General features: G+C 38.8%; 42 protein-coding genes and 1 pseudogene (2 of these 43 cut by a window edge). 8 read left to right on the top strand and 35 right to left on the bottom strand.

The window, feature by feature from the left end; all coding sequences use genetic code 11:
* The 5 genes and pseudogenes from ACZZZC_RS15050 to ACZZZC_RS15070 form a co-directional block, all read right to left on the bottom strand.
* Positions 1-865, bottom strand: partial view of a RagB/SusD family nutrient uptake outer membrane protein gene (locus ACZZZC_RS15050; RefSeq protein WP_463487521.1) — the 5' portion only. 542 nt of this gene lie to the left of the window's left edge; the window shows 865 of its 1,407 coding nt (coding positions 1-865); the start codon lies at positions 863-865; its stop codon lies off the left edge, out of view.
* An 11-nt stretch (positions 866-876) separates the two neighbouring features.
* A complete protein-coding gene (locus ACZZZC_RS15055; protein WP_463487522.1) occupies positions 877-4,227 on the bottom strand; it encodes a SusC/RagA family TonB-linked outer membrane protein in 3,351 nt (1,116 codons plus the stop codon).
* 219 nt (positions 4,228-4,446) lie between these two features.
* Positions 4,447-5,448 carry a FecR family protein gene (locus ACZZZC_RS15060; protein WP_463487523.1) on the bottom strand — a complete coding sequence of 334 codons (1,002 nt, stop codon included), beginning with the start codon at positions 5,446-5,448 and terminating at the stop codon, positions 4,447-4,449.
* A gap of 50 nt (positions 5,449-5,498) precedes the next feature.
* The gene (locus ACZZZC_RS15065; protein ID WP_463487524.1) at positions 5,499-6,065 is read right to left on the bottom strand and encodes a sigma-70 family RNA polymerase sigma factor; all 567 of its coding nucleotides are present in this window, start codon (positions 6,063-6,065) and stop codon (positions 5,499-5,501) included.
* 504 nt (positions 6,066-6,569) lie between these two features.
* A pseudogene (locus ACZZZC_RS15070) lies at positions 6,570-6,704 on the bottom strand (hypothetical protein); the annotation flags it as partial.
* 334 nt (positions 6,705-7,038) lie between these two features.
* Between ACZZZC_RS15070 and ACZZZC_RS15075 the strand changes: the two are divergent.
* The 3 genes from ACZZZC_RS15075 (at position 7,039) to ACZZZC_RS15085 (ending at position 8,654) form a co-directional block, all read left to right on the top strand.
* Entirely contained in the window at positions 7,039-7,227 is a 189-nt protein-coding gene (locus ACZZZC_RS15075) for a hypothetical protein (RefSeq protein WP_463482790.1), read from the top strand.
* 155 nt (positions 7,228-7,382) lie between these two features.
* Complete coding sequence (locus ACZZZC_RS15080; protein WP_463482791.1) at positions 7,383-8,066, top strand: Crp/Fnr family transcriptional regulator; 684 nt, start codon at positions 7,383-7,385, stop codon at positions 8,064-8,066.
* A 3-nt stretch (positions 8,067-8,069) separates the two neighbouring features.
* Positions 8,070-8,654 carry a molybdenum cofactor guanylyltransferase gene (locus ACZZZC_RS15085; protein WP_463487525.1) on the top strand — a complete coding sequence of 195 codons (585 nt, stop codon included), beginning with the start codon at positions 8,070-8,072 and terminating at the stop codon, positions 8,652-8,654.
* On the opposite strand, the gene ACZZZC_RS15090 is transcribed toward ACZZZC_RS15085, so the two are convergent.
* Genes ACZZZC_RS15090 through nirB form a run of 7 tightly spaced genes read right to left on the bottom strand, consistent with a single transcriptional unit; the run spans position 8,649 to position 18,947 of the window.
* The gene (locus ACZZZC_RS15090; protein WP_463487526.1) at positions 8,649-10,130 is read right to left on the bottom strand and encodes a rubredoxin; all 1,482 of its coding nucleotides are present in this window, start codon (positions 10,128-10,130) and stop codon (positions 8,649-8,651) included. The genes ACZZZC_RS15085 and ACZZZC_RS15090 overlap by 6 nt on opposite strands.
* 2 nt (positions 10,131-10,132) lie before the next feature.
* Complete coding sequence (locus ACZZZC_RS15095) at positions 10,133-10,639, bottom strand: nitrate reductase associated protein (RefSeq protein ID WP_463487527.1); 507 nt, start codon at positions 10,637-10,639, stop codon at positions 10,133-10,135.
* A gap of 11 nt (positions 10,640-10,650) precedes the next feature.
* Positions 10,651-14,199 carry a molybdopterin-dependent oxidoreductase gene (locus tag ACZZZC_RS15100; protein ID WP_463487528.1) on the bottom strand — a complete coding sequence of 1,183 codons (3,549 nt, stop codon included), beginning with the start codon at positions 14,197-14,199 and terminating at the stop codon, positions 10,651-10,653.
* A gap of 27 nt (positions 14,200-14,226) precedes the next feature.
* A complete protein-coding gene (locus ACZZZC_RS15105) occupies positions 14,227-15,594 on the bottom strand; it encodes an MFS transporter (protein WP_463487529.1) in 1,368 nt (455 codons plus the stop codon).
* A gap of 33 nt (positions 15,595-15,627) precedes the next feature.
* Positions 15,628-16,023: a hypothetical protein gene (locus ACZZZC_RS15110; protein WP_463487530.1), complete on the bottom strand. Its 396-nt coding sequence runs from the start codon at positions 16,021-16,023 to the stop codon at positions 15,628-15,630.
* Between the two features lie 24 nt (positions 16,024-16,047).
* Positions 16,048-16,455 carry a nitrite reductase small subunit NirD gene (gene nirD / locus ACZZZC_RS15115; RefSeq protein ID WP_463487531.1) on the bottom strand — a complete coding sequence of 136 codons (408 nt, stop codon included), beginning with the start codon at positions 16,453-16,455 and terminating at the stop codon, positions 16,048-16,050.
* A complete protein-coding gene (nirB, locus tag ACZZZC_RS15120) occupies positions 16,440-18,947 on the bottom strand; it encodes a nitrite reductase large subunit NirB (RefSeq protein WP_463487532.1) in 2,508 nt (835 codons plus the stop codon). Before nirB ends, nirD begins: the two co-directional genes overlap by 16 nt.
* A 274-nt stretch (positions 18,948-19,221) precedes the next feature.
* On the opposite strand from nirB, the gene cobA reads away from it, so the two are divergent.
* On the top strand, positions 19,222-19,992 hold the full coding sequence (cobA, locus tag ACZZZC_RS15125; RefSeq protein WP_463487533.1) for a uroporphyrinogen-III C-methyltransferase: 771 nt from the start codon (positions 19,222-19,224) through the stop codon (positions 19,990-19,992).
* Between the two features lie 918 nt (positions 19,993-20,910).
* Here the strand turns inward: cobA and ACZZZC_RS15130 are convergent.
* From ACZZZC_RS15130 to ACZZZC_RS15210, 17 genes are all read right to left on the bottom strand, one after another.
* Positions 20,911-21,360 carry a VOC family protein gene (locus tag ACZZZC_RS15130; RefSeq protein ID WP_255562588.1) on the bottom strand — a complete coding sequence of 150 codons (450 nt, stop codon included), beginning with the start codon at positions 21,358-21,360 and terminating at the stop codon, positions 20,911-20,913.
* A gap of 434 nt (positions 21,361-21,794) precedes the next feature.
* On the bottom strand, positions 21,795-22,667 hold the full coding sequence (locus tag ACZZZC_RS15135; protein WP_463487534.1) for an alpha/beta fold hydrolase: 873 nt from the start codon (positions 22,665-22,667) through the stop codon (positions 21,795-21,797).
* Positions 22,668-22,774: 107 nt separating this feature from the next.
* Positions 22,775-23,185 (bottom strand): DUF1348 family protein, encoded by a 411-nt coding sequence (locus tag ACZZZC_RS15140; protein WP_463487535.1) that lies wholly within the window; start codon positions 23,183-23,185, stop codon positions 22,775-22,777.
* A 40-nt stretch (positions 23,186-23,225) separates the two neighbouring features.
* Entirely contained in the window at positions 23,226-23,789 is a 564-nt protein-coding gene (locus ACZZZC_RS15145) for a TetR/AcrR family transcriptional regulator (RefSeq protein ID WP_463487536.1), read from the bottom strand.
* 658 nt (positions 23,790-24,447) lie between these two features.
* Positions 24,448-26,814, bottom strand: coding sequence for an ABC transporter permease (locus ACZZZC_RS15150; RefSeq protein ID WP_463487537.1), 2,367 nt, complete (start codon positions 26,812-26,814; stop codon positions 24,448-24,450).
* A gap of 791 nt (positions 26,815-27,605) precedes the next feature.
* Positions 27,606-28,331: an IS21-like element helper ATPase IstB gene (istB, locus tag ACZZZC_RS15155; protein ID WP_463487538.1), complete on the bottom strand. Its 726-nt coding sequence runs from the start codon at positions 28,329-28,331 to the stop codon at positions 27,606-27,608.
* An 18-nt stretch (positions 28,332-28,349) separates the two neighbouring features.
* Positions 28,350-29,924 carry an IS21 family transposase gene (gene istA, locus ACZZZC_RS15160; protein WP_463487539.1) on the bottom strand — a complete coding sequence of 525 codons (1,575 nt, stop codon included), beginning with the start codon at positions 29,922-29,924 and terminating at the stop codon, positions 28,350-28,352.
* A 637-nt stretch (positions 29,925-30,561) separates the two neighbouring features.
* Positions 30,562-32,580 carry a glycoside hydrolase family 97 protein gene (locus tag ACZZZC_RS15165; RefSeq protein ID WP_463487540.1) on the bottom strand — a complete coding sequence of 673 codons (2,019 nt, stop codon included), beginning with the start codon at positions 32,578-32,580 and terminating at the stop codon, positions 30,562-30,564.
* 204 nt (positions 32,581-32,784) lie between these two features.
* A complete protein-coding gene (locus ACZZZC_RS15170) occupies positions 32,785-33,642 on the bottom strand; it encodes an ROK family protein (RefSeq protein ID WP_463487541.1) in 858 nt (285 codons plus the stop codon).
* Between the two features lie 6 nt (positions 33,643-33,648).
* On the bottom strand, positions 33,649-34,821 hold the full coding sequence (locus ACZZZC_RS15175; protein WP_463487542.1) for a glycoside hydrolase family 76 protein: 1,173 nt from the start codon (positions 34,819-34,821) through the stop codon (positions 33,649-33,651).
* A gap of 39 nt (positions 34,822-34,860) precedes the next feature.
* Positions 34,861-37,215 (bottom strand): GH92 family glycosyl hydrolase, encoded by a 2,355-nt coding sequence (locus tag ACZZZC_RS15180; RefSeq protein ID WP_463487543.1) that lies wholly within the window; start codon positions 37,213-37,215, stop codon positions 34,861-34,863.
* Between the two features lie 16 nt (positions 37,216-37,231).
* Positions 37,232-38,440 (bottom strand): glycoside hydrolase family 76 protein, encoded by a 1,209-nt coding sequence (locus ACZZZC_RS15185; RefSeq protein WP_463487544.1) that lies wholly within the window; start codon positions 38,438-38,440, stop codon positions 37,232-37,234.
* A 50-nt stretch (positions 38,441-38,490) separates the two neighbouring features.
* On the bottom strand, positions 38,491-39,618 hold the full coding sequence (locus ACZZZC_RS15190; protein ID WP_463487545.1) for a SusE domain-containing protein: 1,128 nt from the start codon (positions 39,616-39,618) through the stop codon (positions 38,491-38,493).
* 10 nt (positions 39,619-39,628) lie between these two features.
* Entirely contained in the window at positions 39,629-41,251 is a 1,623-nt protein-coding gene (locus ACZZZC_RS15195) for a RagB/SusD family nutrient uptake outer membrane protein (RefSeq protein ID WP_463487546.1), read from the bottom strand.
* Positions 41,252-41,273: 22 nt separating this feature from the next.
* Positions 41,274-44,426, bottom strand: coding sequence for a SusC/RagA family TonB-linked outer membrane protein (locus ACZZZC_RS15200; RefSeq protein WP_463487547.1), 3,153 nt, complete (start codon positions 44,424-44,426; stop codon positions 41,274-41,276).
* A 62-nt stretch (positions 44,427-44,488) separates the two neighbouring features.
* Positions 44,489-45,901 carry a sugar porter family MFS transporter gene (locus ACZZZC_RS15205; RefSeq protein ID WP_463487548.1) on the bottom strand — a complete coding sequence of 471 codons (1,413 nt, stop codon included), beginning with the start codon at positions 45,899-45,901 and terminating at the stop codon, positions 44,489-44,491.
* A gap of 5 nt (positions 45,902-45,906) precedes the next feature.
* A complete protein-coding gene (locus tag ACZZZC_RS15210; protein WP_463487549.1) occupies positions 45,907-47,682 on the bottom strand; it encodes a class I mannose-6-phosphate isomerase in 1,776 nt (591 codons plus the stop codon).
* Between the two features lie 424 nt (positions 47,683-48,106).
* Between ACZZZC_RS15210 and ACZZZC_RS15215 the strand changes: the two genes are divergently transcribed.
* The gene (locus ACZZZC_RS15215; protein WP_463487550.1) at positions 48,107-48,841 is read left to right on the top strand and encodes a GntR family transcriptional regulator; all 735 of its coding nucleotides are present in this window, start codon (positions 48,107-48,109) and stop codon (positions 48,839-48,841) included.
* Positions 48,842-48,911: 70 nt separating this feature from the next.
* Here the strand turns inward: ACZZZC_RS15215 and ACZZZC_RS15220 are convergent, their stop codons facing one another.
* Positions 48,912-49,373 carry a peptidoglycan recognition protein family protein gene (locus ACZZZC_RS15220; RefSeq protein ID WP_463488240.1) on the bottom strand — a complete coding sequence of 154 codons (462 nt, stop codon included), beginning with the start codon at positions 49,371-49,373 and terminating at the stop codon, positions 48,912-48,914.
* A gap of 765 nt (positions 49,374-50,138) precedes the next feature.
* On the opposite strand from ACZZZC_RS15220, the gene ACZZZC_RS15225 reads away from it, so the two are divergent.
* A complete protein-coding gene (locus ACZZZC_RS15225) occupies positions 50,139-50,324 on the top strand; it encodes a hypothetical protein (RefSeq protein ID WP_463487551.1) in 186 nt (61 codons plus the stop codon).
* Positions 50,325-50,680: 356 nt separating this feature from the next.
* Here the strand turns inward: ACZZZC_RS15225 and ACZZZC_RS15230 are convergent, their stop codons facing one another.
* The 4 genes from ACZZZC_RS15230 to ACZZZC_RS15245 are packed head-to-tail and all read right to left on the bottom strand — an operon-like array spanning position 50,681 to position 53,648.
* Entirely contained in the window at positions 50,681-51,166 is a 486-nt protein-coding gene (locus ACZZZC_RS15230) for a DMT family transporter (RefSeq protein WP_463488241.1), read from the bottom strand.
* A 6-nt stretch (positions 51,167-51,172) separates the two neighbouring features.
* On the bottom strand, positions 51,173-51,583 hold the full coding sequence (locus ACZZZC_RS15235) for a DMT family transporter (protein WP_463487552.1): 411 nt from the start codon (positions 51,581-51,583) through the stop codon (positions 51,173-51,175).
* 5 nt (positions 51,584-51,588) lie between these two features.
* Positions 51,589-52,716, bottom strand: coding sequence for a mandelate racemase/muconate lactonizing enzyme family protein (locus tag ACZZZC_RS15240; protein WP_463487553.1), 1,128 nt, complete (start codon positions 52,714-52,716; stop codon positions 51,589-51,591).
* A 17-nt stretch (positions 52,717-52,733) separates the two neighbouring features.
* Positions 52,734-53,648, bottom strand: a complete 915-nt coding sequence (locus ACZZZC_RS15245) for a 3-hydroxyacyl-CoA dehydrogenase family protein (protein WP_463487554.1) — start codon at positions 53,646-53,648, stop codon at positions 52,734-52,736.
* Positions 53,649-53,899: 251 nt separating this feature from the next.
* Here ACZZZC_RS15245 and ACZZZC_RS15250 point away from each other — a divergent pair, with 251 nt between their 5' ends.
* Together ACZZZC_RS15250 and ACZZZC_RS15255 are read left to right on the top strand one after the other, a co-directional pair.
* Positions 53,900-54,793, top strand: a complete 894-nt coding sequence (locus ACZZZC_RS15250) for an AraC family transcriptional regulator (protein ID WP_463487555.1) — start codon at positions 53,900-53,902, stop codon at positions 54,791-54,793.
* Positions 54,794-54,905: 112 nt separating this feature from the next.
* The gene (locus ACZZZC_RS15255) at positions 54,906-56,654 is read left to right on the top strand and encodes a hypothetical protein (protein WP_463487556.1); all 1,749 of its coding nucleotides are present in this window, start codon (positions 54,906-54,908) and stop codon (positions 56,652-56,654) included.
* A gap of 5 nt (positions 56,655-56,659) precedes the next feature.
* On the opposite strand, the gene ACZZZC_RS15260 is transcribed toward ACZZZC_RS15255, so the two are convergent.
* A protein-coding gene (locus tag ACZZZC_RS15260) for a DUF4091 domain-containing protein (RefSeq protein WP_463487557.1) crosses the window boundary here: on the bottom strand, positions 56,660-57,671 show its 3' portion. 677 nt of this gene lie beyond the right edge of the window; only the last 1,012 of its 1,689 coding nucleotides appear in the window; its start codon lies off the right edge, out of view — the gene reads right to left on this strand; the stop codon is at positions 56,660-56,662.

Here is a 57,671-nt window from a genome sequence, read left to right on the forward strand (position 1 = left end):
AAAATGTACCGGCTTCAACCGTGTATTGGTTAGTTACCGCCAATGGTGATGACATTTGCCAGATGCTTTCGGTGTTATTTTTCGTCCATACTCCGGTAGCGATATTTGCAGATGGAATCATGGCATATAAACTGGAAGCAATTACCTCTGAAGCGTTACTTTCCGCAGCCGCATAGTTCTCAGTAAATAAATTCACTCTGGCCAGTAAAGAAGCCGCAACAAATTTGTTTACCCCCAATCTGGTATTCGATGAAGCAGAATAATCAGCCAAAAGATTGGCTTTAGCTTCGGTTAAATCAGCAGTGATTTGGGCATAAACATTTGCCACTGTTTCCTTAGGCAACATGGCACTCACACCTACATCAGTAGTTAAAACCAACGGAATGCCCCCAAATGTATTAACCAAATTGAAATAACAATAAGCCCTGATTACTTTCGCCTCGGCAGTGAATTGTTTTTTTACAGGATCTGTTGTTCCAGGATACTTTTGCAATCCTTCAATAATTGCGTTTGCTCTATATATAATGGCATACCAATCTGAAAAAATAGATCCCTGAGCCGAGCTTACTGTAGTATATGAATTATCAAAAAGTTCACGATATGTTGGGTTTACGCCTATATATAGCAAGTCATCAGCTTGAATCGAACTGTACACAGGTAAAAATGTAGTTTGTGTGGATGTTGATGCCAGGCCAGTGTAAAGGCCAGCCAAAGCATTCGCAGCCATTTTATCAGAAGAAAAGACAACAGAGGTTGTAATCTCATTCAAAGGTGGATCAATCTCCACTGTTTTTTCACATGCAGAAAAAACCAATGTGGCTAAAGCCATGCTACAAAGCAATATTTTTTGATATGATTTTGTCATGATTGAAATGTTTAAAAAGTGAATTGTAAACCTGCAACAATTGTACGCAGTGGCGGAGTAGCTACCCCTTGTGATTCTGGATCGAAACCTTTATAGCCAGTTATGGTCCATAAATTCTGCGCATGTGTAAATACCCTTATATTTTCTGCATGCAATTTCGATAACCATTTTGCAGGCAAGTTATAAGATAGGCTTACGTTTTTAAGTCTGATGAAAGAAGCATCAACTACGTTAGCATCAGATCCTGTCCAGTTGCTATAACCAAAATAGGCAGCTCTACCATTCAAACCGCCAGTTCCGGCAGTTACCAAATAATCCTGAGATCCTAAGGCCAGATAATCATTAACTACACTAGCTGCCGCATTATACATATATCCAGGAGGATAGAAAGATGCATTAGCCAAACTTCTACCCTGCTGTTTCACAAATTGAAAGGTAAAATCAAAATTGAAGTTTTTATAAGTAATTGAGTTGGTTAATCCCCCAAAGAATTTTGGATAAGTCGTTCCGATATAATATCGATCTCCCCTTCCAATTTCTGATAATCCTGTAGTAGGAGAAGCGGTTCCACCCGTTCCGTTTAGATCTGCAAATGCTGGTAAATTAGTAGCCGGATCAATACCTAAAAACTGGTAACCAGCAATAAAACTGATCGGTTTACCAACTAAATAGCTGGTATAATATGATGTTTTTTCAATACCCGGAAATGATAATAACTTGTTCTCATTCTTACTGATGTTGAACGACGATGTCCAGGTAAAATCCTTGCTCTTAATATTTGTACTGATTAAACTTACTTCTAAACCCGAATTTTGCACATTTGCAGCAAGGTTACTTTGATAACCTGTAAAACCCGCTTGAGGACTTAGTGGATAGGTGATCAATTGATTTCCACTTCTGTTTCTATAATAAGAAGCAACCAATGATAATCTATCTTTAAAGAAACCCAATTCTAAGGCAACTTCCAGTTTTTTGGTAGTTTCCCACTGATAATCATCATTGGCAATACGAGAAGGGTTTAGGCTTGAATTTCCATTATAAACTGCGGTAGAGGTAGAATATGTAGCCAGATAAGCATAGTCGCCAATATCATCGCTACCAACAGTTCCGTAACTTCCACGAAGTTTACCAAAGCTAAACCAGTTTGTTTTTTCTTTTAGGAAAGCTTCTTCGGTGAAAATCCAGGCGGCGCCTATTGAACCGAAATTGCCGAACTTTTTATTTGGGCCAAATCGTGATGAACCATCTCTTCTGAAATTCGCATTCACAATGTACTTATTTTCAATATTGTAATTCACACGTCCAAAAAGTGAAGCATACTTGAATTCTTTCGATGAAGCAGCTGTTGAAATAGTAGTTGCCGAAGATATGTTCCTTAAAAAATCATCTGATGGAAATCCTGTTGCGCTTGAATAATAAGGCTGTTCTGATTGCCTATATTGATATGTTCCACCTGCCAAAACGTTTAGCGAGCCTTTCCAAACCTTATGATTGTAGGTAATTTGAGGCTCAACAATATAAGTATTGGTGTAAGTATAAGCATAAGATGCTGAACCAGAAGTAGGAACTGAGAACGCAGTATTTAAAGAACTTAACGGCCTGATGGTCGTTTGTTTCATATCAGTTTTACTATAACCAAATGATGATTTGATATCCAAGCCATCTAAAATGTTGTATTTTAGGCTTAAGTTTGATGATAAATTACTGCTTCTGTTATCATTGGTTTGGTATAAAAAACCAAGTGGATTATTTAAACCTGATACCCAATATAAACTTCCGTCTGCTTTGTAAAGCGGATAATTTGGTGGCAAATTATACGCAAATGTTGCCAAATCTGTTGTCGATATATCATTCTTATCGGTAGAGTAAATAGCAGAAAAACCCAAATTGAACTTTTGATCGAGTGAGCTATGATTGAGATTTACATTAAAACCACCACGCTGATAGGATTGATCACCGGGAAACACATTTCCTTCTTTATGATAAGTTCCGCTGATGTAAAAATTGGTTCGATTATCTCCACCCGAAACATTAGCGCTAATGTCATTTGTTCTGGCAGTTCCGCCCAAAATTTCTCTCAACCAATCCGTATTTGCGGTTTGATCCCATACCAATAAATCAGGAGCAGTAGTTGTTGATGGTGCAGCGGGATTTGTGGTTACATTAGCAAAACCTTTTCTGCGTAATGCAAGATATTGATCTACGCCTAACATTTCTAAAAAACGAGGAACTACAGAAGCGCCAGATGACGCATTTACACCAAATTTGGTTTTACCCGATTTACCTCTTTTTGTAGTGATTAAAACAACACCATTAGCAGCCCTTGAGCCATAAATCGCAGTTGCATCTGCATCTTTTAGTACTTCAATACTCTCAATATCAGCTGGATTAATGATATTTAACGGACTGGTCTGGCCTTCTGCTGATGGCAATCCTGTGTTTCCTGATGACGATGCAGCCAGGTTAATCTGTTCTGACAAAAATGGTACCCCATCCACAATATAAAGTGGTCTGTTGGCTTTACCAATTGAATTTGCTCCACGAATCTGAACATTCATGCCCGCTCCTGGTAAACCGTTGGTTTGCACAACAGATACACCTGGCATTCTGGCCTGAAGTGTTTGCAGAAGATTGGTTACGGGCTGCTTTTCTATTTCTTTGGCAGTAATTCCAGATTGAGATCCTGTGGTGGTTCTACGGGTTGTTGTACCATAACCGATAATTACCACCTCGTCTAATCTAGCGGGATCAAGCTTCATTTTCACCGTTAGGTTTGCCGCAGAGTTTACCGTAATATTCTGTGTGCTGTAACCAATATAACTAAATTCAATAACCGTGTTTGGGCCTGCTACGCCAATAGCAAAGTTACCTTTAGCATTAGTTGAAACAGCCTGACTACCGTTTTTTACACGGATAGATACGCCGACCAATGGTTCATCTTTTTCATCAACCACCTTACCATTTACCACGAAGCCATCGCGTTTGCCAGCGAAGTCTTCTGCTAAAATTTGAGGTTGTTTAACGGATTCAACTTCTTTCTCTGTTTGGGTTTTAACAACTATAAATTGATCATTAATCACTTCATAGGTAAGATTGTTCACATTCAAAATCTGATCTAAAAGATCTTTCAGTTTGATATTATTATAGCTACCGCTGATAGCGCCAACATTTTTTTTGATCTGATTATTATAAACCAATCTGAATTTGGCTCTTTGCGCAATAGTTTTTAATACGTTTTCAAGTTTTTGGTCAGAAAACTCAATGGATAATCTTTTTTCAGTTAGCTGTGCATTAACTGATGATGACCAGCTAAACTGAACAGCAATGGCTATACCCAAAATTTGTAGTAGAGAAAATTTCATAATCCTAGTTAAAATGGGGAGTGCAGCAGCTTCAAAGAGACGCTTACTTGTCTCTTGTTTAACCAGCCCAAAGTTTAGGGCACAGGCTGGCCTTTTGAACAATTTTTTGTACATTTGTTTGGTTTTAGTAGTAAAGTATTAGGCTTCTAAATCTTCACAGCAGGGTGTTGCAGCACGCCTGCTGTTGTTTTTTCACATAGTTTGTAGATATTTATTTCATTAGTTACATCCTCCTCCAGTTAAGTCAATTTGGTTTTTGTTGATTGTGTATTGGGAATTAATAACAGCCGAAATTACTTTCAAGGTATTTTCCAATGACTGATCAGTTACATCAGCAGATAAAAAGCAATTCGAATAATTATTTTTTCCCGTATTAATTTTTACATTAAATTTTTTCTCTACCCGCTCTTTAACATCGTTAAAAGCTATATTTTCGAAATTCATATCGTATTCAGTGCCATTTAAAATTAGTACTTTCTCGGCAACTGGCGCAGGGATCAAATTTCCCGTGGTTTGTGAGCCTTTTACTTCAAATTCATTTCCATGAGTAATGATAATTGGCTTGGACAATTCATTTAAATTATGGTTGGTAGATGAAATGGCTACCTTCCCGGTAAGCACAGTTAACTTGAATGTTTTAGATTTGATACTTTCTTTAATATTGAAACTGGTACCCAAAACACGGGCAAGGTAATTGCCGGTTTTAATGATAAATGGATGGCGCTTATCTTTCGCAACTTCAAACAGTGCCTCACCATATAGCGTTACATTACGGGTACTATCGCTAAACTTACTAGGATACTCTAACTTACTATTTCCTTTTAGCCATACAATTGAATGATCGGGCAAATGAATTTTGGTGATCATGCCATTAGAAAAGGCGCTCATATTTTTAACTACTTCTTCTTGTTTTCCAATTTTTTGCCACACAAAAATCCCGATGCTGCATAAAATTAAAATGGATGCTGCAAGGGTAAAATACTTAAATAACTGTTTTGAGCGTTTAGCAGGAGGAAATTCAATTTTGGTTAAAATAGACTGATATAATCTTTCTCCCAATTGATCTTTATTCTCATGTTTGAGTTCCCATATCGGAAATTCTGATGGATTTGACGAATACCAGTGATCTAAATACTCCTTCTCTTCAGCACTGATCGTCCCGTTGAGCATTTTTTTCACTAAATAATCAATTTCAGAAGGCAGTTTGTTCGCGTTTTTCATGATCTTATACCTTAATAGTATAAAAAACACCAACTAACCCTTGCTTTGCATTAAAAAAAATATAAAAAAGATGTAAAACCGTTCAAATTACCTTTAATATGCTTCACAGCCTTAGTAATATGGCCTTCAACTGTCTTCTCGCTTATATTCATCTCAGATGAAATTTCTTTAGCTGACAGTCCTTGATCTCGACTGAGTCGAAAAACCATCTGACATTTCTCTGGAAGTTGAGAAACCAATACTTCAATTTGAATTACTGCTTCACTGAAAGCCAAATAGTGTTCCGTACCGTGATCAATTAGCTCATTTTCTATTTCTTCGCCAATTTCAACATTCTTATATTTTGATTTTGAAACAATTTTAGAGTAAATAGAATACTTGAGTGCTGCTGAAATATAGGTTTTGAAAGTATATTTTAATGTAGTTTTATGCCGATTAGACCAGATGGAAAGAAAAACCTCCTGTACTACTTCTTCTGATTCTTCCTGAACTTTTAGCTTGGTATATGCAACCTGAAGCAATTTGTCCCAATAGCGATTATAAAGAATTTTAAACGCACCTTGATTATCTTTTTTCAGTTGCTCAAATAGAATTTCATCAGAATGCTCATCAGGCACGTGCATCGCTATACTTTTTGGCTAATATAGAGGTTAAATTTATATTATCAAATTGTCACTTACTGGTAATAATTCTGATAGTAATCAGGATTAGGGTTCTACATTGCGGTTGGTTTCAAAATGGCACAACTTTTTGGTGTCTAATGAATAATCAAATCGACACCAATAATATAGCGGCTTGACAATAAGTTATTTATAATTTTTTGTAGATATTCAACTTTTTGGAATGTTGAAATTAAACTTATACGCATCCAATGTATGTTAAGTATATATTAACTTTTGTCATTCTGAAAAGTTGATATAACTGCCATGACTAAAATCATTTTGATCTAGACATAATGTCTTATGTTGTACAGCTGTACAGCTACCTGAATTTTACGAACTTATCACTATTTTGCATTATTATCCAGATGCAATTTCCATTGCTACATTGGATAAACCGCTGTAGACAGACCCCCTATCGCCACGTACACCTCTAGTAAAACGCCTTGCTATACATAGAACTTACAAATAACTAAAAACTGGAGCAATGGGGTCAAATGAATCGGATTGTCCACGTAAGCAGCTTTTTCTTGTAACCCTCAATTTAGCGTTCACTCCTGGTGGAATCTCAACATCCAGCACGACCTTCTTATTTTCTGCCTTCCACTTCTACCGAATCTCCCCCTGCGGACTTTTAAACTTCGTCAAGTACTGAATTTATTTGTGGTCTTATTACATGTTAAACTTACCAAAAAATGATCGCTCTTTCAAATTAATGCGATAACAGATTACTGAGTTTTATTTATTTTATACAGTAAAAAATCGAGTATGTCGAGTAATTTAATGAACTAAGGGAAGGAATATTTTATCAGTTCTAAGCTTTGGAGTTTTTTGCTTACAAAAAAATATTTAAAAAAGTACGGTATCCCTAAGGGAATACCGTACGATTGGGTCGACAACGGTTCGAATTAGTAATAAATTTATTGCTGATTTGAAGAGAATCGCAGAACTAGACACTAAGATGACAGAGTACAATGAGCTGGGTAGGTTGATGAAATTACGAAAGGAAAGAGAAAAGCTAATTCCCAAAGTTGTAGACAAAATGAAAAAAATCAGAGCTAAGCGAAAATCCAGAAAAGTGGCACTCCAGAAATGGATAATGAATATTTCTGATGATTAAATATTAGATGGATAAACCATCTGCATATTTCAAATTAGTGATGGAGAAAAGCACTAACTGAAATCACTAATTTTATTATGAATGGACTTAAAGATATAATTTTAAAAACAGCTTTATAAACTTCAACGATTTGTACTTTTGTAATTATTTAAACAATGAAAAAAAATAACAGCTGCAATTTAGAAGCTTGCTTGATGTGTAAGCATACCTTACCTGAGTGGCATGCTGTAATAAATAGCCATAAACGCAATTTCGTTGCTAAAAAGGGCGAGGTTATTATTAAGGAAGGCGAGCCTGTAACAGGTGTTTATTTTGTCACATCGGGCAATGTTAAGGTGCATAAACATTGGGGCGATAAAGAATTGATCATCCGCTTTGCAAATGATGGTGCTATTTTCGGTCATCGCGGTATTGGTACTGCAAACAGCAATTACCCGATTTCAGCAACTGCTCTGGAAACGACATCATTATGCTATGTTGATATCGAATTTTTCAAAACTACGCTTAAAGTCAACCACGATTTTGCTTATCGTTTATTAATGTTTTATGCTGATGAACTGCAATCTTCAGAAAAGAAAATGAGAAACCTTGCGCTAATGTCGGTAAAAGGCAGGTTAGCTGTTGCAATATTAAGCCTTAAAACGCAATTTGGTTTAAATAGCGAAGGTTTTTTAAATCTGGCTTTAAGTCGGCAGGATTTGGCAGCTTACACTGGGGCTACCTACGAAACTGTTTTTAGAACAATGAACGAACTGCTGGCCGAAGAACTCATCCACGTAAAAGATAAAATGATTGGCATTTTGGATGAAAATAAACTGCTGGATTTGAGCAATAAGTAAATCATGATTGGGGTTGTTTTATGCGGCGGACAAAGTGTAAGGATGGGAACCGATAAAGGTTTATTAAACCATCAGGATAAGCTTTGGGCTGAATTGGCTGCCGATAAACTGAGATCCATAGGCTTGCATGTGAAATTTTCAGTAAATCTAACTCAGGAAAACAAATACGCTAACTATTTTAATAAAGCACAGTTAATTACAGACCATCAATCGCTTGATTTAAAAGGGCCCTTACTTGGCGCTTTATCAGCGCATCTGGCAAATCCGAATGATGATTTGTTTCTATTGGCCTGTGATATGCTGCTAATGCAAACGCATATTTTGGAGAAATTAAAGCAAGCTTTTGTTGTTTCTGATGCTTTCGATGCTTATATTTTTATAAAAAGCGAACAACAAGAGCCATTGTGCGGGATTTATACCTCCAGAGGTTTGAAAAAGATATTGCACATGCTTCAAGATGGTAAATTGCTTGGACGCAGCATGAAGTTCGTATTATCCAATTTAAACGTCTCTGAAATTCTTATTGAGGATAAGGATTATCGCTGCTTTGATAACTTCAATTCTGATGGGGAAATTAACGGCTTATAATAACATCAATTCTGATTGCTCGATTGGCCTAAAATTACTTTTATCTGCTTCGCAAAGGATGCAGCAATAATCTTCAGATAAATCTTTAAAAGCTGTTCCTGGCAAGATGTTATTTTCCAGTTCTCCAAGCTGCTCGCTGTAAACCGTCAAGCAATCGCTGCATTGGTAAAGCAAAACTTTGTCTTTGCTAGATGAATCTTCGGTTTTCATATTTACAGATTGCGGATTACTCTTTATAGCACTTTGGCGCTGCTTATAAAATTTATAAACCGCTCGTCTAATTTGCTCAGGCAATATTAATCGTGGGTTGCCACGACTAAAAATCTCGCCGGTACGTTCATTAGGGTTGAAATCCTTCGCACAAAGAATATCATAGACTGGAAATAATTTTATCCCCCATAAACTAATCACATATCTTTTTCGGATTAAAATACTGCTAAAAATTTCACTTTTCTTTCGGGTTTTAATTCCAAAGCAAATACCGAAAGTTCGGGTATCATTAATGCTTAAATGCTTAACCAAAAAGTTCTTTAATTCCAGTCCTTCCAAACAATTATCTTCTACCTGAAAATTGAGTTCGTTCGCCGCATGGCGCATATTCAGGTCAAATTCTTCCAGTAAATCGTTCCAAAGTTTTTTGTCGTTTTCTTCAATGCCTTTTACCACAATGGTTTTCCACGAAGTGCAGCAAAACTGACCAAGTTTGGTATCTAAACACAACTGGCAAAGGCGTTTCAAAAAAGCAACACTAAACAATTCATCTCTACGGTAAATACCCAGCCAATATTTATTGTTGTAACGGTTTAATCCTTCGTAATACGGTAAATTGAAGGTTGATAAAGCAACAGGTTTTTCGGCAAATCTAAGTACAAAATCTTCCTGATTTAAATACGCAAAAAGTGCTTCGCCATTGACGGTCTCGTTATCTATAAATTGCGATGGATAATCCGTAATAATCTTTTCAATCGCCTTAGTTAGCTTCGCAATGTGGTTGGTGTAGCAAAGCTGTTTCCACTCGTAAATTACGTTGGTTTTTGGAAAACGGATAATTAAATGCCAGTAATGTTCTGCTTGCGAAGATGCAATCCAATTGATATTGCCCGTAAGCATGGGTGTAAAACTTTGGTTGCTATCGCAAATATTTACCTTCACTTTAGGTTTGTAATCAATATCATCCAGAATATCTTTATAAATACCGCCCGTTAACCAGCTGTTGCGTATAAAAATTTCTTCAGCTGGATAAGAACTGATAATATTTGGCGAATTATTATTATCAACTTCGTAAGCAACTCCCAATTTATCAAGCTCAATCGTAAAATCTGGCAAGTTATAATTTGCGGTATCAACCAATAATTGTTGGCGCAAACCGAAACGAACAAACCCGATTTTTGCCTTACTGGCTGCCACCAATATGTTGTACAAATTGCCAGGAGAAATAATCCCGCCAGGAAAATTGAGGATAATTGTTTGGTCCATTTTTAAGTGTTGATTAAGCCAAATTCCAATACCGCTTTCGGGAAATTCATGTTTTCATGCCCTGATCTGCAAAGTTTCAGTAAAGCAAATCTTTGTATGTTGCTTAGGTTTTGCCATTGGCTGATGGAGATTTCCAGATTTAACTCGGTAGATTTTTCAATCAGCATTTGCGGAATTTGCGCTAAGTTATTCCATGCTGGTTGCATATCTACGGCGAATTCTGTTGCATTTTTTCCTGTATAAATATGAATCAGATTGATCAAGTATGTTCTATATTCAGCAGTTTCTATTGTATTGGTAACAGGCAAAAGAGCCAATTCTATTCTTTCCGTTGGATGAAATCGACCCCATTCGCCAAGCTTTAGCTTTATGCCTGTCAAATCCAATTTAAAACGAACCACCATTGGAATGCAACGAACGTTTTCTTCCATAAAATCTTCTTCGAATTTGAAATATTCAATGCCTTCGAGGTTAATAAATTCAGATGGTTCCAGTTCTACTTTTATCATTATTTTAAGTTTTATTCAGCTAATGCAACTTCTGGAGCTGTTTTTAGCACGTTAACAAAGGAATCGAGAATAGCCTTTACTTCAGGGCGACAACTTCCGCAACCCATTCCTGCACCTGTAAGCTGGCAAAGTTGCAAGTGGTCTTTACAGCCATCTTTTATTTTATTAATTAAATTGCCCTCCCCCACATTGTTGCAGCTGCAAACCATTTTTCCAATAATTGGTTCGGCAGTTTTGCCACTTCTTAATAGTTGAAGCCTTTTTTCACTCAGCTCCATTTTATTTTCAATGAGGTTTCTAAACTCCAGAAACTCACTTTTATCGCCCACTAATATGGCGCCTACTAACCTGTCGTTATGTACAATGCACTTTTTATAATAGCGCTTGGCCTTATCAATAAAGGTAATTTCCTCGTAAGTTGGGTCGTTGTCGGGAACTTCCGCCAAACCTAGAGAGCACAATTCCAAGCTGTGCATTTTTAAAATATTCATCAGCAGGCTGCCCTGATAAAACTTGGCAATATCGCCGCAAATAAATTTGGCCACAATTTCGGCCTGTTGCTCCGCCGCGGCGGTAATGCCATACATTTGCCCTTTAAATTCGGCAATTTCGCCAATGGCAAAAACATCCTGCTCGCTGGTCCTTAAATATTCATCAACTACAACGCCTCTTTTGCATTCAATGCCAGCATCCTTAATTAATTCGGTATTGGGCATTGTTCCGATGGCAATAATCAGCGATTCGCAATCAATTGATAAACCACTTTTCAGGCGGATGCCCGATATGTTTTTTTCGCCGATTACGCGGTCAATTTCATCGTTATAAAAAATTTCGATGCCTTTACTAATCAATTCTTCGTGTAGTAACTGACTAGCCAAACCATCCAATTGCCTGCCCATTAACCGCGAAATCCGTTGAATTACGTTTACTTTTGAGCCAGTTTCTGCAAGCGATGAAGCAAGTTCAATGCCCAATAAACCGCCACCCACAATAACCACTTTTCCGTTAGTTGCCGCGGCATGTTTTTTAAAACTGTCGGCATCATTTCGGCTTCGCATGGTGAATATACCGTTAAGGGGTGGAATATCCTTTAGCATAAAAGGCCTGCTTCCTGTGGCTAAAAGCAAAATATCGTAGTGGTGGATTTCGCCTTTACTATCCACAACCGTTTTATCAATTCTGTTGATTTTATCAATACCCAAACCGCGATGGAGCCTAATTCTGTAATCAATTTCCTCGCTATCGCTCATTTTAATCAGGTTGTGCCATGGCAAAGTGCCAATAATATAATCGGGCAAAAGCACACGGTTATAAAATGGAAAATCTTCCCTGCTGAAAATCTCAATGTCATCTTCACTATTTAAGGCTCTGTAACTTTTTACAAAACCGCAAGCACCTGCACCAGCTCCAATTACAATTACTTTTTGCCTCGGTTTTTGATAAAGTTTTACCTCAACCGCAGTAAATTTAAAATCGGGTTCTTTGCTTAGTGGGTCAACCAAATTATTAGTTAGGTTATTTACCCGATTTAAATCGCTCTTTAAAATTTTGCCCCAATGCATCGGCATAAAAACAACTCCAGGCTTAATATCTGTCGAAAATTTTGCTTTCAAACGAACATTTCCGCGCAGGCTGTTCATTTCAACTACATCATTATCCTTAATATTTCTTTTTTCCGCATCTGCGGGATGAATTTCCAAAAACGACTCGCTAATGTGCTGGTTGAGTTTGTTTACTTTGCCTGTTTTGCTGCGGGTGTGCCATTGGTCTCTTATTCTGCCAGTGGTTAAAATCAGCGGATGCGCTGGCGTTAAAGGTTCAGATTGATTTTGACCATCAAAAGAAATGATATTTGCCTTTTTATCCTGCGTAAAAAACTGATGATTTTCAAACAATCTGGTCGTTCCAAAAGCTTTTTCTTGTTTGGGGTAAGGCCATTGAACGGCTCTTTTTTCTTTCAGAATTTCATAATTCAATCCGCTGATATCGATATTCGTACCTTCGGTAAGTGCGGCGTGTTCATCGTAAATGGCGGCGGCATTTTTAAAATCGAAACCCTCAAAACCCATCTTTTGAGCGAACCTGCAAATAATTTCTGCATCAGGTAAAGCTTCGCCAGGTGCTTGTATCACTTTGCTTAAATACGAAATGTAACGCCCCGCATTGGTCATGGTGCCTTCTTTTTCGGCCCAGGCTGCAGCAGGAAGAACTACATCAGCATATTTCAGCGTCTCAACCTTTTTGCTAATATCCTGCACCACCACAAACTTTGCCTTTTTTAAGCCTTCTTCTGCTTTTCTAACATCAGGCAAACTAATTAATGGGTTGGTGCATAAAATCCAGATCGCTTTCAGCTTTCCAGTATTCAACTCATCGAACATTTCGGTAGCGGTAAGCCCAGGTTTTGGTTGGATTGTACCCAAAGGGATTTGCCAGAATTTTTCTACCTCATTGCGATGAGTTTCATTGTCTAAATTTCGATGAGCGGGAAGCAGATTGCTTAAGCCGCCAACTTCTCTACCACCCATTGCATTCGGTTGGCCCGTAAGCGAAAAAGGACCGCTGCCAGGTTTGCCGATATGCCCGGTAATTAAATTGAGGTTGATAAGTGATAAATTTTTGTTGGTGCCTACGACACTTTGGTTGAGGCCCATCGTCCACATGGTAATAAAACCCTTCGCATTGCCTATAAAAGATGCCGCCAAACGAATATCGCTTTCCTCAATTCCACAAATACAGGCAGCTTCCTGTAACGAAGTTTCGAAAACGGTTGAACGATATTTTTCAAAACCATTGGTTCTTTTTGCAATAAAATTGAGGTCGATGTTTCCATCTTCAATTAAACATCGGCCAATGGCATGATGCAAGGTAATATCCGTACCAGGATTAAGTTGTAAATGAACATCGGCAAGCGAACAGGTTTGCGTTTTTCGTGGGTCGCTCACAATAATTTTCAGGTTCGGATTTCTCTCTTTCGCGGCCTCTACCCTTCGCCATAAGATAGGATGGCACCAGGCAGGGTTTGCCCCAGCCACGAAAATACAATCGGCAATTTCAATATCATCATAACTAATGGGAACGGTATCTTCGCCCAAACTCATTTTATAACCCATAACCGCACTGCTCATACATAAGCGGCTATTGGTATCGATGTTATTGCTGCCGATAAAACCTTTAATCAATTTATTTACAACATAATATTCTTCGGTTAAGCACTGCCCGCTGGCGTAAAATGCAACGCTATCCGGGCCATGTTTTGCAATCAACGCTTTAAAAACCATCGCTGTGCGTTCCAATGCTTTATCCCAGCTCACTTGTTGTAATGGCATATTTTTGTTATAGCGCATGGCGGGATAAAGCAATCTATCGCCCTTATCGTTTGCGGTGTAATGCAAATTCATGCCTTTGCTGCACAACATTCCTTTGTTTACGGGATGGTTTTTATCGCCATCAACAGTAATGCGTTCCTGATTATCTTTACTAACCACAATGCCGCAGCCAACTCCGCAATAGCAGCAGGTTGTTGTATTACTGGCAAATATGTTGTTTTCTATCTTCAAGGTAATCAGGAATAAGTCGTGTTTAAATTAGTTACTTGTAGCAAAAGCCAATTCTTCTACTTTTGCTTTCTTTTGAGCCATTACCGTTCTGAAAATAAAAACGGCAACACCGATTCCCAGAATGATATAGCCCAATAATGTAAACGCGGAAGTATAATTTATCAGATCTTTTTGAACGGTTTGCCCATTTTCGATAACGGTTTTGGTTAAATGACTGGCCTCTGATTTAAACATAAAAGCGATGAGCATAGCACCGATATTGCCACCTGCACCAACAATTCCCGCAACGCTACCAACGGCAACAGGGTTGATAAACGGAACCAAACTGTACGTAGCGCCATTGGCCATCTTTAAGCTCAAGCCAAAAACAAACATCATAAAAATAGCCATCCCAATGTTGCCAGATTTGGCAAACCAAATTAGCCCAATACCTTCAATTAACAATAAAATGGATAAGAGCAGGGTTTTGCCATCGAAGCCCCAAACTTTGCCAATTTTATCGGCAACAATGCCGCCCATTGGCCTGGCGAAAATGTTTATCCAACCAAAAATACCCGCTACCAAACCTGCAATGGCGATGGTTGCACCAAAAGAATCGGTAAAAAAGATGGGTGCGAAATTATCAACAGTGATTTCTACGCCGAAACAAGCGGCATAGGCAATGGTTAAAATCCATGTTCGGTAATCTTTTGCGGCAATAAGAAATGTGTTTTTGCTGCTTTTAATGGTCTCGTCTTTCAGGTTTTTAAAATCGCCCTGCGGACTATCCTGAGTGTAACGGTAATATAAAAATGCACATACTAAAAGCATAATGCCAGGAAAAATCATTGCATAACGCCAGCTATCTGCCGAACTGCAAAAACCCAAAGCCGTTAATGCTGATGCGATTAGTGGCATAAATACGTTCGCTGCACCACCGCCAGCATTTCCGAAACCGCCTGCGGTGGCGTTTGCTGTGCCTTTAATGTTTGGCGCAAACATAATAGAGGTATGAAATTGCGTAATCACAAACGATGCGCCGATTACGCCGATGGCTAACCTGAAAAGTAAAAATGAAGTGTACGATTGGCTGGTGCCGATAAGCAACACTGGAACGGCACAAAGCACCAGTAGCCAGGTGTAAATAATTTTGGGGCCGAATTTATCTATCAACCTTCCGATTAAAAGGCGGGCAAGGATGGTTGCAGAAACGGATGCGATTTGGATATTCCCAACCTGGTCTTTTGTAAGATGCAATTGTTCACGGGCTATTTTCATTAATGGCGCCATGCCGAACCATGCAAAAAAGCAAAAGAAAAAGGTAAGCCAGGTGATGTGAAAGGTTTTCATTTGAACACCTTTGAGCGAAAATATATTTAGTTTATCGAGTGGTTTGTTGGTTGTTTGAGCTGTCATGGGGATTGGTTTAGATTTTAAGGTTGATTTGAATTAAAATTTGTAACCCAGGCCTGCACCTACGTTCCATTCGCCGTTTTTGGCCACTGTTTTAGCATTGTAGTAAAAGGGTAACTGCACCGCAAAATGATGGAATACCGCCGTTAAACCGAAACCTAAGTTTGGCGTAACTAAACTGTTTTTGGTGGCGCTAGCAGCAACTTTATCTTCTTTAATTCTCAAGGATGGAAGTAAACCAGCGGCAATTGAAAAAGGTTTGTTCGTAAATTTTACACTCGGCCCTGTACAATTGAGGTAAGCGCCATGATCTACATAACCTGCAATGATTGTACCATCAAAAAGGCTGAATTTGGCTTGTGCTTCGGCTCGAAATGAAAGCAAAGCTATGGCAAGGCAGCCTAAAAAAGCCACATAATTATTGATTTTCATAATTTTAAGTTTGGTGTTGAGCGGCTAAACGTTTAATGCAATGTAAACCGTTCCGTTTTCTACTTTGACAGGATAGGTTTTAATGGCGCATTCATCTCCACTTAAACATTCGCCGGTTTTCAATGAAAAATTCTTTTTATGGAACGGACAAGCTACCTTAGGTTCATCGGTAATGGTTCCAATCATGCCCCGGCTTAAAGCCATTTGCTTACGGTGCGGACACTCATTTTGCGTGGCATACCATTCATTTCTTCGGGTAAAATAGAAGAGCGCAATTTGTTCCTCTCCATGTTTTACGCACACCCCTCCGTTTTCTACTGCATCCTCAACACGACATGCGGCTAACCAATTTGTTGTTGTTTCTGTCATAATTGTTTGGTTATGGTTGATAATTTGTTGGTTGATTTTATATTTGGTTAGACTGATTTCCATTCCGGAGTGCGTTTTTGTCCACGCATCTCTACGAATTCTATTGTTGGGTCTTTTTCTTCTGGCGCATTAACAAAGTGTGAAAAGCGTTTTCTGATGGCAGGATTTTCTACCGCTTCTTTCCATTCGCATTTGTACGTATCTACCAATCTTTCTATTTCTGCTTCCCATTTTTCGCCCATGCCGAGGCTATCGTTAACCACCACGTTGCGCAAATATTCCATCCCGCCTTCCATTTTATTTAGCCAGGTTGCGGTTCGGGTTAATGGGTCGCCTGTGCGGATGTAAAACATTAAAAAACGGTCGATATACTTGATGCAGGTTTCGCTGTCTACATCAGCTGCAAGTAATTGAGCATGTTGTGGTTTACTGCCGCCGTTGCCGCATACATAAAGGTTCCAGCCTTTTTCTGTGGCGATGATGCCAAAATCTTTACTTTGTGCTTCTGCACACTCACGAATGCAACCGCTGACTGCTGATTTGAACTTGTGCGGCGCTCTGATTCCACGATAGCGCTCCTCAATACGGATGGCAAAACTTACGCTGTCATGCAAACCAAACCTGCACCAAGTGCTTCCCACGCAGCTTTTTACAGTTCTCAAACCTTTGCCATAAGCATGTCCACTTTCAAAACCAGCAGCAATTAATTCCTCCCAGATGATTGGCAAATCGTTCAAGTGTGCGCCGAACATATCAATTCTTTGTCCTCCTGTTATTTTAGTGTAGAGGTTGTATTTTTTGGCTACTTCGCCAATTACAATTAATTTTTCAGGGGTAATTTCTCCACCCGCAACACGAGGAACAATAGAATACGAACCGCCTTTTTGGATATTGGCTAAAAACCTGTCGTTGCTGTCCTGTGCGGTATCATTTCCTCTTTTAAGAATCATTTCATTCCAAAGACTTGCCAGTAAGGAAGAAACCAAAGGTTTGCAGGTTTCACAACCGTCAGATTCGCCGAGTTTATCTAAAACTTCATCGTAGCTTTTTAGCTGATGGATGTGAATCAGGTCGTATAATTCCTGGCGACTGTAATTAAAGTGTTCGCAAATTACGTTTCGAACATATTTTCCTTGCGCTTTTAGGGTGTGAAGCATCAAATCTTTTACCATTGGCATACAGCCACCGCATCCAGTTCCTGCTTTAGTGCATTTTTTTATACCATCAATTGTTTCGCAACCTTGTTCAGTTATCGAATTGCAGATATCGCCTTTGGTAACACCTTCGCAACTGCAAATTAACGCAGCATCTGGTAAGCTTTCGATGCCAGCGCCAGCTTGTTCGCCGCCACGACTGCCCAAAATTAATTCTTCAGGGTTTTCTGATAGCGCAATTCGGTTAACACTGGTTTGCAACAGCATATTGTATGCTGTTGCATCGCCAATTAAAATACCTCCTAAAAGGTACTGCCCGTCATTACTAATGTTTATTCTTTTATAAATGCCCTTATGTTTGTTTTCAAAAACAATGGTTCGGCAATCTGGCTCATTAATAAAAGGGTCGCCGAAGCTGGCTACATCAATCCCTATTAATTTGAGTTTGGTACTCATATCAAAACTTTTGAAAGATTTGCTTTGTGCACAAAGATTTGATGCCAGTACTTCTGCCATTTCATAACCTGGCGCAATCAACCCGTAAATCATTTCTTCAAAAAGGGCGCATTCGCCAATGGCAAAAACGCATGGGTCGTTGGTTTGCATTTCGGTATCTACAACAATTCCGCCTCTTGTGCCAACGTTAATGCCGCATTGTCTAGCCAGTTCATCTCTTGGTTTTATCCCTGCTGATATCACTAACATGTCAATCGCGAGTTCGCTATCATCGCTAAATTTTAATCCGCTGATGCTGGTATCGCCTTCAATGCTGCTGGTGTTTTTGTTGAGGTGTATTTGCAGGCCTAAATCAACCAACATTGATTTTAGCATTTCGCTTCCAGCCAAATCAATTTGTCTGGGCATTAGGCGAGGTGCAAATTCGATAATGCTGGTTTCTTCTATACCCAAATCTATCAAGGCTTTGGCCGCTTCTAAGCCCAATAAACCGCCTCCAATTACCGAAGCTTTTTTAGCTTTTTTTGAATAAGCTGAAATCAAATCAAGATCTTCAATGGTGCGATAAACAAATACACCATCTTTTTCGATTCCTTTTATATTTGGTACAAATGCTGCCGAGCCAGTGGCAAATACAAGAAAATCGTAATTAAATTTTTCGCCAGATAAAGTAGAAACGGTTTTAGCCATTCTATCTACGCCAGTAACTGGATTGTTCAGGTAAAGGTCAATCTCTTGTTCCTCGTACCAGGTCGCAGTTGACATAGAAAGGTCTTCAGCTGTTTTGCCATTAAAGTATTCACTTAAATGAACCCTGTCGTAAGCTCTTCTGGGTTCTTCTCCAAAAACAACTAATTTAAATGAATCAGACTTAGATTTTAGCTTTTCGCAGAATTTGTATCCTACCATGCCATTACCAATTACAATTACTTTTAATTTATTCATGGTTTTTAAGTTTTTTGTAGTTCTCGGATGATTTTTTATTAAAAATTTATAAAATTTTAATAGATATAATTTTTAGACATCATTTATCATTAGTTTTTTTGAAAATAAACTATTTGTTATTAATATTTATATGATAATTGATATTCAAATATATGTTTTTGGTTTAATTTTTTTTATAAAAACATGATTTTTATCATAAAAAATTGCAATTTTTAATAATTTTTCATCACTTTTATAAGTAAATAGCTATTTCATTAAAAACAAACAGAATAAAATGGAAGATTTTGAACTTTTTATAATGGGTGCGGGTCCTGGAGATCCAGAATTATTGACCATGAAAGCCTATAATGTATTGAAAAGAGCAGATGTTGTACTATATGATAATCTAAGTAACGATAAATTGCTGAAAATTGCTCCGATTGGATGCAAAATGGTATATGTTGGTAAAAAACCTTATGAAAGTTGTACTCCTCAAGAAAAAATCAACGAATTAATTGTAAAATATGCCAAAAAACACAAAGTTGTAGTCCGTTTAAAGGGTGGCGACCCATTTATTTTTGGCAGAGGCTTTGAAGAATTACTTTATGCGGAAAGCCACGGTGTTAAATCGCAATACATTCCAGGGATTAGCAGCATGCAAGGTTCTGGCTTTATAGATGTTCCATTAACGCACCGCGGCATTAGCGAAAGTGTTTGGATTATCACTGGCACTAAAAAAGACGGAAGCTTGTCGAATGATTTGGCTTGTGCGATGAAAACTTCGGCTACCGTAGTTATATATATGGGTATGCGAAAACTTGCAGAAATTTCGTCAGCCTACAAAAAAGCGGGTTTAGGTTCTACGCCAGCAGCAATTATTCAGCATGCTACATTGCCACATCAAAAACAAGGCACTTGCGAAATTAAGGATATTCAGGAAATGGCTTTAAGAGAAGGCTTGGCTTATCCTGCAATAATAATTATCGGCGATGTAGTTAAAGCAAGAGAAATTGTGGCTTCACAGCACTACCCTTTACACAATAAGGCTTTGAAGATAATTGCGTAATGTGTTCTTTGGCATATATTCATTTCAATGAAGAATGTGTACCTTCCTGAATTTACTTTTCATCTGGTCTGATAGGGGTTTTCCTTTACCATTTATTTCAGATAAAATTTCCCAAAAAACGATCAATTCAAGTTAACACGAAAATAGTTGATTAGGTTTATTTATTTTACACAGTAAAATAAATAATGTTGGGTATTTAATAAATTAAGGGTAGGAATAATTATCATTTCTGAGCTTTGGAGTTTGTCGCTTACAACAACTTATTTGAAAAAGTACGGTATCCCTAAGGGAATACCGTACGATTGGGTCGACAACGGTTCGAATTAGTAATAAATTTATTGCTGATTTGAAGAGAATCGCAGAACTAGACACTAAGATGACAGAGTATAATGAGCTGGGCAGGTTGATGAAATTACGAAAGGAAAGAGAAAAGCTAATTCCCAAAGTTGTAGAAAAAATAAAAAAATTAGAGCTAAGCGAAAATCAAGAAAGGTGGCACTCAAGAAATGGATAATAAATATTACCGATTAAAGTCTGAACCTATCAAAGTTTGTTATCATCTTTAAGTCCATATTAAAGTATTTTAATTATTGCTTACTTAACTACCGATAATCGCAAGTAGTTTCAATATTTAAAAGCCTTTTAATGGTTATTGTGGATAAGCCGAAGTAGATTTACCTCTTCTCACCAGTAAAACATTCGTTGCAAGTTCTTGACCGTCTCCATGTTGGCAACTTGGCGAGAAGGGGTCAAATCTATTTGTATGTTCAAATAGCAGGTTTCAAAATAGAATTCCCAGTCTTAAGCATAATATTGAAATGTTAACTCGAAATCTCTCCAATAATTATAATATTTAGGCTGAAGATTTCTAACCAACAAACCGTTCGATTTCAAATTTCTAAGTTTGCGAAATTAATATCAACTCCAGTTTAGGAGTTCTATTATATTCCCGTCCGGGTCTGAGATGTAAATAAACCTAAATACACCGATATTATCAAAATGATGTTCGCTTAGCTCTCCAATTTTCGATGCTCCATTCTTTAATGCTATTGCTAAAACCCCTGCAATATCCTCTACCTTAAATGCGATATGTCCAAATCCTTTTTGATTGGCTAAGTGTCGTTCAGCATTAATCATTTCTGAATACTGATAGATTTCTAATGTCGGTCCATTATCCCCATAGCCAGGTAGCCGTAATTGTATCCCTTGTAAATTCGCGTTAAAGACGCCGGTGCCTTTTTCAAGCCACTCCCCTTGATAGTTTCGTATAGGTGGAACCGCTATGCAATTAAACACGATTTCATAGAAACGTGCAAGTTCCTTCCAATCTTTTGTTATAATATTGGTATGCGCATACTTTATGTTCATAATTAAAATTTGACTTGATTGTACGTAACAATATTAAAGGTAAGATTTTTTGCAATTTGTCATTTCCTGGCGTGCTAAAATTTTTTTAATCCTTAGGCCATTTAAAAGTATTGTTGCCTTCAAATTTCCCAGATTTCAATTTCAGGATTTGAATTCTGTATACTCAAGGTCTCGCAAAAGCGCCTGTTTTTAATAATATTTAAAGCCCAGTGATCGCTGCATGTCTTTAACTCAAAGCATGAAAGACACTTTTGCCAAAAAGACAACTATAAAAGAAATACATTTTTGCTGCTGTTTCCCCTTGTGCTGTAAGCTTCACAAAAGGTGGTTGCTCTAGGCACCATTCCCTGCCAAGATAAAACTTTCTTAGTGAAAAAAAACGTTCTGCAACCGAAATCTCCGCAATTGCGGTTGCAGAACGTTAGCATTGGCAATTAATGCCCCACTTTCATCATAAATACTCTAATTTTTTCTATAATTTCATCTCCATCCTCTTCTAATGCAAAATGCCCAGTATCATAAATATTATAGTCGATTTCCTTTACATCCTTTTTGAAAGCAACTGCTCCGCTTTCAGGGAAAAATTCGTCATTTTTTCCCCAAACTATTAATAAAGGTGGCTGATTATCTCTTAAATATTGTTGCCATTTTGGATATAGTTTTAAGTTGTTTTGGTAGTCGTAAAATAAATCCATATTGACTTTATGTGCATTTGGTCTTGAAAGTCTTAAATAATCTAAATGCCAAGTGTCTGGATTTATTTTTTCAATATTTCTTGATCCGTGTGTGTATTGCCATTTCAAACCTTCCAGTGAAAAGGCAGGCAGTATTGCTTTTTCGGTTTCAGCGTTCCGATCTTTCCAAAGTGCTCTAATTCCAGCCCAAGCCTCGCCCAAACCTTCTAAATAGGCATTTCCGTTTTGATTTATTATTGCCGTAACCCTTTCTGGGTGCGCTGTAGCTATTCTGAAACCAATAGGTGCTCCATAATCTTGTATCATTAATGCATAAGAGTCAATTTTTTTCTTTTCTAGAAAGGCGTCAATTGTTTTTGCAATATTATCAAAAGTGTATTCGTATTCACTTGCCAATGGAAAATCGCTGTTTCCAAATGAGGGATAATCTGGGGCGATTAGGTGAAACTCGTCCGATAACTGTGATAAAACTTTTCGGTATTGATGTGAAGATGAAGGAAAACCGTGTAACATTACTATTGTAGGATTTTTAGGGTTTCCCGCCTCTCTGTAAGCAATGTTGATTCCGTCAACATTGATGGTTTTAAATAATGTGGGGTATTTCAGTGTCATACTTTTTGATTTAACGTTAGTATTATTAATTGTTTGGCTTTTACATCCAGATAGAGTGAATAGGATAATAAATTGTAATAGGATTATTTTTTTCATATTCTGACTATTTATAACTTCCTTTCTTTTTCCTCAATTTTTAAGTCATTGATGCTTGCATACCTTTTTTTCATTAATCCATTTTCGTCAAATTCCCAATTTTCGTTTCCGTAAGCTCTATACCACTGACCATTTTTATCTCGATATTCATACTCAAATCTTACAGCAATACGATTGTCGTTAAATGTCCAAAGCTGTTTTTTAAGTTTGTAATCCAATTCATTTTTCCATTTGTCAGCAAGAAAATCCTGTACTTCTTTTCTTCCGTTAATGAATTGATTTCTATTACGCCATTCTGTATCAAGCGTATATGCTTTTGAAATTCGAATAGGATCTTTGCTGTTCCAGGCATCTTCTGCTTTTTGAATTTTCTGTATCGCTGTTTCTTCGTTAAAAGGTGGTAGCGGATGTAATTGTATCATATTTTACCGAACGTTAGTTAATTTATTAGTTCAAATTTTTTTACGCTATTGAGTATCTCTTTTCAATATTTTTTAAAGTATTTTTAAAAATACTTGTATCAGCTAAGCCTTTTGTTACAACGAGGCTTCCCTGCAAATCTATCAACGTTTGAATAGCGTTTTGGTGAGATTCTGTGGAAGTGAATTTTAATGACATCCCCAAAACATTGAAAGCGGAAATCCACTTTTCCATCCCAGATTTTATCTGCTCCTCAAATAACGTTAATCCGCCGTGCATAGAAAAAGCTCTTAAAACACACGTATTTTCTCCGCTGTCATAAAGAATTTCAATATTTTTCAAGGCATCTTTTAATCTCAGTTTTGGTGATTTAGTTTCGTCCAATAGAGCAAAGAAAATATTTTTATCAACCCACTGGTCTATATCGCTTAGTACACATTCTGCCATCTCTTGCTTTCCATTTGGAAATCGATGATATAGACTTGCTTTCTTTAATCCGGTTACTTCCGCTAAATCATTTAAACTCGCTCCTTCATAGCCTTTATCCCTAAAAACTTTGTTAAGGCCGGATATCATATCTATATCTAAAATTTTCTGTGGTCTCATAAAGCAAATATAACTAAAAATTATATATTACCTAACGTTCGTTAAAATACTTTTATAATTTGCTATTAGCATATGGTTTCTCTTATTTTTCGTCAACTGTTATACGTCCGCTATCTCTTAGCACATATCCTACCTGATTTGGAAGGATAATGATTTATACAATAGAAAATGGTTTAAAGCTCACCTGTTAAAAATTGTGCTCTACCCAGACCAAATGACCGATCTTTTTTTGTGTTTTCTATAAGGGAAATAATGAGGTCTGTTGGTGTTCAGAAAACAATGGCTAAAGAATAACAGCAAGATTTGTTTTCAATACAGTTTATGAATGAATTAAAGGCTTTCGCAGGTTTTTCTGAGAAGGCCACCAAGTTGAACAAACATTAAAATTTTATCTCTTTTCGAAATGATGTTTGAAATATCTAGAAAAAATCCAGTTAAGTAGAAAAAAAATAATAAGTGAATAGGTCGAACCAGCTTAAAAGAAAAATTATCACATAAAAGACTGAAAAACTGTAACTTAAAACAAAATATAAAAAGAAAAAGGCTTCGAAACTCGAAGCCTTTTCTACTTACGGGTCAGTGGCGATGCGTTATTTGAACCATTTTGTAGACGAATTGATAGAAATAGGTGATTTTTCGAAAATTTTGGAAGTATAATTTATTCCTTAAGATACTTAACAGGATTAATCCTTGTAGCAATGATTATTTGCGTTGCAATTGCAATCCATGCCATCGTGAAAGACAAAACACCTGCTGAAGCAAAATACCACCACTCTATAGATATTCTATAAGCAAAGCTTTCTAGCCAATCGCCCATTATAAAATAACCCAGTGGAAAAGCCACAGCGATTGCAATGAAAATAATTCTGATAAAAAATGTTGACAATAAAGAAATAATACCCAGATCGCTACAGCCTAATGTTTTCCTGATAGCAATCTCTTTCGAACGTCTTTCTACCATAAAAGCAGCCAATCCAAATAGACCAAGACATGAAATAATAATTGCAATGCCGGCAAAATATCTTGATAAAATAGTCACTTTATTTTCAAGTGCATATTGCACCTGATAATCCTCATCTAAGAATTTATATTCAAATGGTGTTCCTTCATTAAATTCCTTATACAACTTTTCTATGTTCGCTATCGCCATTTGTTCTGATCCAGATTTAATGCGTACCAATAGATTTCCACCACTTTCATAGTCAATCTTAAAAAAGAAAGGCTTTACTTTTTCGAACAACGATTCGAAGTGAAAATCATCAACCACACCGATAATCTGCCTATTGCCATAAAAATTTACTGTTTTACCGATAGGATCAGTAATTCCCATTGCTTTAATGGCGGCCTTATTAAATATAATAGCCGAACTATCCGATCCAAATTCAGGAGAGAAACTTCTTCCCTGTTCCATTTTGATATTAAGTGTTTCAATCAAGCCGAAATCAACGTCTAGATAATCAAATTTTGTGTTCTTTTGATCTAACGACTGCCCATCCCATGAAAGCCCACCTGAACGTGAACTTACGCCACCAGCCAAACTTCCATACATATAAGATGCATTTACTACTCCTGGTGTATTTTTGAGTTGTAAGATGAAGGATTTAAAATTCTTTTCCAACTTCCCTTGTTTAGCAAATGAAATTATATTGTCTTTTTCATAGCCAAGATTTTTATTTTGTACAAATTTTATCTGGTTGTAGGTAACCATAACAGATATAATTAATACTATGGATACAATAAACTGGAATATGACCAATCCTTTTCTGGTTAAGAGTTCACCCTTTGTACTGCTTAACCTCCCCTTGAGGGCATTTGTCGGGTTAAACCCAGATAGATAAAATGCTGGGTAACTACCAGCAACCAGCCCCGTAAAAACACTGATACCAAATAGTGTTAATATCAGCTTGAGATCGAAATACAAGCTAAGTGATTTTCCGGTTATTGTATTGAATTGTGGCAATAATAATTCCGTAGCGAGCAAAGCAACAAAAAGTGAAATAAATGTCAATAACATTGATTCTCCAATATATTGAACCATAAGTGCACCTCTTTTTGCCCCCAACACCTTCTTTATTCCTACTTCTTTCATTCTCCGAGAAGCTTTTGCAGTAGATAGATTCATAAAGTTGATGCATGCAATTCCGAGTACAAACAAGGAGATCACGCCAAACAATCGTACATATACCATTCTTCCCGCTACCGGAAGGCCGTTTTCATAGCTACCAAAAAGATACCTTTCCGAAAAACGCTGAACAAAAAGGGTTTCGTTTGAATCTTTTCTTTTTGTGAGCAGTATTTGCGTAATGGCGCTGTTTACATTATCGATATCTGCATCCTTCTTGAGAATAACAAATGTTGAAGGACCGCCATTTGCCCATTCTCTCACTTCAGGCCTTCTTTCCAGGAACAGTTCGTAGCTGAACAATATATCGAACTGTTTTGAAGCGTTTGATGGAGACTTGAATATTCCCGATATAATATATTGTCCATCGAAATATTCATTCTCAAAAGATATAGTTTTCCCAATGATGTCTTTTGTTGTGTTAAATAATTTAAGCGCCATTCCTTCTGAAATTGAAACTGCACTTTTGTTCAACAATACGGTATTCTTATCCCCTTCAATAAATTGATACGTAAAAACATTGAAATAATCCTTGTCAGCAAATTGAGGGGTAGCATAACTTTTCGAAACCCCATCTGAAAGTACACCCTTATAGCTGATATTGGGAGTTACAACTGCCACCGCATGTTCAACTTCTGGAATTGACGATCCAAGACTACGTCCTAAAAGTCCTGGGGTATATTCTTCGGTGTTGATCGTATTGTTAAGCGGTTCATTTCTCATCACCTGATAGAGTTGAGTATCTTTCTCATTGAACTTATCAATGCTTAGTTCGTCTTCTATCCAAAAATAGATTAGTAGTGTACTTGCCAATCCTACAGACAAACCGATCAGGTTGATAAAGAACGAAATTTTAAATCGCTTAAAATTTCTATAAATAAGAAGTAGATTGTGTGGTAGCATAGACGTAATTATTAAAAATGCCTGGATATTGATTTTATATTACTGGCATTAATTCTTAAGCCATACTTTCCCATTTTTATGCCAAACAAATTTTATTATGAATTTGGCAAATAAACGGTGTAATACGCTATTTCTTTTAATTTAATGTTCATTTCCGAGCACCATACTGATCGATATTGAACGCTTTTTTGGAATGGTGGTGTAAAAGGAAAAAAGCAAAGCAATAACAAACTATAAAAGCTTCTGTTGAAGATAGTAGCATCGAACCAAAAATTCGGCAATTAAAAATCACAACATTCTTATTAAAAGACTATTATAAAAATACTTTAAGAATTGATTACGATTGCACCGTCACTGTGCCCATACGTGGCTCGAACCAAAAATCGCCCTCGGTCGTATATAATAAATGATTTAAAAAACTCCTAAAAAGAGAAAATCCCTCTAAGATATCTTAAAGGGCTTTGGGTCGACAACGGTTCGAATCAGTAATAAATTTATTGCTGATTTGAAGAGAATCGGAGAACTAGACGCGAAGATGACACAATATGATGAGCTTGGTAGGTTGATGAAATTACGTAAAAGAAACAGAAAAGCTAATTCCCAAAGTTGTAGACAAAAAGAAAAAAATCAGAGCTAAGCGAAAATCCAGAAAAGTGGCGCTCCAGTGGATATTCCGAGAAAAGTTTACCAGTATTTCCGCGTTGAAACCTTACCAGGTTTTCCGACACAAAGGTTACCAGCGATAGCTGGTTTATTATAAGAGTTGCTTTTTTGTTTAACAATAATAAGGTTTATTTTTTCTTTCTCAAAGATTCGCCCATGAGTTCAACTTTATGTGCCGATGCTGTCAGTCTGTCAAGTATTGCATCTGCAAGGCTCGGTTCGTTAATGAACTCATAATATTTATCCAGCGGAAGCTGGGAGGTTATGATGATTGAACCATTTCCATACCTGTCTTCAAGAATATCAAGCAGTCCAAGTTTTGCATCATGGGAAAGCGGCTTGAGTCCAAAGTCATCTAGAATAACAACTGCATGTGCAGCTATATTTTTGATCCACTTTAGGTAGGTTCCGTCAAGTTTTGCCTGCCCGATAGCCTCCAGGAATTTATTCATGGCAAGATATAGTACTTTGTGTCCCATCAAGCAGGCATTCCTTCCCAGAGCACAGGCAAGGTAACTTTTCCCGCAACCGGTTAGCCCATGAATAAGGATATTCTGAGATCTATTGACCAGACTATCATCAGATAACTGGCCAAGCATCTCTCTGGTCAGTCCACGTTCCGGTTTGCAGATCACTTCCTCAAGCAGCGCATTGTAACGAAGCCTGCTGTTTTTCAACAACCTCTCGGTTCGATGAAAGTTGCGATGTTCAATTTCAGCCTGACAGAGCATTGCTACCAGTGAATATGCATCTTCCTGTTGATGACTAGGTAGGTTTAACATGGCCTGATAACGTTTTGCCATGCCGGGTAGCCTAAGTGAATTAAGCTGATCCAGTGTTGATTGTTTATTCATTTTATATGGAATTGATTTCTAGTTTAGCGTCTCATATGCTGCCGCTCCCCTGTGATTGCCATGGTCGGGGATTGGTGAACCTTCCGGAGCAGTATCCTCCTGGAGATCCATATTGTTGGATAGGATATTGTTTAGTACCCCATAATTATATTTATATCCTTTTAAGGCTCTCTTGCAGGCATTCTCAACCCGCACCGCTCCAAAGGAACTTATCAGCCTAAGTATTCCAAGGCATGGCCCATAAGCCTGATGAATGGAGATCTTACTTTCCATCAGCTTACTGAAGAACTGATGGGTGGCCTGGCCGTTTTGCTCGGCTTTCAGTAAATAATAATCAGGATCCCAACCACGCCTTTCAGCAATCTTTCTGTGATTTTCCGGCATATGCTCCAGATCTGTGGTATAGCCATGCTTTTTAAAGCTTCGCTTGTGTATCGCAACTCGTTCAAGTTGATAATAGATTTCCACATGGTCTGAATCATAAATGATGGTTACGCTTTTGCCCAGATAAGCAAATGGTACGCTGTAGAAATGCCAGTCTTCACCGACCACTACATGATAGTTCTTCTGAACCTTTGCTTTTGTGTGGTGGGACAGCTCGAATGGATGAGCGGCCAGGGGCTGCAATAGTGGCTTTTCCTCAGTCTCAAAGAGATTTATCCGACTATAGCTCTTTTTCTGGAAGTTTAACTGGTGGTGCTCGTCTACCTTTTTAAGAATAGCCCTGTTTAGTTCGTCCAGACTATAGAAGCTTTCATTGCGTAAAAGCGCAAAGACCCTTCTATAGGAAATGAGCACCTGATTCTCAACCGATGGTTTATCCTTTGGCCGACCCGGACGGGTGGCCAAGAGGCCTACTTTATTATGCAATGCCCATTGCTCCAGTAGCTCAGGAAAAGTAGGTTCATATTTACATGTCCTTATCACCCATTGTTTCATATTATCAGAGATAATGTTCAGCGGAGCTCCCTGGAAATAATCCAACATCTTGTTGAGACCACCGATAACATTAACCAGGGATGCATCCGGAAGCGCCATAACAAAGCAGTAGCTACTGAATGGGAGTACTCCAACCAGAACAGGACATTCTATTACCTCACCGCTATCGCGATCAACATAATCAAGTCTTGAGCCTGCAAAATCAATCTCCAGAAGGTGACCTGGCTTGTGCTCCATACGCATACTGGGCTTTCTTGAGGAAAGCTCAATATCCAGAAGTTCGCAGAACCTTGAATACTGAAACCCTGATGGATATAACTTTAGGTACTCCTGCCATAACAAGAACCTGGTAACACCAACACGCTTAAGTTCAAGAAGGAAATAACCAGCCTGTTGCTGAAAATGAAACTTTCTTAGATCGATGGGCTCATCCTTTTGTTCCTTTTGGGAATGGACAAGGGTATTTAAATCATGGTCTCCCATATTAAAGAGCACATCGTAATCGGTGCCGGTAGCCTTAAGCAATTTCGAATAGAGATGAATGGTCGGTCGGGAAACCCCTGTTTGCCTGGCGATCTCACGCTCAGAGTAACCACGTTTAAGAAACAGGAGTATCTGTCTTACTTTTTGCATACTGAGTAGTTTATTTGCCATCTCTATATAATTTGATCCTGATCAAAACTATAAGAAACGGTAGTAAATCACTCTTAATGGTAAACTTTGCCGTGGAATAAGTGGTAACCTTTGTGTCGGAATGTCAGGCGGTTAAGAGCCTTGAACCGTTACAAATGGTAAACTTTGCTCCGGAATACCTGGTAAGTTTTGAAATGGAATACCTGGTAATATTTCCTTCCGAATGCCGGTAAGCTATGCAGCGGAATAGCTGGTAATATATCCAGCGGAATGGTGGTAAACTATAGAGCGGAATATCCACTCCAGAAATGGATAATGAATATTACCGATTAAAGGCTGAAATTATTGAAGTTTCCCTCTATTACATTTTAAAGGGCTCTTTAATGTCTGAATCGTTTACCTGATTTGTATTATCAAACTTGGCTATACTTGCCGCCGTTATTTCCACTTTTGATTTCAATTAACTCATTTAAAGGAGTGACTTCAAACGAAGAAAGACATGCACAAGTGTTACTGGAGTGTCTCACTCTTCGTAAATTGAAATCGGATACTTTACAAAATAATGTTGCTACCCACGGAAAATTCCCACTGTTTGAATATCCCGGGGCGCTGATATGAAATACATTTTTATCAATAGAAATTGAGGTTTCTTAACAAGCTATCGTTTTGCTGTGTTTGGAACAAAAGGGATAAACTTTTGCTTAGATAAGTCTAATAATGATTTACATTCCGTTATGACGGCGGCATATCCCCCATTTTTACATAATTTAACGGAGATTTTTGCGTCTGACCTTACTGTTTGAAAACTCTTTTTATAATCCATTGCCTGACGATTGGCGTTAACTCCATCTGAAAATGACATCAGTTGATAAGGCTTTCCTTTTGCTAAAAAACTTAAGTCCAGGCTAACCTGTCTTTCTGTTCCATTTGTGATCCCTCCAATATACCACTTATTGCCTTTCCTTTTCGCTACTACAGCAACTTCACCAAGCACTGCATACAACGCCTTGGTCTCATCCCAGGTTACAGGTACCTGAGTAATAAAGTCTGTGCATTCCTGATTTTTATAATATAAGGTCGGATTATCGCAAAGCATCTGTACGCCACTTTCAAAAAGGACAAAAAGTGCCAATTGATATGCCCGTGTGCCAACACTTGCCGAATTAGGTCGTCTGCCCCCATACACTTCAGGCTGCATATTTATCATTGCCCCCGGTGTAAAATCCATTGGACCCACAATATTTCTCATGAATGGCAGGAAAATCGTATTGGATGGTTGGCAACCTTCCATTTGCTCCAGCCCTCTTACCCCCTCATAGGATATCACATTGGGGTATTTTTGCTCTAAACCTTTTGGCGTAAATGAACCATGAAAATCTACCAGTATGTTATATTTCGCTGCTTCTTTAGCCACTCGCTCATAGTAATTGACCATCCACTGATCATTTCTATCCATAAAATCAATCTTTACCCCTTTAATTCCCCATTCAGCAAATTTCTTAAACAGATCCATGTTTTTTTCCACGGTGAGCCATGTGAGCCACAATATGATATCCACTTTTTTTTCCTTACCATATCGGATCAGTTCATGAAGATCCACTTTTTTATTTGGTATGTAAGGATCATGAACGCTTTCCGCCCAGCCCTCATCCATTATAATATAAGGAACTTTATTTTTTGACGCAAAGTCAATAAAATACTTATAGGTTTCCAGATTAAACCCAGCAACAAAATCAACATCGGGGCCATATGGAGATGCAGCATTCCACCACTCCCAGCTCACCTGTCCAGGTTTAATCCATTCCGTATTTTTTATTTCTGACCGGGGTGCCAGCTTGACCGGAAGGTTACTCTCCAGTAATTCGCGGTCGTCTTTGGAAATAATGAAATATCTCCAGGGATAGGATCTTTTACCATTTGTCTGAGCGATATAATCAGCTTCTTTAGTGATCCGGATAAACCTGTCGCCTTCTTGTTTTTCTTCCAGAGCTACCTTCGAAAAAGTCGATCTCAGTCCATCGGAGCTGTTAGGCTTTAAAAACATACAAGGATAATCTGAGAGATCAGTTTCCGCAAAAAGTAATTTAAATCCTTTTTGGGTATCTATGAGCGCAGGTAAAGTAGCCATTTGATCAGCAGCCTTCCATTCTTTCGCATCTAAGTGAATATAGTTGGTTTCATAGTTCGAAGTGAAATCTTTTGCGGGCTGCAAATGCAGCATATAGTTATCCGGTATATTTAGCATTACATCTTCATCCTTTATTTTTACCCTGCCATTTTTATCTCCACGAGCATTACTTATAATTCGATAGGCCATGCCCTCGTTATAGGCACGAAACTCGACAGAAAAACCGTTCTTGAAAGTAAATACTACTACATTACATAGATCGGCTATTTTGGAAAATTTCATGGGCACAACCGGGTTTATTTCCCGGGATATCCTTGATGATTTCGTTTTCAGAATTTTCAGATTTTTATCAGTTGATATGCCGTCTATATTTATACCGAGGTGGCATTTTTCAAGCAGCGCAACACCATCACGGAACACGCTATAATAGATCCGGTCTGAGACAGTTATTTTTACGCTTACCAGCCCATTTGGAGATTTCAGCTCTGCACCTTTAACAGCAATGATTGTTAAGACTGATAATAACAAAAGGAATAAAAATTTTTTCATGAAATATTGGGCTTTTAAAGACTTGTGATTACCCCCTGAGGCAAACTGACCATTCGTTGAACGAACTCGATTTAATATATTGTATTGGCGTCAATTATAGGCTTCACAAAGGAAAAAAGCAAATGATAAACAAAGATATCTCAACTTGACCATCATAGTTCACTGATATATTGACATTTCTCCTCCTATTGGTAATAAATACATCTAAACAGAACAAGCCGCCCCAATAAGTGCGGCGTCCTCGCCTTTTGGTGATATAAATATCGGAACATTGATTCCCATTGTTTGAACGTGATATTTCAATTGCGGCAAGAAAAGTTGTTCGGCCTTGGCAATGTTGCCGCCGAGTACTACACAATCAAACTTTCGTTTTTTATAAAGTTGTGTAAGAAAAGCACTTAAATTGATGCTGAACTCATCAAAAACCTGTAACATGGGTGCTCCAAAATCAATATTGTCAATGAGCTCTTTAACATTATTCACTTTTAATGTGGCATACTCATTGTATTTTGAAACAAACCATCGCGAGGAGAAAAAATCTTCGCAAATGCCGCCCATAAAAGGGTGGCACCAATAGTTGCCATCTGTAGCAAACCCCGCGAGACCAAATGCAGAACCAAAACCTGTACCCAAAGTAAAACCTGCAACAGCATCATAACCGGCCGCTGGGCCATGGCTGATTTCGCCCTGGAGAAAACAGCCGGCATCATTAATAAAATGAAGCTCATTTACTTCGTGTTTTAATTCCGACAAGATTAACTTACGGATATCCATTCCATAAAGCGCATCATACTTCCCCATATTTTTCATGTAAGAAATACCGTTTTGATAATCAAATGGGCCGGGCATTGCGATCGCGATTTTGCCGCCGCTGCCATCAGATTGAAGACTTCTATCCATCACTTTGCACCACGCTGAAATGATGTGCCCGGCATCAGCCATAGCATCGATTTTTTCGCGTTGAAGAGAACCTGTTAAGATAGTGCCGTCCTTCACATTAACCAGTGCAGAAGTAATGTGCGATCCGCCGATATCAACGCCGAGTATAATATGCTTAGCCATATTTGTTTAATTTTTAATGTTCAATAATCCAATCCGGGCATAGAGCTCAGCAATGCAGGCTTCGTCCAATAACCATTTCGGCTTCTGTTTTGCCGCCTGGTCGGTAGCCCACCTGGCAGTTAGAAAACCGTATTGATCGACCGATTTTTTCCAGGCCACATCCAAATCTGAGGCGATGGCTTTGATATAGACCGGATTCTGATCAACCTTATATAAGGCCTCGTAGCCACGAAAAAGTACCGTAACAAACCAGGGAAGGTCGACCTTGAACGTCCGTATACCTTTCTCATTTTTGGAAAAGAAAGCATAAGAATTTTTAGCAACCAGTTGCGCTTCATTGAGGTAAAGTTTATCTTTAGTGATCTCATAAAGTAAAACGGCAGATTCCAGCATCGAACCGGTATTGTAGGTATAATACGTTGGATTGGGCTTTCCATCCATTTTTACATCATTATAATAAATGCCATCTGGATTTCGAAGCCTTGAATTCATCCATTGATAAAATTTTTTCGCCCAGATTAAGTATATCTGATCTTGTGTAGCCTGATAAAGTTTTAATGCAGCCAAAGTGGCCATACCGTTGCTACAGGCTGGCTTTTGATCTTTGTGACCTTCCAGCCAATAAACACCGCCATCGAGTCTCTCATCCCAACCGCTGATGATAAACTGGAATACCTCTCTGGCTTTAGTTACATAAGCCTCATCCTTTGTATTTAAATAAGCCTCTGCATAATCGATACAAACCAGCGCATTATCATCATAGTAACGATCGGATTTTTCCAGCCTGGCCGGATAAGCCTGATAACCCACGGGCATACGGGTAGTATCCCGGTAAGCCCAAACACCAACCGCCAGGGTATCTAGATAATGTTCATATTTTTCCTTCAAATCAGGATATCTGATCAAAATATTGGCTGCAGAAAACATACCTGAAAAAGGCCATAGGAAACTCACTTCTTTTTCTTTCACTTGGGCACCCTGGAAATAATCCAGATTCGCCTGCTCACCTCCAGGGAAATGTTCAATAAAAAGACCTGGATGGTTCTTCGATCGATAATGCGACCAGACTTTATCAAAGAACAAATCGGCTTTTTGTTTATAAACCGTAGCAGACTGAAAATCCTGGGCAAAACTCTCCCCAGACAACATCAAAATGATGATGATCAATACATATTTCATATATAGTTGCGATAAATTACCTGATAAATAGCTGTTGACTTATTGCACAGAAGGTGGTTGATTATCAACACCCCATTTCTTATTGGGCTTATTACCCATCACGAAGTTTAGCGTGCCACCCTTCATCAGCTCATCTCTATAAAGCCAGGCCTGAGCAAGGACTTTTCCGTTCCAGGTAGCCGACTGAACATACACGTTTTGTTTGCTGTTATTTTTTGTGGTGATAATGAGTTGTTTTCCGTTGGCGAGCTTAATATCCGACCGGTCAAAAATCGGACTTCCGATCTGGATGGTCGGTTTAGCATCGGTCAATCCTTTTACATCAAACAGTCCCATCGAAGCCATTACGTACCAGGAACCCAATTGTCCCTGATCTTCATCTTGCCCGTAACCATAACCGTGGATACTTTCCGTTCCATAAAATTCATCACAAATTGCCCTTGTCCATTTCTGGGTTAGCCACGGTGCGCTGGAATAATTAAACAACCAGCTGATATGTAAATTCGGTTGATTTCCATGATTGTAAAGAGATTGGATTCCTGCAAAGGCATCAATGGTTTTACCGCCACCAAATGCATTTTGTTGCGAAGTTTCGAAAATGTTATTCAGCCGTTCATTAAAAGTTTTTGTGCCAATCTCCTGAATCAAAGCCTGCGGATTTTGCGGAACATAGAAGGTGTATTGTGTAGCATTTCCTTCCTGAAAACCACGCCACGCTTCTAAAGGATTAAATTTATCTATAAATTTTCCATCGGCAGTTTTGGGTCTCACCAGCTTCAGTTCCTGATCGAAAATCATTCGCCATCCGTTTGATAACTGGATCAACCTTTTATAATCTTCATTTTTACCAAGCTTTTTGGCTAACTGAGCCGCAGCAAAAGCGCTATAACTATATTCCAGTGTATGAGAACCTGAAAAATGAGAACCTGTAGAATCGGTTTTATCAGCATCTAAATAGGACACATAACCTTTGTTAACAAAACTGCGGGTATCCATTTTACCCGATCCAACCAACCGGTTGCGAAAACCTAATTCATTACCAAGAACAGCTTTGTAAGCAAGGTTCAAATCGTAATTTCTGATATCGGCCTGGTAGGCGCCCGCGATAGCCAAACCCACAAAGTTTGTGCCCACGCCCGAAACGAAGTTACTGTTTGCAATTCCATCTCCAAACCAGCCTCTTTCTTTATAAATTTCTAACTGCGTATGTACAAAATCACTGTAATGCGAAGGATAAGATAACGCCCAGAGCTGGGTCAAATTCCAGAATCCACCCCAAATGGCATCGGTATTCATAAAATTATAACTGAATTTTCCTTTTGCATCTTTAGGTAATTGACCGATACTTCCATCATGCCTTGGAAAATTGCCATTCACATCACTGGCGATTCCTCTCCCAAGTAAGGCATGGTATAAACCGGTGTAAAATTTTGTTTTATCAGATTCGTTTTTCCCCGATACTTTTAGCTTTCCCAGCTGGGCATTCCATTCTGCCTGAGCAGCAGCTTTTGCACCAGCAAACGTTAAGTTTTCTGCTTCGGTTTTCAGATTTAATTTCGCATTTGCAACGGAGGTATAAGAAAGACCAACCTTGATTTCAATACTCTCATTTGCAGCAGTTTTGTAGTCTAAATATAAGCCTGCCCCTATTCCCTTAGCATATCTCTGATTCGCGGTAGCAACATCTTTGCCTAAGGCGCCAACGGCTGCAGGTTTTTTATTAAGCTTTCCATAAAAGTACATCGCCACGCGACCTCCTTCGTCATAGGTTTTTACATATTTAGGATAAGTAATAACAAAGCCCTGAAAATGTGTTTCATCGATCATTTCCACAGATGCATCTGTTATCGGGCCACTTTCTCCCTGAACCTGACCAATGGATAACATGATCCGCGAACTATTGCTCTGGGGAAAGGTATAACGATGAAAACCTACACGTTTAGTAGCCGTAAGTTCTGCTTTGATTTTGAAATCATCCAACAACACCCCGTAATACCCGGGTTGCGCAACCTCATTCTTCCGATCAAAGGCGGAGCGATATCCGCTTCCAGGCTTCTCCAGTTCTCCCGGCACAGTTTTTAATGTTCCTCCCGTAGGCATAAAACTGATGCCACCAACCTGCCATTCATGGAAATGTACAAACCCCTCAATAGAATGATGGCGGGTATCGTAGCCTACTGCTTCCCAGCCTTGCAAATTACCATAGCTGCCATTTGTAGAGGGAGCAAGTTTGGCCATGCCATAGGGAACTGCCGCTGGTGTGTAAAAAAACCACCTGCTATGTGCTGTTCCGATGTTTGGGTTAACATATTTCAGCAAATCCTGGGCAAACGTTGCAAGTGAAGAAACGAAAAGAAAGAGAATGATCAATACTGGTTTAAAGGCTGTTTTCATAAAATATGGAATCTTGTTATTGGTATTTTGATAACATGGCCTGAAGGCGCTGCATCCAGGCCTGATCTACCGTTTCCATTTCAGGAGAACGGCTTTGGCCATCGAAACCAGCAAAAAAATAGTAACCCATGTTGGTGGTATTTCGGTTCGCGATGTTTAAGCGGTTAATGTTTTCTTTGGCATAAACCAGCCATTCTGGATTTTTATCGGCTTCATACAGGCGGATCATGGCTTGCGAACCCCATGCACACCAGGCAGGATTAATCCTTGTTTCTGCAGTGTTGAAAACATAACCTTTATATATCGCATTCCATAAAGTGTTGTTCATCGCTTTGCCCAAATTCTGTGCTTTGGTGAGGTAAGCCGGGTCGTTCATAATCTTACTGTATAAAATAAATGCCTCAATCATAATGGCATTGTCGTAAGTAAATTTTTGAGTCCTTTTCGTCCCTTCGCCAGCTCCATCAATTTTCCAAATATACAATCCCGTATTAGGATCGAACATTTTTGCCGTCAGCCAGGTATCAACCTGCCGGGCCCAATCTCTGTAAATAGATCCGCCGGTCAAACTATATAGTTTTAAAAACAACTGTAATGTTAACCCATTGGTTTGAGTTGGTTTTTCTGGTTTGAGCGTATTCCAGTAGAAGCCACCTCCGTACACATTATCCCAAAGTCCGCTGTTAATCAACCAATCTCCACAGGCTTTGGCTTTGGCTAAATAAGCCTGTTTATCTGCACCTGTAGTAATATCATAAGCCTCCAGATAAACCATTCCGCTCAAGGCATTATCATCTACATATTTATCGCCGCCCGCACCGGTTCCATCAAGGTTTACCGAGGCAAAATATCCACCTCGCAAATCCTTTTTATCCCACATGTTATCCATGAACTTGAAGGTGTTGTTCATGTAAACCAGGTAACTGGATTCTCCTGCAGCAACCATTGCAGCATCGGCATAAATCTGACTCACATTATACCATTCAAAACAATTGTTTGATTTTGAAGTGGTATTGGCCCGGTAACCATAGCTTGCAGTGAGCAGGTTATTCACCGTAAAAGTGTGGGTTTCTTTTGCTTGCTGAAGATAGTTTATGGGAGCGCCAGGTACCACCGGCGGAACTACCGGTGGTGGTGTTACAGGTGCCGGATCCGGCCCTTTTTTACAGGCAGCGGCACCCAGGAGAGCAATAACCAACAGTGTATTTTTAATTATTTTTTTCATAGTAGAATATGTTTCGCCTTGCGATCGCTCACAAACGGAATATTAAATTATTATTGGGTAACAATGCTGTGAGTATATGGACCCGCAGCCCCTAAATTTACAGTAGCTTTTATGCTCTTATTATCAGCCGATGGATTGAACTTGTAAGTATTGTTCCATTGATCATTGCTTACTGAATTGAGGTAAAAATAGGATGCCGCCTGCCCAACAGGGCTTACATTGTTTACGTTACTGCTGCCCATATATTTGATACCGCCAGAAGTATGGAGCGCAAACTTGTAACGTTCATCTCTGCCCCATGAAAATTGATAAAACACTACAGGGATAATGCCAGATTGCCAGGTACCTCCCGAAGTATAACTGAGCTGACCAATCTCATTGCCGTAAGCAGACATATAAAGACCTATACTTTGTACCTCGCTCACTTCAATTACGCTGGCTACATTGAAATCATATTTCATGTAAAAGGCTTTTGGATTGCCACTAACCGTAATGATTGATGTTCCCTCTTTTATGGAAGCACCTTCCGCAAAAAACTTTCTTCCGGCCGGGGTCATTTTATCTGTCAGGCTATATGTTCCGGCCTTTAGTGACGTATATACTTCGAAGATACCTTCTTCTAACTTTTTAAATTTCACTGCCTTTGCCAGATCATCACCACCCTCGCTGGCAGAACCAGTTAAATAAAGATCTGTGGGTACCTCCGCAAAACCAGCGGGGCGCTCAAGTTGTAGCGTTCTGGTTTCCTGTCCAACTTTTTTGCTGCTGGCTTTTGAAGCAATAACCGTCCAGTTTACTTTTCCTGTTGAGGAAGAACTGATTCCGCATAATGCAGCAATTTTGGTTAAATCCTTGTGAGAAATAGTAACCTGAGGCTGCACGCCGCCACCATCCGATACCACTTTAAAAACTGGGGCAGAGAAGTTGCCGCCTTCTTTATCAAATGCAACCTCGTAGAGGATAAGCCCGCCATCTTCAGGCGTTGCAGCAGTCCATTTAAACTGCTGTGAAGCTGCAGCATTAGAAGGCGTGAGTTTGATTGCAGCCTGATTTAAAGGCGTACTTAGTGTGCCAACAGGGCCAATGTTTTCATTCAAATCTTTTTCATCCTTTTTGCAGGAGAACACTGCAACGGAGGCCAGCAGCATCATGGCGAATATAGTTTTTAGATTTTTCATGTTAGATGTTTTAATAGCCTGGGTTTTGTGTTAAATTTTTGTTGAGGCCAATTTCACTGGAAGGCACTGCCCATAAATAATCTCTTTGCGGATTAAATTTACGTTGCTGCGTTCTGATGTAGCCGCCATCAACATTTTGATCGGTTGCAAATTTAGCGCCGTGTGCAAAGCCATTCATGGTTATTTCTGCCACTTTCCATCGCCTGATGTCGTCTACCCTTAAGCCTTCCATTGCTAATTCTGCCCGACGTTCTCGTCGGATTACATTGGTCAGGTCGCCGGAAGGAAAACTCAATGCGCCTGCATCGGTAAAGCCCGCTCTTGAGCGGAGTGCGCCAATTGTTTTTGCCCAAACTGCAGCATCCATTTGACCAAGACTATTTTTGGCTTCTGCATAGGTTAACAGTACTTCCGCATAGCGAAAAAGATGTAAATTATTACCAGAAACGAAACTCGATAACGCAATTGGGTCAAAATATTTGCGCCAATAATAACCTGTCGCCGAAGCACTTTGTGAACCAGGAGAATATTCATCAAGGCCAGGCTGAACCGGATCAGAACCAGGTTTAATATAAATGGATTTGGTTGTATTGTTCGGATTTACCCAGCTGTATCTGTCGTAAACTACGGTTGCGGTAAGTCTGGGATCGCGATTGATATAAGGATTGCTTTCTACATAACCGGATCCGTTTTCTTTGATTCCCCTGCCGTTCAGCATGATGTAATCATCAACGAGTTCCTGAGTTGGCGCCATGGCACTCACCCTGCCACCCACGGTTCTTGGTGCAAAATCCCAAAAATTCTGCCACGTCCTTACCGTAGGTACATATTGAAGCGATAAAATACTTTCGCTATTGTTTTTATTTGTAGCCGGATCGCTAAACAGGGCACTATAGCTTGGCGTTAAAGCGTAAGTTCCGTAAGTAGACTGGTTATTAATGAGCTTCTCGCAAACTGCGATCACCTCATTCATTTTATTTCCCTGGTAAAGCAGTGTTCTCATTTGCAGGGCAAGTGCAGCGCCTTTGGTAATTCTACCGTTTTCACTCGCTGGAAGCTGATCTTTGCTTGGCAAATTCGGAATTGCAGCCTCTAGTTGAGCAATAATAAAATCACTTACTGCAGCCTTTGGAGTTCGCGGAATTACCTGCGCTTCTTCTGGTGTTAAATCATGATCTGGAAGAGGTACATCGCCATACCATTTGCTCAGATTAAACAAAGCAAAAGCCCGCATAAATTGATTTTCTGCTTTCATTCTGGCAATTGTTGCCGCAGGAAGGGTTTTGTTCTGATCAATATTTTCAAGGAAAATGTTGACAGATTTGATGGTGCGGTAGTAGCTGGCCCAGTCTCCGGCAAACTTGGCCGTAAGCGAAGTGGCATTTCCACTGGCAATCAAATTTAGATCGCCTGATGGCGAATAAGCATTATCAGACAATGCTTCGGGTTCGAAATAAAGCGAACTGTTATAAAGCAAACTGTAATTGTTATTAAGTGCGTTGTTTACATTCACATCCACAGTCCAGAAGGTTAAGTCTGAAAATCTATCGGTGGGTGCAATATCTAGCTTTTTGCAACCTGCAACAGCAAGGATGGCAAACGCTATCATGAGGTTTTTGAATATCGATTTCATATAAGTAATGCTAACCGTGTGATTAAAAGGTGATGTCTAAACCAGCGCCATAAAATATTGGCAATGGATACTGGCGGGCGCTGTTTGAGCTGGAACCTGTGCTTACATTATTTCCAAACTCTGAGGTTTCGGGATCAATAAATTTGAGTTTGCTCAGGGTAAACAGGTTTTGGCCAATTAAAGAAACCCGCAGGCGGCTAATACCAACTTTACTGGTTACCGCCTGTGGCAACGTGTAGCCAATGTTCACATTCTTTAAGCGGGCATAAGCAGCATCGTATTTGTATAAATCAGAACCTGTTCTCCAGTTATTTGTATTGGATGGCGAACCGATGTTGGCAAAAATCGGGTAACGGGCATCCGGATTACCCGGGCTCCAATAGTCTGTCATGTGCTCATATACTGTTGCTCCGTAGCCGTAATGGAAAGGTTCTACTAACTCACCTCGCAAAAAGGTTTCGCGTTTGCCTACACCCTGAATAAATAACTGGAGGTCAAAGCCTTTTACCGCAAGGCGATAAGTAAACCCAAAAGTATAGCGTGGAAAAGGATTGCCCAGAACAGTTTTATCATTGGCATCAATTATCCCATCGTTATTTAAATCTTTAAACTTCACATCGCCGGGAACTACAGCATTACCAGCTATCTTTGGGGAGTTATTAATGTCGGCCTGATTTTGAAAAAAACCATTGGTTTGGTAGCCATAATATTGGGTAATAGGCTCACCCACTCGCCTTAGCAGCTGGAATACATCCTGGTTAATGATCTGCTCAGTAGCACCACCAGAGAGCTGAAGCAACTTATTTTGATTATCTGCTACGTTAACGCTGAAACTCTGGGTTACATTTTCTCCCCGGAGGTTATAGGTTAGTGAAGCCTCCCAGCCTTTACTCCGAACTTTTGCAACATTAAAATCTGGCGTAGCTGCTCCGAAGATTGCTGGAATATCCTGTCTCGGCTGAAGAATATCTCTGGTTACCTTATTAAAGTATTCAAATGTGGCTGTTAGTTTATTATCAAAAAAGCCGGCATCTAAACCAATGTTAAAAGTTGATGCTTTTTCCCAGGTTAAATCTCGGTTTGAAAGTAAGGTACCCGCCCCACCTACAGAAACATCATTAAAGCCGTAAGCACTTGCATAATTGAAATAGGTGGTTTGGTATTGAAAATTACCTACATTCTGATTTCCCACAACGCCATAAGAAAGGCGAAGTTTAAGCAGGTTTACCGTTTTTGCAATTGATTGCATAAAAGATTCCTGAGAGATAATCCAACCTGCACTTACTGCCGGGAAGAAACTGCCGCGATTACCTTTTGCAAACTTAGAAGAAGCATCATACCTGGCATTTGCTTCTAAAATATAGCGGTCTTTGAAACTGTAATTCAATCTGCCCAATGCAGAAACCAGGCTATAAGCATTTATGCCTAGGCTATTATTAGAGTTGATCTGATCTACCAGAGTACCTGTAGTTGGCGTTCCCAATAGCTGATCGGTAAGCGTTTTTTGTAACTGGAATCCGCGTTGCGAATAATTTTCGCTTTCTGCACCTACCTGAACTTTAAAATCGTGATCGGCGATTTTCTTCCCGTATTCAAGGTAAACTTTTGTATTGAAAAGCTGCGATTTGCTATTGGCATCCAACACCGATCTATCATCACCATATACTCCCGAGGGAAGGTAATTTACCTGCGTTCTACGGAAAAACGTACCGTTATTTTGTAAGGTTCCACCAAACTGTCCGGTTAACCTTAAGTCTTTGGTAATCTCCAGCTGACCATTGAATGATCCGAAAATCTCATCGTTATCCGCCTGATTGAAACCCCCTTTTTCCAGTACGCCGTATTCGTTGTATTGCGAAGCAAAAGGATTGGTGAGGTAATTTCCGTTTTCATCCTGCCAGTTAAAATTTGCGGGAACACGGTTGGCATCTGCAAAAATATTATTATCTCCTACGCTGTTGGTTTTATTCCTGGTTTTTGTATATAAGAGAATGAAATTGGTTCTGAGCTTTCCAATCACATTGGTTTGGTTTAATCTCAGATTATATTTTTGATAGCCAAAATTCGCCCCTTCGCCCCCGTTTCCAATAAAATTACTCTCCTGATCCTGAAAACCTGCCGAGACAAAAAAAGCACTTTTCTCTCCGCCGCCAGCAATGTTCACATTGTGCGACTGTTGTGGTGCCGTACGCAAAAGATTCTCAATATTCCAGGTTCCGTCGCCCTGATCTTTCAACTGCTGGATCTGGTCTGGTGTGTATGCCGGACTAAGCCCGGAATTCACTAAAGATTCATTTTTATAATAAGCATTCTGCCAGGCCGGAACTTTGTGTACCAAAACGTTTGCATCCTGTACTCCATAACTACCATTATAAGAAATAGTGGTTTTCTGGTTCAGCTTGCCTGCTTTTGTAGTGATTAATATTACGCCATTTGCAGCCCTCGAACCATAAATGGCTGCCGCACCCGCATCTTTCAGAACCGATACACTGGCAATATCATTCGGATTGATGGTGTTCAGGTTGCCGCCAACAATTCCATCTACCACCACAAGCGGCGTATTATCGCCAAGCGTACCTACGCCCCTGATATTAACCGTTACGTTACTCCCGGGATTAAGATTGGTTTGTTGGATAATCAGGTTTGGAGATTCCCCCTGCAAAGCCTGATAAGCATTTAACACAGGTTTGTTTTCTATATTTTTAGCATCAATGGTGCTCACCGCTCCGGTAATCGAAACTCTTTTCTGGGTTCCGTAACCTACTACAACAACTTCATCAAGGGCATTTTCTCCACCAGGCTTCAGTTGTACGTTAATGGTCTTTTTGCCAGCAATGGGAATATCCTGACTAACGTAGCCCAGGTAGGAAAATGTCAGGTTTCTGGAAGCTAGATTATCTGGAACAGTAATGCTGTAGTTACCATTGGCATCCGTTACGGCACCAATTGAAGTACCCTTAATTTGCACACTTACACCGGGAAGGCCTATACCTTTTTCATCTACCACTTTACCGTTTAAGGTAATTTCTCGCGTATTGAGATGTGTTATTGGCTTAGCTGACGATCTCGCCTCGAGATATCCTGGGCTAAAAGGAACCAGTATCGAAACCAGTACCAGAAGCTGCCGGAAGGGCAATCGCTTTAGTTTTTTAATTTGGTAAAGTTTATGTCTCATAACATTTAGTTTAAGGGTGATGCCAGATGCATCTGAATATTAGGTTAGTGGTTGAGGTATTTTTAATGTTTTAGGTGATCTTTTTGCCAGTATTGGTCTATTTCTTCAAGCGTTCTGCCCTTGGTTTCGGGAATGAGTTTCCAGGTGAGGTAAAGTGCCGGTGAGCAGCAAATTGCAAATATCCAGAACGTCCATGATGAATCGAGTCCCTGAAGCATTATGGGGGTAAGCTGACCAACGAAGAAATTTCCGATCCAAAGTGTGAGGGTTGCCAGAGACATTGCCTTGCCGCGAATCCCGTTTGGGAATATCTCTCCAATCACTACCCAACAAACCGGACCAAAAGAGAAAGCGAAGCAGGCGATAAAAGCCAGGATGAAAATCAATATCCACGGACCTGAAATCACTCCGAACTGAAACAACAGACCAATAATAATCAGCGATATTACAGCGCCACCGATACCTACATAAAGCAGCGGCTTCCTGCCCCATCTATCAACAGTAAAAATGGCTACAAAAGTAAAAACTACGTTTACCAAACCAATGGTTACCTGACCACCAAGGGCATTATTTAGGGTGAAGCCCGCTTGCTCCAATATTCGGGGTCCATAGTAGATCACCGCATTAATCCCACAAACCTGCGAAAGAAATGGCAGCAACAAACCAATCCACAATGCTTTGCGGTAAACAGGTTTAAACAAAGTTTTCAGCGATCCTTCTTCCATTGTTCCTTCCTGTGTGAAAGCATCCAGTTCTTTCCGGGCTGTGCTTTCACCATCAATTTTAATCAGAATCTTTTCTGCTTTACCCTTTTGTCCCCTGGAAAGTAACCATCTTGGTGATTCAGGAACAAGAAACAGGGAGAATAAAAAAATGAGTGCCGGAAGGGCTCCCAAACCCAGCATTGCCCGCCAAACTTCTTGCGATAGTATTTTGGTGGCACTTAGGCTGGCAAAATTATCCCCACTATGATTGGAGAGGTAAGCGTTGGTAAAATAAGCAGTTACAATACCAATGGTTAATGCCAACTGGTATAAGGAAACCATTGTTCCTCTAAGCCTTGATGGGGCAAATTCGGAAATGTAAAGCGGTGAAACCATCGAAGCTACGCCGATTCCAACACCTCCGATTAACCTGAACGCAATTAACCAGGTGAATGAAGTTGCGTACATGCAGCCTAAGGCAGAAGTAAGAAAAAGAAATGCAGAAAGGATCAAGACGATTTTACGACCAAACCTGTCGCTTAGCTTGCCAGAAATAATTACGCCGATAATGCAGCCTAAAAGTGCACAACTCACAAACCACCCTTCGCTAATGGCATTCAAGCCAAAATCCCTTGTTACCAGACTTATTGTTCCTGAAATTACTGCGGTATCAAAGCCGAACAGGAAGCCCCCCAAAGCGGCAACGAGGCAAACCAGGTACAAATACGAACTGCTTTTTTGTATTGATGTATATTGATCTTGCTTAACCATAGTATTTATTTTAAAAAGGCTTTGACCACTTTTGCTTGTTGGTTGGATTGGTTAATGATGGTATAACTTCCGGCAGCAGCTGGCACAACAAATGTTTCGGCATATTGGCAAGTCATCGTCGAACCATTCGCTGTAGTAACCGAAACCGAAGAACCTTCTACCAGCATTAAAACATGACATACATCGTCTGTTTGCACTTCTACTGATGAATCAAAATCTAGCCTGTGTATATCATAAAAATGATCTTGGTGTGTAGGCAGGTGATAACAGGTGGTGCCTTCAGTTTCGAAAATCACTTTTGGCTTTGCTATCAATTCTTGCGCTACTTTTGCTCCTTTTCTGGAGAAATCAAGATTTTTGAAAGCATGCTCAATGTTAATGGGCCGAGGTTTACCGTTTAAATCCAGCCTTAACCAATCGTACATCTTAAAAGTAAAAATGTATGGTGTGGCGCTGATTTCAAGCACCAGATTTTGCGCACCTGCACTGTGGATGGTTTGATTCGGAATTAAAAAAAGGTCGTGCTTTTTAGCTTGATGAACCTGCACATATTTTTCAATCTCAACCTCCACTCCATTCAAATTGCTGTCTTCCAATACCGTTTTAAATTCAGCTTGGTTAATATTCTCCTGAAAGCCCAGGTAAACCTGTGCATCGTCTTTACAATCCAATATATAGTAGGTTTCATCCTGGGTAATGTTCTCTCCAAATTCTGTTTGAATGTAATCGAGGCTGGGATGACATTGAATGGAAAGATTTCCCCCATCAAAAGTATCCAGAAAATCAAACCTGATTGGAAATTCATCGCCAAACTGATCGGTATGGCGACCGAGGATATTTCTATTTTGGGCAAACAGCAGCAGATCAAAAGAAACTTCGAGCAGCAAACCACCGCTCTGGAATACGATACCATTTTCAGGCACAATCAATTCGAAAGACCATGCGTAGTTCACTTCATTCTGATCGAGCTGAGGCATGTGTTTCTTCATCCACTGCCCTCCCCAGGCGCCCGGTGCAAACCATGGCCTTGCCCTGAATACCGAAGCAGACATTTCCTGCAAGCCCTTGCGGATATCATCTCCATGAGCCCAGTTCAGGTTGATATCCCATTGCGCATCTACAAAAACATCAATAAGGCCAGCTAAATCTTTTTTATGCTGATTTAAAATTACCCAGTCTACAAAATAGAAACGCTTATACATCTCTACCTGTTCCAGCACGGTTGTCATTCCTAGATTACAGATGGAACCTGCACTCATGCGATGCTGCAGTTCATTTTTAGGCAGATCTATATAGATAAGCTTAGCGTCCCAGCCAGCTAATGAAGCGCCGGAACCAATCAAGATGTTAATTCCTGCCTCTTGATTTGACGATAGAGACTTTAGATGTTGCTCGTCAAAATAATCGCGAAGCGATAAATTAGTTTTTTTGCCCCAAACCGAGTCTTCCTCACCTACAAAAGGCGCTGTAGTGCGAACTATTTCTGCCTCGGGCTTCATTGCTTTGCGAATGTCCACTATCTTGTGTTGCAAAGTCCTGGTTTGGAGTTCAGTGTTGACAGCGGTAATTAAATTATCCCAATAAACACCTGTATAGCCATCAATGACAACAGTTTGGTGTTTTACGATGTAATCGCATAACGTTTCGATACCAGAGAAAATCTGACTATCACCCAGGTTAAAAAATGGATAAATATCGTAGCCTTTAACTCTTGTAATTTCGTCAAGGTGTGCTGGCATGATTTCCTGTTCGGTTTTTCTTAAAGGTTCTTCGATAGACATGTTGGTCTTAAAAAAAGGATTATTGGAAAAATTATTTTGCTGCATGTTGTGATTGTATATACATAACCATATGACGTTTTAAGACTGCAGGTCTTAAGTTCGATTTAATAAATAAAATCTAATGTTCTTACTAAGCCTGAAGTGCAATTAGTTTTTAACGAACAATGATGTTGAGTAAGGTAAACTGTCTTCGACGGCATCAATCTAAAACGGCTGGTTGAATTAAAGAACATTATATAAATTTGGTTAGATCATACATTCAGTAGTATGTACATACAAATGTATTATTTATAAATTATTTTCCAAATGTTTTTATTTTTTTTTGATTCAAATCCGCTTCTGTGCTCCTACAGGAAGCAAATAAAACCAAACTTTGTATACACATACTTTAAAAAGGTATTTTTTTTTTAATATTGTCGTGATTATGAAACTTAAGATCGATCATGAAAGCCAGGTTCCGCTTCACATCCAGGCAGAAGAATTGCTCAGGAAACTGATTGAATCTCCTGAATATATTGATGGTAAACTGTTGCCAAACGAGGTAGAACTGTCAAAAGATCTGAATATCTCGCGTACAACATTGAGGCAGTCTATCAATAAACTGGTTTACGATGGGCTGTTGATCCGCAAGAAAGGTGTCGGCACCAGAGTGGTGGAATCGAAATCGCTAAGTTCCAAGTCGAAAAACTGGATGAGTTTTTCTCAGGAAATGAGCGCCAGAGGTATTCCGATCAAAAATTTTGAGCTCCATGTAAGCTGGGTGCTGCCCGAAAAGCGGATTGCCAGTTTCTTTGGAATCAAAGAGGATAAAAAAATACTTAAACTCGTTCGGCTCCGGGGCAGACCGGAAGGGCCATTTGTTTATTTCGAATCTTATTTCCACCCGGTAGTTGGCCTTACAGGTGATGAAGATTATAAGGCGCCGCTATACGAAATGCTCGAAAAATCGCATGGAATTGTTGCCATGATTTCAAAAGAAGAAATCAGTGCTTTACTGGCAGATGAATTTATTGCGGCAAAATTAGAAACGAATGTTGGTTCCGCTATCCTGTTTCGAAAGCGTTTTGTTTACGATATCGAAGAAAGACCTATTGAATATAATCTGGGTTACTATAAAGCCGACAGTTTTGTGTACACCGTAGAGAGCAGGCGCGAATAATTACTTTTATGGCATAGGAACACAGGTTTCAAGCCTGATTTTTAATGCTTAATTCTCCAAGCCTATTGGTCTAAATAAACCTGCGTTTCTTAAGCGCTTTAGTTACTTCTTTTACCATGTATCCGCTTTTAAAATAAGAATGGATCTCTTCTCCGGGGCAAGTGGTTTGGCTGCTATGGTCTCGATGGGTAGAGATTTCGTTTGCGGCGATGTTATACTTGATGCATTGATCTGCCAAAAGATTGACCAATACCTTTCGCAATCTTCTATCCAGTTTCTGCTGGCTGTAATTTCCTAGAAAGCAGATCAGTAAATGACCGGTCGGATCATATTCCGTATTGGTCTCGCCTACTGTAAGCGGGTTTCTTCCCTGGTAAACTGTTCCATCCGTAGCAATCAGCAAATGATAAGGAACATCTGCCCACTTTCGATCTGGTCCCATACCCCAGGTTTGAATGTTTTTGAGCCGCTGTTTTGCATCATCATTTTTGCTTAAAACTTTGCCACCCTCATGATGTACGGTAATCTTGATCGGAACCTACTGCTTGTAAGGCTTCCCTTCTACTCCTTTCCATTCACTTTTTGGAACTATCACAACCGTATCTCGGTTAGAAGAACTTTTTGACTGGGCATTAACCACAGGGATAGGCAAAACAAATGATAAAAGAAGTAAAACAATCCGGTGTTTAAACATGGGTGAAAAATAAGATACAGTGTAAATTTATGGATTAATCAGCGTTATTATAAACCATATTTTAGTTAGCCTGATTAAAAAAATGTAACACGTGTTGCAGTGGCAAGATCTGGTTCGAAATCATGCTGAATTTTTTAAATGATAGGAATGGATATATTTGGGACTCTTTAAGATATGCTCAAAGTCGGGCTAATTTATGGGTTTACATTTTGGAAAGGAATCCGCTGTCTATTTTGGCGAAATCCCATACAAACTACTTCCTTCTATAGGAATTCGAAAATTTCGTCTTCAGTAAGCAACAGATTCAGTAGTGAATCTAAAAGTCCTGAATATTTGTCATCTTATTACAGATAAAGCTTCCAACAAAGCGATTACTTTTTTAAATTGATACGAAGGGAGATTATTACGTTTTATTTATTTAATACAGTAACAATCACTTAATGTCTAGTATTTAATGAATTTGAGGAAAGAAATATTTTATCAGTTATAAGCTTTAGAGATTTTTGCTTACAAAATATTATTTAGAAAAGTACGGTATCCCTAAGGGAATACCGTACGATTGGGTCGACAACGGTTCGAATTAGTAAGAAATTTATTGCTGATTTGGAGAGAATCGCAGAACTAGACATTAAGATGACAGAGTATGATGAGCTTGGTAGGTTGATGAAATTACGTAAAGAAAGAGAAAAGCTAATCCCCAAAGTTGTAGACAAAAAGAAAAAAATCAGAGCTAAGCGAAAATCCAGAAAAGTGGCACTCCAGAAATGGATAATGAATATTACCGATTAAAGTCTGAACTTATTAAAGTTTTTTATAACGCCATATTTAGTTATTTTAATTATTGCTCACTTTACTACCGATCAACGGGATTACTTTCAATATTTAAAAGCCTTTTTGTTACTTATAGAACCAATAGTGGACGATTTAAAATTGAAAGGTTTTATTTGATATAGTCTACAATCTTTGCAGTATCATCTCCAAAAAACCTTTACCGGGAAACTTTGAACCAAAAAACTTGACATTTTAATAAAAATATTTTTCAACTAATTATATAAAATTATAATCATAAATTATTTTCCTAACCGTAAGTTTTAGAGAATAATTTTGGACCATTTCTTAAATAAATTTATTAACGAAGAATTCAATTAGCTGAGGGGTTTCCTGGTGGAAAGGGCAAGTAAAAATGTTGCAAAAAGAATTAATGTACCTCCGAGAACCGTGATAAAGTCCAGTTTTTCACCTAACCATATTACGGCTATCGGTATACCAAAAAGTGTGATCATATAATTTGACATCCCAGTTTGAATGGCAGAAAGATTTTTCAAAGCCTTAAAGAAAAGAACCATCGAAAGGAAGTTGTGAAAAAAAGCAAGTAACATTAAACCAGTCCAGGTTTTGAGTGTAAAATCAGGGATTTTATAAAAAGTGGCTGACTCACTATATAGTACAAACGGCCCTAAAACAATCAAGATGATTAAATAAGTGAAAAATACGACTTCGACATCTGAAAATTTAAGCAACAAATTCTTGCAACTTACATTGTAGTATGCATTTGCGATAACAGACAATAAGATTAACGCATTACCAACAATATATCCATCTTCAAACGCAAAATTGCTGATATTTTGGATTGAACATCATATTACACCTGCTACAGCAATTACTATACTTAATGATGCGCTCCAGGTTAGTTTTTCTTCCAATAAGAGTACAGCAAAACCGACAGTCGATATAGGCAGAATAAGTGTGATCAGGCCAGCATTTGTAGCCGTCGATTGTTGTGTACCAATGGTCATTAGTAGTTGAGCGGGAAAAGAACCAAAGATTACTGGTCTGAAAAGTACAAGCAAATCACTCCACTCTCGCTTTATTTCTCTTTTTTCAGTCAGAAAAAACGGAATCAGCATAATAGTCGCCAGCAACATTGGCGCCCAAATGGTAAACAATGGTCCAACTTGGTCCTGCACCAATTTGATACACGTAAATTGCATTGCCCACATTAAATTGCAGGCAATTAACATAAACCAGGAAAGTTTATTTTTGGACATCACAACTAGATAACCATTTTCTGAATTGCATATTTTTCCAGTGCCGCGTAATCCAAGGTAACTCCTAATCCTGGCAACTGTGGAACTGCTGCCCTCCCATTTTCAATTAAAATCGGCTGATTGATCATATCATTTTCTCTTACCAATTCGCCAAATATATCTGCCGGCAAAGTACAATTAATGCTTGCAGCAGCAATGTGAAGCCCCATTGTTTCTGAAATCCCTAAATCAACCTCAGAGCCTCTCCAACAAGATTTTCCTTCCAAATTGGATATCTCGGATAGAAGAATACATTGATATGCTGAGCCATTAAAGTTGTATCCATCGGCAGCATCTGCTTTTATAAATCCGACAATATCACTCATCTCCTGATGATAAGGTAGCGATATGTGGCGATAAATTGGAAAACTAAATTGTTCTTTCAAAAAACGATAACCTTTGATATCATGATGCGCAATTGGGTCTTCTAAACCAAACATCATTTCTGAAGGAACATTTTTCATCAAGCGCAGTGTAGTTTCTACATCTTTCCATCTTTGATTTGGATCCAGAAGTATTTTTATTTCGTTCTTACAAACGGCATGAATGTGATCGAACCAGTCTGAAATGCTATCATCATCAGCACATTTAAATTTAAATACTTTATGCCCTTTCGACATTGATTCAAAGGCTTTACTGGCTGCCTCTTCTGGTGTTCTTCTACCAGTCCATCCCATACATTCTATTTCGGTTCTATAACCGCCGCCCAATAACTGATAAACAGGAACATTTAAAAGCTGCCCAACCAGATCAAGGATTGCTGTTTCAAATGATTCGTAAACACGTTGATCTTTTATAGGAAGGTTTTTCCAGTTTAGTTTCGTTATGTCTTTTTCTACCAAAATAGCCACTGCTTCTCTAATGGCAAATTCCGGAGCACTTCTATACGTTTCTCCTATTCCAATCATTCCGTTTTGAAGTTCAATTTCAATTATCCATTTAGGCTGGATAGCGAAATCGGACCAGGAATTTCCTGTCAAGAACTTTTGCGCAAAATTTTTATCGCTTTCTTCAATATTTGCCGAATTGATACTATTGGGTTTGGGCGGAACGATAACCTTTGTTGCCCGAATGGTTCTAATTTTTGATTGCATTAAATTTCTATGCTGATTTATTTATATTGATCTGTTAGCGTTTTTATATCTGCTGAAAAATCCATAAATTTTTTTTCGAGTTCTTGTAGAGCCTCAGGAGATCTTCGATAAAATGAGGAGTTTAGTTGAACTCGATCCTGGTTCATCAGCGCCTTTAAGTTAGTCGGTATTTCTTTCATTGTACTCAAATCAGGAAATAGATTCTCCATCACCTTTGCATAGTTTTTTACTCCTGTGAGTTCCATATAGGTAAATGGTCCTGCAAAACCCATCCATAAGCCCATGTCATTCATGCAAGCTTTATCGATATCTTTTATTGAGGCATGACCATTTTCATAAAGATGAATAGCCTCCCTAAAAAGTGCATACATTAACCTATTTGCAATAAAACCATTAACATCTTTCTTAACCAATATTGGATCTTTCCCCCATTTACTTGAAAGATTTAAAACGACTTCCGCATTGGTTTCGCTGGAATGGTCACCAAGAATAATTTCCATAAAAGGAGAAATATGAGCAGGATCTCCCCAATGGACCCCTAAAAGTCTTTTTGGAAATTTCATTCCTTTTTGAAGATCACTAATTGGAATGGCCGACGTGTTGGATCCTATAATAACATCTTCTCCGAGTATACGCTCTAGCTGATGAATCAATGTAGATTTTGCATCCAAATCTTCGCCGATTGATTCTAATAACAATTCAGCTTTAACCAAATCTTCGAGTTTACTTACAAATTCTAATTTTCCAAAGGTATCTTCAAAATTTTCAGCAGAGAGATTTCCACTTAGCAACGCGAGTATTTCTGCTTTATTAACTTCGATTCGTTCAACATCATGATCATAAACGACAACGTGATGCCCTTCCCTTAGCAGACACACACAGATGCTTCTGCCCATTAGACCTAGCCCTACAACCCCAACTGTTCCTATCATTTAAATGCAATTAATTGAACTTAACATTTTTTATGCTACACCATAAAAATGTTAAGATATAAATGCCTAAAATATTTATTTGTAAGGCGAAAAAATTATGGTAATTCAATCTTTTATTATACTATTTTAACAAAACCAAATCAACAAAATATTAAGAAAAAGTTATCAACCAATAAACTTATTACTGTGTTTATATTTTTTTAACAATACAAGCCGAAATTCGCAGAGAAAATTAGAAATATAATATAAGTATGAAGGCTAAGCTCTACAAAATACCATTTGCACCAAATTCTTCTTTTCTATACAAAAAAATGAGCTGTGAGTATATAAATGATCCGTGGCATTTTCATAAAGAGTACGAACTCATACTCGTCAGTAAAGGAAAGGGAACAAAGTTTATCGGAGATAATGTTTCATTTTTTGAAGATGGTGATCTGACCTTAATTGGTTCTGAAATTCCCCATCTATACCGAAATAACCACGAAAAACTTCCAAACGGAGAACATTCAGATACCGAAATTACTTATCTACATTTTACTGAAGACTTTCTTGGAACAAGTTTTTTTGAAATTCCGGAAATGCACAGTGTAAATAAATTACTAAAAAAATCAGCGCTAGGGCTAAGAATAAAAGGCACTATTAAAGAAGAAGTATCGGCTAAGCTCTTGAGTATGCAAAGCCAGTCGCCACAATTTCGGCTAACGACCCTACTAGATATTTTGATATCCATTTCCAATTCGGAAGATATTGAGCCAATTTTATTAGCCACTTACACCGCCAATATAAGTGGTGAAACAGACAAGATCAACCTCATTTTTGATTTTATCCTTAATAATTACACTGACGAAATCTATGTCCAAGATATTGCAAGTCAGCTAAATATGAGCATGGCAGCTTTCTCCAGATACTTTAAAAAATATACTCGAAAAACCTTTTCAGATTACGTTACTGAGATCCGTATCGGCCATGCCTGCAGGCTACTGATGGAGGACAATCATACCATTTCAGAAATTTGCTATGAAAGTGGATTTGACAATCTCTCCAACTTCTACAGGCACTTTAAAAAAGTGGTAGGTATCATTCCAAAAGATTATAAAAAGCGATTTCTTAGAATTGGAATCAGCAGTAGCGCACTCGCGAGTTAATCAATTGGTAGCTCATAAAAGCAAATGTTAAAAAAGTACACAAATTGAATAGATTACGCTACGCCTTCCAAACAGAAGGCGAATAACTTTGGCCCAAATCAATTTTTCAGTTATGTTAGTACTCAAAAGAATAAACCTTATTATTATTTTTCTTCAAATCTTAGGGCTGCAGTTCGTATCCGCCCAGCAATATAACCCCAGATTCTGGACTGATGAATCCGAGGAATTACCGAAAGTAATTAAAGCCGGCTGGGGAGGAATTCTTTATTGGGGAGCTTCATTCGAAGATGACAAAATGAATTATTACTTTCCCTCCAAGTATCTGGAATCCCAGACTTGGGCAAAAAAAGGGGAAGATCGACTTACCCCGATTGTCAGTACCGCACATCAAAACAATATAAAAGTAATGGTGAATATGGAAGGAGTTAATCCTTATCACTGGACAAAAAATCAATGGAACAAAGAAACAATCGCCTCTACCATAACAGATTTAGCGAATAATGGCATCGATGCTGTTTTCGAGGAATGCTTTGAAGCCAATCCTGATGCTTTTCTTTCACTTGCCAACACCTTAAAGAAAAAAAATGTTGACTATATTTCTGGCACCGACCCGATGCTGTTGCGGGAATATAGTTTCAAACAGCTTTGGCCCAGTACAAGCATTATCAATACCTACAATTATTACTTAAAAAGGGATAAAAATTATGCTGTGGCCACGCTGGCTCAAAATGGTTCGTTGGGACTGGGTTGGGCAAAATTTTGGGGTAAGCCAACATCGATGATGTCCCCAATTACTCGAGATTGGGGTATAGACATGCAAAAATCTCCTGCTGTTGTCTCTTATCTCGCGACGATTAGGGCATTACAATTTAGAATAGACAACTTTTTAATTCTTGGTGGCCTCGAAAAGTTTGATCCTCAATACACAAAGGATTGGATTAATGAATTTGTGAAAAAACAAACGAACAAACGTCCCTTAATGAATATTGTGGTACTGTTGGATGAACAGGATGCACAACCAAGCAGCGAGGAATCCGGCTGGAATAAGTTATTTAATTCTGGTGATGCAATTACCACCGGCGCTTTTCATGCAGGATATGATGTGATTGTGAGTGATAAAGTTGTGCCTGCTGATGCTTACTGGATTTATATTGGAAAATCTGAGAAAGATTTGCCGAAAGACGTAAGAAATTTATTTGATTCTAATAAAAAGGTATTCCTGCAATCTTCAGGATACTTTCCGAGCGGAAAACTAAGCAAATCATGGTATGATGTTTTGTTCAACTGCGGCGTAAATGCAAAGATCGCTTTTAAATATGCAGGAGGTTCGCAACAAGTAATGCAGGCATCGCTTCCGGAAGACCAGGAATTTGAAATACCCTACACCGGCTATTATAAAGAAAATTATTTCAGGTTTACTGGTGTGGATGTACAAAGGGGCAAGGATTTTAGAGATGGGATTATCATAACCGATAAAAGTATTACAGGAAATGTGATTAGCAGCCCCAATAGTACCTATGGAAAAGGTCCTTTTGTGGTCGGAAAAAACAATAAATATTTGATCACGGCCAGTACAATTCATTGGCAGACCAATTTTCTAATTTCAGACTTGCTTTCAGGCGGCGGAACGCTGCCTTCCTCCAACGTATGGGGGATTGTTGGATCGGATGTTAGCGCCCTACTGGCTATTGAAGATACAGAACTTGACCTCCAAATTCCCGGTTTAAAAGACGGAACTAAGCTTCATTATGAAATATGGGATAGTAACAAAAAGATGCGGGAGGAAAAGACAATTGTTTACCAAAAAAAACTTATCATCCCGATGAAGGAATATGATCTGATTCTAATCGATCGGAAATAATCACGCTATTGCGCATTAATAAACTTTCGAGCCATTTTAAGCATATCAGCAGCTGATTGCTTTTTAAGGTTTTCAATCTGGAATTCATTTAGGATATACTGCAACTTTTTAAGCTTGGATATTTCGGCACGATGCTTAAAAAGTTGCAATAGGTATTTAATCTTTTCGAAATCCTGAATCCCTGCAATAAGCTTTTCAAAACGTATAGAAGTACGGGGACCTGGATAAAATTGATAAAGCGTTCCGGATGGATATTGCTTCCACCGTGCATCACGCAATGGGTCGGAAACCCAGCTGTTAAATGCCCAGAATAAATAACCATCATAACCTTTCGCCGCAGCATGCCATGCCAACCAGGTATTTTCCGCAGGTGGTGAAAAAGTATAACTCGAGGGGAAGGCCTCTACACATGCGGTATAAAATGTGGTTATTTTACCCGCTGCCTTGCGTTGAGAAAGAAGACTTGAATCAATCTCCAGATAAGATGCCAGGGAATAATCGTATATTTCCTTTTGAAGTTCCCCAATTCCGGTATCTGTTGATAGGGCTATTTTCCAGTTTTCATCAACTTTTTTTAATAAAGCAATTACATATCCCACTTCTGCGGCAGGCCGCTCATCCAGTGCCATTACCGTCCTCTCGAACCAACCTTTTGTCTTTAAATGTGCCGTAAATGCCCTAAGCATGGGTTCCCAAAAGTCGATGTAATCTGCTGATCCGGGTGATAAATTAATTGATGCCTGATTTTTTTGAGCAGAATCCGTGTATCTATAGTTGCCATCCCAACTGAGCATAGAATAGCAATTAATCTGCTGGTCAATTCCACTAGCCATAACGGTCTCAATATATTGATCAAAAATACCGAAATCGTAATCCCAGGTCCCATTCTTTAGTTTTGTCCATTTTATTAGCGAGGGATCTTCGGTATGTGTGTGATCTCGGCCCCATGGCTGAGGAATAATGTTGGCAGTAATCACTTTTTGACCTACCTGGGCCAGTTTGGTGTAATAATCTTTA

The organism is Pedobacter sp. AC212 (assembly GCF_979258625.1).

Coding starts and splice junctions, on each gene's coding strand:
- ACZZZC_RS15055 (WP_463487522.1), bottom strand. CDS start 4,227: ATGAAATTTTCTCTACTACAAATTTTGGGTATAGCCATTGCTGTTCAG.
- ACZZZC_RS15060 (WP_463487523.1), bottom strand. CDS start 5,448: ATGAAAAACGCGAACAAACTGCCTTCTGAAATTGATTATTTAGTGAAA.
- ACZZZC_RS15080 (WP_463482791.1), top strand. CDS start 7,383: ATGAAAAAAAATAACAGCTGCAATTTAGAAGCTTGCTTGATGTGTAAG.
- ACZZZC_RS15085 (WP_463487525.1), top strand. CDS start 8,070: ATGATTGGGGTTGTTTTATGCGGCGGACAAAGTGTAAGGATGGGAACC.
- ACZZZC_RS15090 (WP_463487526.1), bottom strand. CDS start 10,130: ATGGACCAAACAATTATCCTCAATTTTCCTGGCGGGATTATTTCTCCT.
- ACZZZC_RS15095 (WP_463487527.1), bottom strand. CDS start 10,639: ATGATAAAAGTAGAACTGGAACCATCTGAATTTATTAACCTCGAAGGC.
- ACZZZC_RS15105 (WP_463487529.1), bottom strand. CDS start 15,594: ATGACAGCTCAAACAACCAACAAACCACTCGATAAACTAAATATATTT.
- ACZZZC_RS15110 (WP_463487530.1), bottom strand. CDS start 16,023: ATGAAAATCAATAATTATGTGGCTTTTTTAGGCTGCCTTGCCATAGCT.
- nirD (WP_463487531.1), bottom strand. CDS start 16,455: ATGGAAATCAGTCTAACCAAATATAAAATCAACCAACAAATTATCAAC.
- nirB (WP_463487532.1), bottom strand. CDS start 18,947: ATGAATAAATTAAAAGTAATTGTAATTGGTAATGGCATGGTAGGATAC.
- cobA (WP_463487533.1), top strand. CDS start 19,222: ATGGAAGATTTTGAACTTTTTATAATGGGTGCGGGTCCTGGAGATCCA.
- ACZZZC_RS15130 (WP_255562588.1), bottom strand. CDS start 21,360: ATGAACATAAAGTATGCGCATACCAATATTATAACAAAAGATTGGAAG.
- ACZZZC_RS15135 (WP_463487534.1), bottom strand. CDS start 22,667: ATGACACTGAAATACCCCACATTATTTAAAACCATCAATGTTGACGGA.
- ACZZZC_RS15140 (WP_463487535.1), bottom strand. CDS start 23,185: ATGATACAATTACATCCGCTACCACCTTTTAACGAAGAAACAGCGATA.
- ACZZZC_RS15145 (WP_463487536.1), bottom strand. CDS start 23,789: ATGAGACCACAGAAAATTTTAGATATAGATATGATATCCGGCCTTAAC.
- ACZZZC_RS15150 (WP_463487537.1), bottom strand. CDS start 26,814: ATGCTACCACACAATCTACTTCTTATTTATAGAAATTTTAAGCGATTT.
- istB (WP_463487538.1), bottom strand. CDS start 28,331: ATGAATAAACAATCAACACTGGATCAGCTTAATTCACTTAGGCTACCC.
- istA (WP_463487539.1), bottom strand. CDS start 29,924: ATGGCAAATAAACTACTCAGTATGCAAAAAGTAAGACAGATACTCCTG.
- ACZZZC_RS15165 (WP_463487540.1), bottom strand. CDS start 32,580: ATGAAAAAATTTTTATTCCTTTTGTTATTATCAGTCTTAACAATCATT.
- ACZZZC_RS15170 (WP_463487541.1), bottom strand. CDS start 33,642: ATGGCTAAGCATATTATACTCGGCGTTGATATCGGCGGATCGCACATT.
- ACZZZC_RS15175 (WP_463487542.1), bottom strand. CDS start 34,821: ATGAAATATGTATTGATCATCATCATTTTGATGTTGTCTGGGGAGAGT.
- ACZZZC_RS15180 (WP_463487543.1), bottom strand. CDS start 37,215: ATGAAAACAGCCTTTAAACCAGTATTGATCATTCTCTTTCTTTTCGTT.
- ACZZZC_RS15185 (WP_463487544.1), bottom strand. CDS start 38,440: ATGAAAAAAATAATTAAAAATACACTGTTGGTTATTGCTCTCCTGGGT.
- ACZZZC_RS15190 (WP_463487545.1), bottom strand. CDS start 39,618: ATGAAAAATCTAAAAACTATATTCGCCATGATGCTGCTGGCCTCCGTT.
- ACZZZC_RS15195 (WP_463487546.1), bottom strand. CDS start 41,251: ATGAAATCGATATTCAAAAACCTCATGATAGCGTTTGCCATCCTTGCT.
- ACZZZC_RS15200 (WP_463487547.1), bottom strand. CDS start 44,426: ATGAGACATAAACTTTACCAAATTAAAAAACTAAAGCGATTGCCCTTC.
- ACZZZC_RS15205 (WP_463487548.1), bottom strand. CDS start 45,901: ATGGTTAAGCAAGATCAATATACATCAATACAAAAAAGCAGTTCGTAT.
- ACZZZC_RS15210 (WP_463487549.1), bottom strand. CDS start 47,682: ATGTCTATCGAAGAACCTTTAAGAAAAACCGAACAGGAAATCATGCCA.
- ACZZZC_RS15215 (WP_463487550.1), top strand. CDS start 48,107: ATGAAACTTAAGATCGATCATGAAAGCCAGGTTCCGCTTCACATCCAG.
- ACZZZC_RS15235 (WP_463487552.1), bottom strand. CDS start 51,583: ATGTCCAAAAATAAACTTTCCTGGTTTATGTTAATTGCCTGCAATTTA.
- ACZZZC_RS15240 (WP_463487553.1), bottom strand. CDS start 52,716: ATGCAATCAAAAATTAGAACCATTCGGGCAACAAAGGTTATCGTTCCG.
- ACZZZC_RS15245 (WP_463487554.1), bottom strand. CDS start 53,648: ATGATAGGAACAGTTGGGGTTGTAGGGCTAGGTCTAATGGGCAGAAGC.
- ACZZZC_RS15250 (WP_463487555.1), top strand. CDS start 53,900: ATGAAGGCTAAGCTCTACAAAATACCATTTGCACCAAATTCTTCTTTT.
- ACZZZC_RS15255 (WP_463487556.1), top strand. CDS start 54,906: ATGTTAGTACTCAAAAGAATAAACCTTATTATTATTTTTCTTCAAATC.